Origin of the sequence: Hydrogenophaga pseudoflava NBRC 102511 (assembly GCF_001592285.1) — a bacterium.
Lineage (GTDB): Bacteria > Pseudomonadota > Gammaproteobacteria > Burkholderiales > Burkholderiaceae_C > Hydrogenophaga > Hydrogenophaga pseudoflava.
This window is the reverse complement of record NZ_BCWQ01000018.1, coordinates 1-52807: the sequence shown is the minus strand read 5'-3', so window position 1 is coordinate 52807 and position 52807 is coordinate 1. Positions and strand designations below refer to the sequence as shown.

At 69.8% G+C, this 52807-nt stretch carries 58 protein-coding genes (1 of these 58 cut by a window edge); 16 read left to right on the top strand and 42 right to left on the bottom strand.

Annotation, left to right across the window (positions count from 1 at the left end):
* The 4 genes in view from hpaE to hpaR are tightly spaced (at most 4 nt apart) and all read right to left on the bottom strand, a layout consistent with a single transcriptional unit that may run on beyond the window.
* A protein-coding gene (gene hpaE, locus HPS01S_RS19340; protein WP_066160005.1) for a 5-carboxymethyl-2-hydroxymuconate semialdehyde dehydrogenase crosses the window boundary here: on the bottom strand, nt 1-1267 show its 5' portion. Its footprint begins 209 nt before the window's first position; only the first 1267 of its 1476 coding nucleotides appear in the window; its start codon is at nt 1265-1267; its stop codon lies beyond the left edge, outside the window.
* Nucleotides 1264-2037, bottom strand: coding sequence for a fumarylacetoacetate hydrolase family protein (locus HPS01S_RS19335; RefSeq protein ID WP_066160002.1), 774 nt, complete (start codon nt 2035-2037; stop codon nt 1264-1266). The genes hpaE and HPS01S_RS19335 overlap by 4 nt, the downstream gene beginning before the upstream one ends.
* Nucleotides 2034-2678 (bottom strand): fumarylacetoacetate hydrolase family protein, encoded by a 645-nt coding sequence (locus HPS01S_RS19330; RefSeq protein ID WP_066159999.1) that lies wholly within the window; start codon nt 2676-2678, stop codon nt 2034-2036. The genes HPS01S_RS19335 and HPS01S_RS19330 overlap by 4 nt, the downstream gene beginning before the upstream one ends.
* Before the next feature lie 4 nt (nt 2679-2682).
* On the bottom strand, nt 2683-3171 hold the full coding sequence (hpaR, locus tag HPS01S_RS19325; protein ID WP_066159998.1) for a homoprotocatechuate degradation operon regulator HpaR: 489 nt from the start codon (nt 3169-3171) through the stop codon (nt 2683-2685).
* Between the two features lie 95 nt (nt 3172-3266).
* Between hpaR and HPS01S_RS19320 the strand changes: the two genes are divergently transcribed.
* Both HPS01S_RS19320 and HPS01S_RS19315 read left to right on the top strand, forming a co-directional pair.
* Nucleotides 3267-4307, top strand: a complete 1041-nt coding sequence (locus tag HPS01S_RS19320; protein WP_066159995.1) for an NAD(P)H-dependent flavin oxidoreductase — start codon at nt 3267-3269, stop codon at nt 4305-4307.
* Nucleotides 4308-4309: 2 nt separating this feature from the next.
* Nucleotides 4310-4615, top strand: a complete 306-nt coding sequence (locus HPS01S_RS19315) for an antibiotic biosynthesis monooxygenase family protein (RefSeq protein WP_066159991.1) — start codon at nt 4310-4312, stop codon at nt 4613-4615.
* Here HPS01S_RS19315 and HPS01S_RS19310 read toward each other — a convergent pair.
* Entirely contained in the window at nt 4606-5757 is a 1152-nt protein-coding gene (locus HPS01S_RS19310; protein ID WP_066159988.1) for a hypothetical protein, read from the bottom strand. The two genes, HPS01S_RS19315 and HPS01S_RS19310, sit on opposite strands and share 10 nt — an antisense overlap.
* A 66-nt stretch (nt 5758-5823) precedes the next feature.
* Here HPS01S_RS19310 and radA point away from each other — a divergent pair, with 66 nt between their 5' ends.
* From radA to HPS01S_RS19285, 5 genes are all read left to right on the top strand, one after another.
* Nucleotides 5824-7200: a DNA repair protein RadA gene (gene radA / locus HPS01S_RS19305; RefSeq protein WP_066159985.1), complete on the top strand. Its 1377-nt coding sequence runs from the start codon at nt 5824-5826 to the stop codon at nt 7198-7200.
* Nucleotides 7201-7260: 60 nt separating this feature from the next.
* Entirely contained in the window at nt 7261-7659 is a 399-nt protein-coding gene (locus tag HPS01S_RS19300) for a glycerate kinase (RefSeq protein ID WP_066159982.1), read from the top strand.
* Between the two features lie 95 nt (nt 7660-7754).
* Nucleotides 7755-8696, top strand: a complete 942-nt coding sequence (locus HPS01S_RS19295) for a branched-chain amino acid transaminase (RefSeq protein WP_066159979.1) — start codon at nt 7755-7757, stop codon at nt 8694-8696.
* Between the two features lie 9 nt (nt 8697-8705).
* Nucleotides 8706-8915: a zinc-finger domain-containing protein gene (locus tag HPS01S_RS19290; protein ID WP_066159976.1), complete on the top strand. Its 210-nt coding sequence runs from the start codon at nt 8706-8708 to the stop codon at nt 8913-8915.
* A gap of 2 nt (nt 8916-8917) precedes the next feature.
* Entirely contained in the window at nt 8918-9748 is an 831-nt protein-coding gene (locus HPS01S_RS19285; protein WP_066159973.1) for a glycosyltransferase, read from the top strand.
* A gap of 312 nt (nt 9749-10060) precedes the next feature.
* On the opposite strand, the gene HPS01S_RS19280 is transcribed toward HPS01S_RS19285, so the two are convergent.
* Both HPS01S_RS19280 and HPS01S_RS19275 read right to left on the bottom strand, forming a co-directional pair.
* A complete protein-coding gene (locus HPS01S_RS19280) occupies nt 10061-11314 on the bottom strand; it encodes an ATP-binding protein (protein WP_174545268.1) in 1254 nt (417 codons plus the stop codon).
* Nucleotides 11314-12045, bottom strand: coding sequence for a response regulator transcription factor (locus tag HPS01S_RS19275; RefSeq protein WP_066159968.1), 732 nt, complete (start codon nt 12043-12045; stop codon nt 11314-11316). The genes HPS01S_RS19280 and HPS01S_RS19275 overlap by 1 nt, the downstream gene beginning before the upstream one ends.
* Before the next feature lie 80 nt (nt 12046-12125).
* Here HPS01S_RS19275 and HPS01S_RS19270 point away from each other — a divergent pair, with 80 nt between their 5' ends.
* Complete coding sequence (locus HPS01S_RS19270) at nt 12126-13673, top strand: class I adenylate-forming enzyme family protein (RefSeq protein ID WP_066159965.1); 1548 nt, start codon at nt 12126-12128, stop codon at nt 13671-13673.
* Here the strand turns inward: HPS01S_RS19270 and HPS01S_RS19265 are convergent.
* Nucleotides 13639-15066, bottom strand: a complete 1428-nt coding sequence (locus HPS01S_RS19265) for an AmpG family muropeptide MFS transporter (RefSeq protein WP_066159962.1) — start codon at nt 15064-15066, stop codon at nt 13639-13641. The genes HPS01S_RS19270 and HPS01S_RS19265 overlap by 35 nt on opposite strands.
* 70 nt (nt 15067-15136) lie before the next feature.
* On the opposite strand from HPS01S_RS19265, the gene HPS01S_RS19260 reads away from it, so the two are divergent.
* Both HPS01S_RS19260 and HPS01S_RS19255 read left to right on the top strand, forming a co-directional pair.
* Entirely contained in the window at nt 15137-15991 is an 855-nt protein-coding gene (locus HPS01S_RS19260) for a M48 family metallopeptidase (RefSeq protein WP_066159959.1), read from the top strand.
* A 47-nt stretch (nt 15992-16038) separates the two neighbouring features.
* Nucleotides 16039-16275, top strand: a complete 237-nt coding sequence (locus HPS01S_RS19255) for a PA2433 domain-containing protein (protein ID WP_066159958.1) — start codon at nt 16039-16041, stop codon at nt 16273-16275.
* A 24-nt stretch (nt 16276-16299) separates the two neighbouring features.
* On the opposite strand, the gene HPS01S_RS19250 is transcribed toward HPS01S_RS19255, so the two are convergent.
* From HPS01S_RS19250 to HPS01S_RS19240, 3 genes are all read right to left on the bottom strand, one after another.
* Nucleotides 16300-16938: an MBL fold metallo-hydrolase gene (locus HPS01S_RS19250; protein ID WP_066159955.1), complete on the bottom strand. Its 639-nt coding sequence runs from the start codon at nt 16936-16938 to the stop codon at nt 16300-16302.
* A 64-nt stretch (nt 16939-17002) separates the two neighbouring features.
* Nucleotides 17003-17944 (bottom strand): LysR substrate-binding domain-containing protein, encoded by a 942-nt coding sequence (locus HPS01S_RS19245; protein ID WP_066159951.1) that lies wholly within the window; start codon nt 17942-17944, stop codon nt 17003-17005.
* A 203-nt stretch (nt 17945-18147) separates the two neighbouring features.
* Nucleotides 18148-18939 (bottom strand): exodeoxyribonuclease III, encoded by a 792-nt coding sequence (locus tag HPS01S_RS19240; protein WP_066159948.1) that lies wholly within the window; start codon nt 18937-18939, stop codon nt 18148-18150.
* 10 nt (nt 18940-18949) lie between these two features.
* Here HPS01S_RS19240 and pyrE point away from each other — a divergent pair, with 10 nt between their 5' ends.
* On the top strand, nt 18950-19666 hold the full coding sequence (gene pyrE, locus HPS01S_RS19235; RefSeq protein ID WP_066159945.1) for an orotate phosphoribosyltransferase: 717 nt from the start codon (nt 18950-18952) through the stop codon (nt 19664-19666).
* Nucleotides 19667-19675: 9 nt separating this feature from the next.
* Nucleotides 19676-20338 (top strand): DUF4124 domain-containing protein, encoded by a 663-nt coding sequence (locus HPS01S_RS19230; RefSeq protein WP_255284259.1) that lies wholly within the window; start codon nt 19676-19678, stop codon nt 20336-20338.
* A 32-nt stretch (nt 20339-20370) separates the two neighbouring features.
* On the opposite strand, the gene gatB is transcribed toward HPS01S_RS19230, so the two are convergent.
* From gatB to gatC, 3 genes are read right to left on the bottom strand one after another with little or no spacing between them, the layout of a single operon-like run.
* A complete protein-coding gene (gene gatB, locus HPS01S_RS19225) occupies nt 20371-21831 on the bottom strand; it encodes an Asp-tRNA(Asn)/Glu-tRNA(Gln) amidotransferase subunit GatB (protein WP_066159939.1) in 1461 nt (486 codons plus the stop codon).
* Nucleotides 21832-21833: 2 nt separating this feature from the next.
* On the bottom strand, nt 21834-23330 hold the full coding sequence (gene gatA / locus HPS01S_RS19220) for an Asp-tRNA(Asn)/Glu-tRNA(Gln) amidotransferase subunit GatA (protein WP_066159936.1): 1497 nt from the start codon (nt 23328-23330) through the stop codon (nt 21834-21836).
* Nucleotides 23327-23626 (bottom strand): Asp-tRNA(Asn)/Glu-tRNA(Gln) amidotransferase subunit GatC, encoded by a 300-nt coding sequence (gene gatC, locus HPS01S_RS19215; protein WP_066159933.1) that lies wholly within the window; start codon nt 23624-23626, stop codon nt 23327-23329. Before gatC ends, gatA begins: the two co-directional genes overlap by 4 nt.
* 266 nt (nt 23627-23892) lie before the next feature.
* Here gatC and HPS01S_RS19210 point away from each other — a divergent pair, with 266 nt between their 5' ends.
* From HPS01S_RS19210 to mrdA, 4 genes are read left to right on the top strand one after another with little or no spacing between them, the layout of a single operon-like run.
* Complete coding sequence (locus HPS01S_RS19210) at nt 23893-24936, top strand: rod shape-determining protein (protein WP_066159930.1); 1044 nt, start codon at nt 23893-23895, stop codon at nt 24934-24936.
* Between the two features lie 42 nt (nt 24937-24978).
* Nucleotides 24979-25926 (top strand): rod shape-determining protein MreC, encoded by a 948-nt coding sequence (gene mreC, locus HPS01S_RS19205; RefSeq protein WP_066159927.1) that lies wholly within the window; start codon nt 24979-24981, stop codon nt 25924-25926.
* Nucleotides 25923-26453, top strand: a complete 531-nt coding sequence (gene mreD / locus HPS01S_RS19200; protein ID WP_066159924.1) for a rod shape-determining protein MreD — start codon at nt 25923-25925, stop codon at nt 26451-26453. Before mreC ends, mreD begins: the two co-directional genes overlap by 4 nt.
* Nucleotide 26454: 1 nt before the next feature.
* Entirely contained in the window at nt 26455-28404 is a 1950-nt protein-coding gene (gene mrdA / locus HPS01S_RS19195) for a penicillin-binding protein 2 (protein ID WP_066159921.1), read from the top strand.
* 4 nt (nt 28405-28408) lie between these two features.
* On the opposite strand, the gene HPS01S_RS19190 is transcribed toward mrdA, so the two are convergent.
* From HPS01S_RS19190 to HPS01S_RS19055, 28 genes are all read right to left on the bottom strand, one after another.
* Nucleotides 28409-29167 (bottom strand): sulfite exporter TauE/SafE family protein, encoded by a 759-nt coding sequence (locus tag HPS01S_RS19190; protein ID WP_066159918.1) that lies wholly within the window; start codon nt 29165-29167, stop codon nt 28409-28411.
* A gap of 25 nt (nt 29168-29192) precedes the next feature.
* Nucleotides 29193-30539: a sensor histidine kinase gene (locus HPS01S_RS19185; protein ID WP_066159916.1), complete on the bottom strand. Its 1347-nt coding sequence runs from the start codon at nt 30537-30539 to the stop codon at nt 29193-29195.
* Nucleotide 30540: 1 nt separating this feature from the next.
* Nucleotides 30541-32001, bottom strand: coding sequence for a nickel-dependent hydrogenase large subunit (locus HPS01S_RS19180; protein WP_066159913.1), 1461 nt, complete (start codon nt 31999-32001; stop codon nt 30541-30543).
* Complete coding sequence (locus HPS01S_RS19175) at nt 31998-32993, bottom strand: NADH-quinone oxidoreductase subunit B family protein (protein ID WP_066159910.1); 996 nt, start codon at nt 32991-32993, stop codon at nt 31998-32000. Before HPS01S_RS19175 ends, HPS01S_RS19180 begins: the two co-directional genes overlap by 4 nt.
* A complete protein-coding gene (locus HPS01S_RS19170) occupies nt 32990-33481 on the bottom strand; it encodes a hydrogenase maturation protease (protein ID WP_066159908.1) in 492 nt (163 codons plus the stop codon). Before HPS01S_RS19170 ends, HPS01S_RS19175 begins: the two co-directional genes overlap by 4 nt.
* Nucleotides 33478-35004: a Ni/Fe hydrogenase subunit alpha gene (locus HPS01S_RS19165; RefSeq protein ID WP_066159905.1), complete on the bottom strand. Its 1527-nt coding sequence runs from the start codon at nt 35002-35004 to the stop codon at nt 33478-33480. Before HPS01S_RS19165 ends, HPS01S_RS19170 begins: the two co-directional genes overlap by 4 nt.
* On the bottom strand, nt 34997-35527 hold the full coding sequence (locus HPS01S_RS19160) for an NADH-quinone oxidoreductase subunit B family protein (RefSeq protein WP_066159902.1): 531 nt from the start codon (nt 35525-35527) through the stop codon (nt 34997-34999). The genes HPS01S_RS19165 and HPS01S_RS19160 overlap by 8 nt, the downstream gene beginning before the upstream one ends.
* Complete coding sequence (locus HPS01S_RS19155; RefSeq protein ID WP_066159899.1) at nt 35524-36204, bottom strand: 2Fe-2S iron-sulfur cluster-binding protein; 681 nt, start codon at nt 36202-36204, stop codon at nt 35524-35526. Before HPS01S_RS19155 ends, HPS01S_RS19160 begins: the two co-directional genes overlap by 4 nt.
* Nucleotides 36201-38108 carry an NAD(P)H-dependent oxidoreductase subunit E gene (locus HPS01S_RS19150; protein WP_084397557.1) on the bottom strand — a complete coding sequence of 636 codons (1908 nt, stop codon included), beginning with the start codon at nt 38106-38108 and terminating at the stop codon, nt 36201-36203. The genes HPS01S_RS19155 and HPS01S_RS19150 overlap by 4 nt, the downstream gene beginning before the upstream one ends.
* The gene (locus HPS01S_RS19145; RefSeq protein WP_066159893.1) at nt 38105-39565 is read right to left on the bottom strand and encodes a sigma-54-dependent transcriptional regulator; all 1461 of its coding nucleotides are present in this window, start codon (nt 39563-39565) and stop codon (nt 38105-38107) included. The genes HPS01S_RS19150 and HPS01S_RS19145 overlap by 4 nt, the downstream gene beginning before the upstream one ends.
* Nucleotides 39562-41370 carry an enoyl-CoA hydratase-related protein gene (locus HPS01S_RS19140; protein WP_066159890.1) on the bottom strand — a complete coding sequence of 603 codons (1809 nt, stop codon included), beginning with the start codon at nt 41368-41370 and terminating at the stop codon, nt 39562-39564. The genes HPS01S_RS19145 and HPS01S_RS19140 overlap by 4 nt, the downstream gene beginning before the upstream one ends.
* Nucleotides 41371-41389: 19 nt before the next feature.
* Nucleotides 41390-41896, bottom strand: a complete 507-nt coding sequence (locus HPS01S_RS19135) for a hypothetical protein (RefSeq protein WP_066159887.1) — start codon at nt 41894-41896, stop codon at nt 41390-41392.
* A 165-nt stretch (nt 41897-42061) separates the two neighbouring features.
* Complete coding sequence (hypE, locus tag HPS01S_RS19130; RefSeq protein WP_066159885.1) at nt 42062-43174, bottom strand: hydrogenase expression/formation protein HypE; 1113 nt, start codon at nt 43172-43174, stop codon at nt 42062-42064.
* Complete coding sequence (hypD, locus tag HPS01S_RS19125; protein ID WP_066159882.1) at nt 43171-44334, bottom strand: hydrogenase formation protein HypD; 1164 nt, start codon at nt 44332-44334, stop codon at nt 43171-43173. The genes hypE and hypD overlap by 4 nt, the downstream gene beginning before the upstream one ends.
* Complete coding sequence (locus tag HPS01S_RS19120; RefSeq protein WP_066159880.1) at nt 44331-44570, bottom strand: HypC/HybG/HupF family hydrogenase formation chaperone; 240 nt, start codon at nt 44568-44570, stop codon at nt 44331-44333. Before HPS01S_RS19120 ends, hypD begins: the two co-directional genes overlap by 4 nt.
* Nucleotides 44561-45700, bottom strand: coding sequence for a Kae1-like domain-containing protein (locus HPS01S_RS19115; protein WP_066159877.1), 1140 nt, complete (start codon nt 45698-45700; stop codon nt 44561-44563). The genes HPS01S_RS19120 and HPS01S_RS19115 overlap by 10 nt, the downstream gene beginning before the upstream one ends.
* Before the next feature lie 7 nt (nt 45701-45707).
* Entirely contained in the window at nt 45708-46670 is a 963-nt protein-coding gene (hypB, locus tag HPS01S_RS19110) for a hydrogenase nickel incorporation protein HypB (RefSeq protein ID WP_255284258.1), read from the bottom strand.
* A 23-nt stretch (nt 46671-46693) separates the two neighbouring features.
* Nucleotides 46694-47041 (bottom strand): hydrogenase maturation nickel metallochaperone HypA/HybF, encoded by a 348-nt coding sequence (locus tag HPS01S_RS19105; protein ID WP_066159872.1) that lies wholly within the window; start codon nt 47039-47041, stop codon nt 46694-46696.
* A complete protein-coding gene (locus HPS01S_RS19100; protein WP_066159869.1) occupies nt 47034-48179 on the bottom strand; it encodes a hypothetical protein in 1146 nt (381 codons plus the stop codon). Before HPS01S_RS19100 ends, HPS01S_RS19105 begins: the two co-directional genes overlap by 8 nt.
* Nucleotides 48176-48667: a [NiFe]-hydrogenase assembly chaperone HybE gene (gene hybE / locus HPS01S_RS19095; protein ID WP_066159866.1), complete on the bottom strand. Its 492-nt coding sequence runs from the start codon at nt 48665-48667 to the stop codon at nt 48176-48178. Before hybE ends, HPS01S_RS19100 begins: the two co-directional genes overlap by 4 nt.
* A gap of 4 nt (nt 48668-48671) precedes the next feature.
* A complete protein-coding gene (locus tag HPS01S_RS19090; RefSeq protein ID WP_066159864.1) occupies nt 48672-48902 on the bottom strand; it encodes a rubredoxin in 231 nt (76 codons plus the stop codon).
* Nucleotides 48899-49762, bottom strand: coding sequence for a hydrogenase expression/formation protein (locus HPS01S_RS19085; RefSeq protein WP_066159861.1), 864 nt, complete (start codon nt 49760-49762; stop codon nt 48899-48901). Before HPS01S_RS19085 ends, HPS01S_RS19090 begins: the two co-directional genes overlap by 4 nt.
* 32 nt (nt 49763-49794) lie before the next feature.
* The gene (locus tag HPS01S_RS19080; protein ID WP_066159859.1) at nt 49795-50250 is read right to left on the bottom strand and encodes a thioredoxin domain-containing protein; all 456 of its coding nucleotides are present in this window, start codon (nt 50248-50250) and stop codon (nt 49795-49797) included.
* A 15-nt stretch (nt 50251-50265) separates the two neighbouring features.
* The gene (locus tag HPS01S_RS19075) at nt 50266-50568 is read right to left on the bottom strand and encodes a HypC/HybG/HupF family hydrogenase formation chaperone (RefSeq protein ID WP_066159856.1); all 303 of its coding nucleotides are present in this window, start codon (nt 50566-50568) and stop codon (nt 50266-50268) included.
* A gap of 1 nt (nt 50569) precedes the next feature.
* On the bottom strand, nt 50570-51235 hold the full coding sequence (locus HPS01S_RS19070) for a HyaD/HybD family hydrogenase maturation endopeptidase (RefSeq protein ID WP_066159850.1): 666 nt from the start codon (nt 51233-51235) through the stop codon (nt 50570-50572).
* Nucleotides 51236-51256: 21 nt separating this feature from the next.
* On the bottom strand, nt 51257-51586 hold the full coding sequence (locus tag HPS01S_RS19065) for a HigA family addiction module antitoxin (protein WP_218016612.1): 330 nt from the start codon (nt 51584-51586) through the stop codon (nt 51257-51259).
* 4 nt (nt 51587-51590) lie between these two features.
* Nucleotides 51591-52337 carry a Ni/Fe-hydrogenase, b-type cytochrome subunit gene (gene cybH, locus HPS01S_RS19060; RefSeq protein WP_066159848.1) on the bottom strand — a complete coding sequence of 249 codons (747 nt, stop codon included), beginning with the start codon at nt 52335-52337 and terminating at the stop codon, nt 51591-51593.
* A gap of 28 nt (nt 52338-52365) precedes the next feature.
* Nucleotides 52366-52807, bottom strand: a 442-nt coding sequence (locus HPS01S_RS19055; RefSeq protein ID WP_169803957.1) for a HupE/UreJ family protein, incomplete at its 5' end; no start/stop codon positions are given.

Genomic DNA, 52807 nt, shown 5'->3' with positions numbered 1-52807 from the left:
CGATGTTCTCCGTCCAGACATAGCTCGACAGCCCGTACTGGATGTCGTTGGCGATGCGGATCGCGTCCGCCTCGTCCTTGAACGGAATCAGGCAGGCCACGGGGCCGAAGATCTCGTCCTGCGCAATCTTCATGCGGTTGTCCACGTCGGCGAACACCGTCGGCCAGACGTAGTTGCCGCCCGCCACATGCGACGGCAGCTCGGCGGCATACGAAGGACGGTCCAGCCCGCCGCACAGCATCGTCGCGCCCTCCTTCGGACCCAGCTCGATGTAACTGCGCACCTTGGCCAGGTGCGCCTTGCTGATCATCGGGCCGATAGTGGTCTTCTCATCCAGCGGGTCGCCCACCACGATGCGCTTGGCGCGCTCGGTGAACTTCGCGACGAAGTCGGCGTAGATGCTCTGCTGCACCAGGATGCGCGAACCCGCCGTGCAGCGCTCGCCGTTGTTGCTGAAGATCATGAAGATCGCGGCGTCGAGCGCGCGGTCCAGGTCGGCGTCGTCGAAGATGACAAACGGGCTCTTGCCGCCCAGTTCCATGCTGAACTTCTTCAGGCCCGCGGTCTTGACGATGCGGTTGCCGGTGGCGGTGGACCCGGTGAAGCTGATGGCGCGCACATCCGGGTGGGCGCACAGCGGCTCGCCCGCTTCCTTGCCGAAACCGTGCACGACGTTGAGCACGCCGGCCGGGATGCCGGCCTCCAGCGCCAGCTCGCCCAGTCGCGCGGCGGTCAGCGGGCTGAGCTCGCTCATCTTGAGCACCGCCGTGTTGCCGAAGGCCAGGCAGGGTGCGACCTTCCAGGTGGCGGTCATGAAGGGCACGTTCCACGGGCTGATGAGCGCGCAGACGCCCACCGGGTGGAACAGCGTGTAGTTCAGGTGCGTGGGCGTGGGGTAGGTGTGGCCGTCGACGCGGGTGCACATCTCGGCGAAGTAGTAGAAGTTGTCCGAGGCGCGCGGGATCAGCTGCTTGCCGGTCTGCGCGATCACCTGCCCGGTGTCTTCGGTCTCGGTCCTCGCGATCTCGGGCACGTGTTTGGCGATCAGGTCACCCAGGGCGCGGATCTTCCTGGCGCGCTCGGTGGCGGGGAGGCCGGCCCAGGCCGGGAAGGCGTCCTTGGCGGCCTGAACCGCGGCGTTGACCTCGGCCTCGGTGCCCGATGCGACCTCGGCCAGCACGCCCTGCGTGGCCGGGTTGATCGTTTCAAAGTAGTCGGTGCCTTCAACGGTCTTGCCGTTGATGAGGTGGTGGATGCGTTGCGTCATGCCTTGCTTTCGGAAGTGATGGTGTTCGTGAGGGAGCCGATGCCGTCGATCTCGGTGACGACCACGTCGCCGGGCTGGCAGTCGACGACGCCGTCGGGCGTGCCGGTGAGGATGAGGTCGCCGGGCATCAGGGTCATGAAGGCACTGAAGTAATCGATGAGCGTGGCGACGTCGAAGATCATGTCCTTCGTGTGGCCCTGCTGCGTGACCTTGCCGTTGACCACCGTGCGCAACGCCAGGGCCTGGGGATCGGGCACGTCGGCGGCGTCCACCAGCCAGGGGCCCAGGGGCGTGCAGGTGTCGCGGTTCTTGACCCTGAGGTTGGGTCGGTACCAGTTTTCCAGGTAGTCGCGGATCGCGTAGTCGTTGGCAACCGTGTAGCCGGCCACGTACTGCAGCGCTTCTGACTTCTTCACGCGTTTCGCAGGTTTGCCGATCACCACAGCCAGCTCGCACTCGTAGTGCATGAACTGCACGCCGTCGGGTCGCACGGTGAAGGCGCGGTGGCCGATGAGCGAGGCCTCACCCTTGACGAAGGCCAGCGGCTCCTCGGGTGCCTTGAAGGCGAGTTCTTTCGCGTGGTCGGCGTAGTTCAGGCCGAGCGCGAGCACGGTGCGCGGGCGGTGGATGGGCGCGAGCGGCGGCAGCCAGACCACCTCATCGAAGCCGACACGGCGGCCGTTGAAGGCGGGCGTGAGCAGTTCAAGCTGGCCGTCCGCTTCGACGGCGTCGTGGACCGCGCCGGCCCAGGCGATGCGGGCGTGTTTCATACCGTCTCCTGCACAAAGTGGTTGACCAGCGGCGCGAAGCCGGTGGCGGTGATCTCGACCGAGTCGCCGGCCTTGGCGCGCGGTCGTGAGCCGTCCTCCAGGCAGTCGGTGCCGACCATCAGCACATCGCCTGGCCGCATGGACTGGAAGGCGTTCACGTCGGCCCAGAGCGTGGCCGCGTCGCGCACCAGGTCGGCCAGGGCGGTGCGCTGGCGCATCACGCCGTCCACGCGCAGCTCCAGCACCAGCGACGACAGTTCGGCCAGCGAGTTCAAAGGCCGCATCGCATCGCCCACGCCGAGGAAGCCGTCGACACAGCGAAACTTCACCGGCGGGCGGTAGTAGCTTTCGTGCGGAATCGCCACGTCGTTGAACAGCACGGCGCCGGCCACCCGGCCACCCTCGCCCGCCACCAGACCCAGGCTGGCGGCCACCTCCACCTCGGCCACGCCCCGCGGCAGCGCGATGGCCTGGCCGCTGCGGGTGAAGGTGTTGGCGGTCTTGATGTAGAGCACCGGTGCGGCCGGCGGCGCCTTGTAGGGCGCTTCGTGCATGCGCGGCGCCCAGAGCGCGTGTTCGCGCCGGAAGTTCAGCAGCGTGCCGTAGACGGTGCCGCCGGGCAGGTAGGGATTGGGGTTCATGGGGTCACTCCTCGATGTCGTCGACCTCGACGCCGCCCGGCGCCTCCAGCGCGATCACGTCGTCCAGCAGGTCGTAGAGCTGTGCCAGACGCTGCGGGCCCAGCTGCGCTTCCATCCACTGGTAGTGCGATTCGATGGTCTGCGAGAGCTTGCGCACCAGCTTCAGGCCAGCGGGCGTGGCGCGCACCACGGTGCGGCGCGCGTCCTGCGGGCAGCGGTTGCGGGTGATCAGGCCGTCGCGTTCCATGCGGGTGAGCACGCCGGTCAGGCTGGGGCCGAGCAGCAGCGCCTCGCGCGCCACCCGGCCAGTCTCCACGCCGGCCGGGTCGCGCGCGTGTTCGCCCAGCACGCGCAGCACGCGCCACTGCTGGTCCGACAGGCCGTGCTCGCGCAGGCTCGGGCGGGTGTGCTGCATGACCGCCTCGCGCGCCTCCAGCAGCAGGCGCGGGAGGTTGCGGTGGACAAAAGAAAGGGTGCTGTCGTCGGTGGCCATGGGTTTGTGCGATTTATTTAATATGTTAAATGTTTTTCCGACCTTCTCGAAACAGGGGTTAACCCTCACCCCGGGGACCGACCGACAATCGCGGCATGAACTCGCTCGCCCAACGCCTGAACGTCGATCGCCTGCTGCTGCAGGCGCCCATGGCCGGTTCGCAGGGTTCGGCCCTGGCGCTGGCGGTCTGCCAGGCCGGCGGCATCGGCGCCCTGCCCGCCGCCCTGCTCACGCCCGAGGCGCTGGTGCAAGAGCTGACCACCCTCTCGCAAGGCACCAACCGGCCCTGGAACGTCAACTTCTTCTGCCACACGCCGCCCGCACCCGACACGGCGCGCGAGGCCCGCTGGCGCGAGGCGCTGGCACCGTTCTACGCCGAGGCCGGGCTGGACATCGCCGCCGTGCCGGCCGGCGCGGGGCGCGTGCCCTTCAGCCACGCGGTGGCCGACCTCGTCGAGCCGTTCCGGCCGCCCATCGTGAGCTTTCACTTCGGCCTGCCAGCGTCCGACCTGCTGGCGCGCGTGAAGGGCTGGGGCAGCGTGGTGCTGTCGTCGGCGACGACGGTGGACGAGGCGCTGTGGCTCGAAGCCCAAGGCGTCGATGCCGTGATCGCGCAGGGTTCTGAGGCGGGCGGCCATAGAGGCATGTTCCTGACCAACGACCTCACAACCCAGGTCGGCACCTTCGCCCTGCTGCCGCAGATCGTGGCCACCGTGCAGGTGCCGGTGATCGCAGCGGGTGGCATCGCCGATGCAGCCGGGGTGCGCGCCGCGCTGGCGCTGGGTGCGGCCGGCGTGCAGGTGGGCACGGCCTACCTGTGCAGCGACGAGGCCCTGACCTCCCCCATCCACCGCGCCGCACTGCAGAGCGAAACGGCGCGCCACACGGCATTGACCACGCTGTTCAGCGGCCGGCCGGCGCGCGGCATCGTCAACCGGGTGATGCGCGAGCTGGGGCCACTCAGCCCGGAGGCACCCGCCTTCCCCACCGCCACCGCCGCCATCGCGCCGCTGCGCGCGCATTTTGAAAAGCAGGGCAGCGGCGACTTCTCCCCCCTGTGGAGCGGCCAGAACGCCAGCGGTTGCCGCAGCGCGCCAGCGGCCGAGATCACCCGCGACCTGCTGAAAGGTTTCTGACCATGTTCGTCGTGATCTTCCGCGCCAAGGCCCGCGACCTCGACGCCGAGTACAGCGCCATGGCCGCGCAGATGCGCCAGCTCGCGCTGACGCAGTTCGGCTGCCTGGACTTCACCGCCGTCACCGAGGGCGACCAGGAGATCGCCCTGTCCTACTGGCCCGACGAGGCCAGCATCCGCGCCTGGAAGCAGCACACCGACCACCTGATGGCGCAGCGGCTGGGCCGCGAGCGCTGGTACGCCAGCTACTCGGTGGAGATCGCCGAGGTGACGCGGCGCTACCGCCACCCGGCCGACGCTCAGACGTAGTCGTCGGGGTCGCGGTCCGCCCGCACCGGGCGCGGCGCTTCGCGCTGGCGGTTGAGCCAGCGCTTGAGCGCCGCCGCGTCCTGCGCCGCGGCCAGGTCCTGCTCCAGCTGCGCCAGCTGGGCTTCCAGCCCCGCCACCTGCGCCAGCAGCGCCTGCCTGAGCGTGTTCGGGTTGGCCACCTGAGCGTGCGGCAGCTCGAATTCGGCCGCCAGCTGGCCCTGCCGCGCCGCACGTTCGCGCTCCAGACCCGCCACCTGCTGCTTGAGCAGCAGGGTCAGCGCGGCCAGCCGGTCGTCCGCCAGGCGCGACACCGCGGTGGGGTCGGCCAGTTCGGCGCGCAGCTGGATCTGCATCAGCGTCACCAGGTCCTTGCGCGCGTAGGCCGTGTTGGCCTCGCTCATCAGCGCGGTCTTGCGCTGGCGCTCGGTTTCGTCGGGCTCGCGGTCGGGGTGCAGGGCGCTGGCCAGCTGGCGGAACAGGGTGCGCAGCTGGGTCTCGGCGTCGGCCGCTTGCGCCTGCGCTTCGGCCTGCTGCGTGCCCGGCTGTTTGCGCGCCTTGCGGGCTTGTGCCCTGGCCTGGCGGCGCGCCTGCTCTTCGTCGCGCGCCTCGCGCAGCCGCGCCATGCCGGCGCGCACCAGCTCGTCCATGGACAGATCCTCATCGTCACCGGCCAGCGGCTCGCCCAACGCGGCCTCCAGACGAGCGCGCATCGCGTCGGCCGCGGCCTGCTTCTTCTGCGCCAAGGTCTGGCGGCTGTGCCGGTCGTGCAGGGCCACCATGTCGGCCTCGCCCTCGTCCGCCAGGGTCTGCGCCAGTGCGCACAGCGCCTCGGTCGCCGTCTCCTGCTGCAGGCGGCTGAGCGCCTTGCCCTGCAGGTGCGCTTCCAGCGCCAGGGCCAGGGCGCGCATCTGCTGGCGCCGCTGCTGCTGTAGGGGCGTGAGCCAGCGGTGGCGCTCGGCCCGGTGCGCCTGGCACAGCGTGTCGAGTTCGTCCAGCTGCGCGCGCAGCTTGTCGACCCGGGTCAGCTGCAGGTTGAAGGCGCGGGCCGCGGCCGACAGCGGCTGCTCGCCCGGCGCCAGGGCCTGCAGGGCGGCGGCGGGGACGATGCGGTGCGAGGAAGAAGGGGAACGGGTGGCGGACACAGTGGCGGCGGGCGAAGGACCGGGCGTGGACCGGCCCGTCGGGGTGTCGACTATATTGCCGGCCACATGGCCAAAGAAAAGACCCAATACACCTGCAACGAATGCGGCGGCACCAGCCCGCGCTGGCTGGGCAAGTGCCCGCACTGCAACGCCTGGAACACGCTGATCGAATCGGTCGCCGAATCCAGCGCCCCGACCAAGAACCGCTTCGCCGCACTGGCCAAGACGGCCGAGGTCACCACCCTAGCCGACATCGAAGCCACCGACGTGCAGCGCACGCCCACCGGCCACGACGAACTCGACCGCGTGCTGGGCGGCGGCGTGGTGGAAGGCGGCGTGGTGCTGATCGGCGGCGACCCAGGCATCGGCAAGTCGACGCTGCTGCTGCAGGCGCTGGACGCGCTGCAGCGCGCCGGCCAGAAGACCCTCTACGTCACCGGCGAAGAGTCGGGCGCCCAGGTCGCGCTGCGTTCGCGCCGGCTGGGCCTGGACGGCTCGCAGGTCCAGGTGCTGGCCGAGATCCAGCTGGAGAAGATCCTGGCCACGCTGTCGGCGCACCAACCCGCCATCGCGGTGATCGACTCGATCCAGACCGTCTACTCCGAGCAGCTCACCAGCGCGCCGGGTTCGGTGGCGCAGGTGCGCGAATGCGCCGCCCACCTCACGCGCGCGGCCAAGGCCAGCGGCACGGCCATCGTGCTGGTGGGCCACGTGACCAAGGAAGGCGCGCTGGCCGGCCCTCGTGTGCTGGAGCACATGGTCGACACGGTGCTGTATTTCGAGGGCGACACGCACAGCAGCTTCCGCCTGATCCGCGCCATCAAGAACCGCTTTGGCGCGGTCAACGAGATCGGCGTGTTCGCCATGACCGAGAAGGGCCTCAAGGGCGTGAGCAACCCGAGCGCGATCTTCCTCAGCCAGCACAGCGAGCCGGTGCCCGGCAGCTGCGTGATGGTGACGCTGGAAGGCACGCGGCCCATGCTGGTGGAGATCCAGGCGCTGGTGGACAGCGGTGGCCCGTCGCCGCGGCGCCTGTCGGTGGGCCTGGACCGCGACCGCCTGGCCATGCTGCTGGCGGTGCTGCACCGCCACGCGGGCGTGGCCTGCATGGACCAGGACGTCTTCGTCAATGCGGTCGGCGGCGTGCGCATCAGCGAACCCGCGGCCGACCTGGCCGTCATGCTGGCCATCACCAGCAGCCTGCGCGGCCGCGCCCTGCCCAAGGGCTTCATCGCCTTCGGCGAGGTGGGCCTGGCCGGCGAGGTGCGGCCCGCGCCGCGCGGACAAGAGCGCCTGAAGGAAGCCGCCAAACTGGGCTTCTCCGTGGCGGTCGTGCCCAAGGCCAACGCCCCGAAGAAAAACGACAAGGCCTTCGAAGGCCTGACCATCCACGGCGTGGACCGCATCGAAGAGGCCATGGAACTGGCGCGCAGCCTGGCCTGACGGGGTGATCTACGCAGATTCCGCAGTGGCCTCGTGCACAGCTGCCCCGACAATCTCGCCATGAACTTCCAGCGCGTCGCCGTTCCCCTGCTCGTCATCGGTCTGCTCGTCTTCGCCGGGCGCCAGTACGGCTGGGCGGGCGTGGCCGCCGTGGGTGGAGGTCTGGTGATGTGGCTGCTGCTGCACTGGACGCGGATGATGACGGTGATGAAGCGCGCCGCCGACCGGCCCATGGGCTGGGTGGCCAGCGCGGTGATGCTCAATGCCAAGCTCAAGCCCGGGGTGAACCTGATGCACGTCATCGCCATGACCCGCTCGCTGGGCGAGCGCCTGAGCGCCGAAGGCGAAGAACCCGAGCGCTACCGCTGGACCGACAATGGCGGCTCCACCGTCACCGTCACCCTGCAGGGCGGCCGCGTGACCGGCTGGGAGCTGCAGCGCCCGCCGGCCGAGGACTGAGCACACCCGGTTCGGCGCCCGGGACGGGCACCTAAAATGCGTGTTTCTGCGGCGCAAGACCGCGCCTGAGACACCCCATTTTCAAAGGACCCCGCATGAGCCCCGTGATTCCCTCGATGTCCGACCGCGACGGCAAGATCTGGATGGACGGCCAGATGGTGGACTGGCGCGACGCCAAGATCCACGTGCTGACCCACACGCTGCACTACGGCTGCGGCGCCTTCGAGGGTGTGCGTGCCTACAAGACGGCCGACGGCAGCACCGCCATCTTCCGCCTGGAAGAACACACCGACCGCCTGTTCAACAGCGCCAAGATCCTGCGCATGGCCATCCCCTTCACCAAGGAACAGGTGAACGAGGCCCAGAAGGCCGTGGTGCGCGAGAACAAGCTCGAATCCTGCTACCTGCGCCCGCTGACCTGGATCGGCGACAAGAAGCTGGGCGTCTCTCCCAAGGGCAACACCATCCACCTGATGGTCGCGGCCTGGGCCTGGGGCGCGTACCTGGGTGAAGAGGGTCTCAAGCGCGGCATCCGCGTCAAGACCAGCAGCTACACCCGCCACCACGTCAACATCACCATGACGCAGGCCAAGGCGGTGAGCAACTACACCAACTCCATCCTGGCCAACATGGAAGTAACCGACGAGGGCTACGACGAGGCCCTGCTGCTGGACAGCTCGGGCTTCGTGTCCGAAGGCGCGGGCGAGAACATCTTCGTGGTCAAGAACGGCGTGATCTACACGCCCGACCTGTCGGCCGGCGCCCTCAACGGCATCACCCGCAACACGGTGTTCCACATCGCCAAGGACCTGGGCCTGGAGATCGTGCAGAAGCGCATCACCCGCGACGAGGTCTACATCGCCGACGAGGCCTTCTTCACCGGCACCGCCGCCGAAGTGACGCCGATCCGCGAACTCGACCGCATCACCCTGGGCGAAGGCAGCCGCGGCCCGGTCACCGAGAAGATCCAGAACGCGTTCTTCGACATCGTGGGTGGCCGCAATCCCAAATACGCGCACTGGCTCTCCAAGGTCTGAGGAACACCCATGAGCACTTCTTCCAAGATCGAACTGGCCGCCAAGGACCTGAACCCGCAGGGCGGCGTGTTCTGTCCCAACCCCAAGGCCGACATGAAGCTCTGGAACAGCCACCCCAGGGTGTACCTGGACGTGGCCAAGACCGGTGAAGCCCGCTGCCCCTACTGCGGCACGGTGTACGCCCTCAAGGCCGGCGAAGTGGTGGCGCACGGACATTGAACATGGGGACGGTGGGCAGCGTCGAGGTGGTGGTCTCGACCTACAACCACCCCCGTGCGCTGGACCTGGTGCTGCACGCGCTGCTTCGGCAGAGCCAGCCGGACTTCCGGATCTGCATCGCCGACGACGGTTCGGGGCCGCAGACCGCCGAACTGATCGCGGCGTGGCAGCAACGCCTGGGTCCCCGGTTGCGCCACATCTGGCAGGCAGACCGCGGCTTTCGCAAGAACCGCATCCTCAACAAAGCCATCGCCAGTTCGACCGCCGACTATTTGGTCTTCCTCGATGGCGACTGCCTGCCGTCCGAGCACTTCGTGGCGCGCCACCTCGCGCTGGCGCGACCCCGGCGCTTCTGCACCGGCGGGGTGATCCGGCTCACCCTGGCCGCCAGCGAGGCGGTGCAGGCACCAGGGGTCGACTCGGGCGAGGTCTTCACGCCGTCCTGGCTCGCCTCACACGACGCCCTGCGCAACACCAGCGCCCGACTCAAGGCCGGCCTCTACCCACCCTGGGCCTCGCATCTGGCCGAGCGCCTGACCACCGTTCGCCGCACCTGGAACGGCGGCAACAGTTCCACCGCGCGCATCAACCTGATCCGGGTGAACGGATTCGACGAGAACTTCGGCTACGGCGCCGAGGACATTGAACTGGGTTTCCGCCTCAACAACGCGGGCATCCGGGGGGTCCACCTGCGGTACACGGCTCCCGTGCTGCACCTGGAACACCGGCGCGACTATGCCCACCCGGACGAACGCGTGCGCAACAAACAGGCGGCGCGCCAGGCGCTGCGGCAAGGCAAGACCACCACGACCCACGGCATCGTCGAGCTCTGACGATGCCCCGCGCACCGACCAAAAAAAAGCCACCTTGCGGTGGCTTTGAAAGTCCTTGGAAGGACGTCGTTGGGAGACCGGTGCGAGCGACGTTTTGGGTTTGGAATTGAGCCGTCACTCGCTTTGTTGTGACAGCAACCCGCGAATTGTGCGTTGCGGCACACCTTCCGACCATCCCCTGTTTGGGGGAGAACTGTGGACCTTTGTTGCAATTCGCTCAAAACTTGGGCGGCAAATCAGCACCAAATGCTGCCAAGCCCACAATGTCGTGACAAATCGCACGTCCGGGAAGCCAACAATATTTACACCCAGTTACAGAGGCAATTCGACGACAAAGCGCGCACCGCCTCCGGGGCGGTCTTCGCAGCGCACGCTGCCCAGGTGCCGTTGGGCGATCGACCGCACCAGCGACAAGCCCAGACCCACCCCACCCACGCTCTCGCTGGCTCCTGGCAACCGGTAGAACGGCTCGAAGATGCGCTCCCGCAGTTCGGCCGGCACGCCCGGACCACGGTCCTCGACGCTCACCCGCACCAGGGCCTGGCCACCCGGCGCCGTGATCCGGTCGATGCCCAGACGGGCCGGTTCGGCGGAGCCCCCCGCTTCCGGCCGGTGGCCGTAGCGCCGTGCGTTCTCCAGCAGGTTGCGCAGCAGTCGGCGCAGCAGCTTGGGGTACCCCTGCACCAGCACCGGCGAAATGCCTTCGGCCACGTCCAGGTCGGCGCCGGTGCGCGCGCACTCCTCGGCCGCCAGCCCCACCAGGTCGACCTCCTCGGTCGGCCCCAGCGCCGAAGCCTCGTTGGCGTCGCGAAGGTCCAGCCGGCTGGCCATCAGGATCTCGTCGATCAGCTGGTCCAGCTCGTCGATGTTGCGCGCGATCTCGGCCCGCTGCGGCGCGCGCGCCGGGTCGTTGCCCAGCAGCTCCAGTCCGATGCGGATGCGGGCCAGCGGCGAGCGCAGCTCGTGCGAGGCATTGGCCAGCAGGGTCTTGTGCGAGAGCATCAGGGTCTGCACACGCTCGGCCGCCGCGTTGAAGCGCTCGGCCAGGAACGCCACCTCGTCCTGCCCGCTGACCGGCAGGCGGGCGCTGAGGTCGCCCTGCCCCCAGCGCTCGACGCCGCGCTGCAGCCGTTCCAGCCGCTGGGTCAGGCGCCGCACGATCGGGTAGGCGCCCAGCGCCACAGCCAGCCCGACCAGGCCCAGCAGCCAGGCAAAGCCGATCGGCGACTGCAGGCCGAACAGGCTGCGCCGCCCCGGCGCGGGGCTGCCGGGCTGCCGGTTCGGGCGCGGCAGCTGGATGTACAAGGTCTGACCATCCTTCATCTGCACCTGGAACTCCAGCCCCTGGCCGGGAACCCGCACCGCCTGTGCCGGCGCCGCGCCGAGCACCTCGCCAGCGCCATTGCGCAACACGATCTCGCGCGCGATCCGCGCGTCGCGCTCCTCGCGGTCGCGGTCCAGCGCCATCTGCCACAGCCAGCCGACAACCAGGGTCAGCACCGCGACGGCGGCCACGATGGCCAGCCAGATGCGGAGGTAGAGCTTCTGACCGAGCAGGCTTTTCATCAGTCTTGCTGTTTCGCGAACACGTAGCCCACGCCGCGCACCGTGAGGATGCGCTTGGGCTCCTTGCTGTCGGCCTCGATGGCGTTGCGGATGCGGCCGATGTGCACGTCGATGCTGCGGTCGAAGGCTTCGAGCTCGCGTCCGCGCACCGCCTCCATGATCTGGTCGCGCGTGAGCACGCGGCCGGCGCGTTCGGCCAGCGCCACCAGCAGATCGAACTGGTAGGAGGTCAGCTCGCAGGCCTTGCCCGCCACCTGCACCGTGCGAGCGTCGCGGTCGATCTCCAGCGAGCCGAAGCACAGCACCGGTGTGGCGCGCGTCGTGGCCGCGGCGGCAGTCGCCTCACCGCGGCGTCGCAGCACGGCGCGGATGCGCGCCAGCAGTTCGCGCGGCTCGAAGGGTTTGGGGAGGTAGTCGTCGGCGCCGAGTTCGAGGCCGATGATGCGGTCCATCGGGTCGCCCTTGGCCGTCAGCATCAGCACCGGCACGCGGGCGTTGCCATTGGGCAGGGCCCGGATGCGGCGGCAGACCTCCAGGCCGTCGATGCCCGGCATCATCAGGTCCAGGATCACCAGCTCGGGCTGCAGCAGCGGCAGCTGTTCCAGACCCTTTTCGCCGTCGGGCGCGTGGGTCACCTCGTAGCCGGACTGGGCCAGGTACTCGGTGACCATCTGCGCCAGGCGCGCATCGTCTTCGATCATCAGGAGGCGGGTGGGGGTCGGGGCGTTCATGCAGGCAGTTTATAGACCTGGACCATGCATGGTCTCCCATGCGCGTGAACCGTTTGTCTCGCTCACGTAAAGTTGCCGCCATGTTCACGCCCGACGCCCCTGCCCTGCCCGCCCGCTCGCTGCCTGGTCTGCTGCACGGTCTGGTGCAGACCCAGCCCGACGCCCCGGCCATCCGCTGGCTCGACACCGCGACGGACACCCGCAGCGACTGGAGCTTCGCCCGGCTCAACGCGGTCGCCGACACGCTGGCCCGCTGCTTCATGGTGCTGGGTGTGCGACCGGGCGACCGCGTGGCCTGGCTGGGCCTGAACCACCCGGCGCTGATCGCCGCGCTGTTCGCGCTCGGGCGCCTGGAGGCGGTGCTGGTGCCACTGAACACCCGGCTGGCGGCGGCGGAGTGGACCGCGGTGCTGGACGACTGCACGCCCAAGCTGCTGGTGCACGACACCTCGTTCAACGAGGCGGCGGGCGTGCTCTGCGACGGCCCCGGTCGCCCGGTCGACCTGACGCTCGACCACCTGCTCGCGTGCGCGCCGTCGACCCTGCTGCCGGAAGCCCCGACCGAGGCGCTGGACCGCCCGGCGCTGCTGGTCTATACCTCGGGCTCCACCGGCACGCCCAAGGCCGCCGTACACACCCAGGGCAACCTGCTCGCGAACATGGCCATCGCCGCGCAGGTGCAGGGCCTCACGGCGGAGGACACGGTGCTGACCGTGCTGCCGCTGTTCCACGTGGGCGGCCTGTGCATCCAGACCCTGCCAGCGCTCTCGGTCGGCGCCACCGTGCTGCTGCACAGCCGCTTCGACCCCACGGCCACGCTGCGTGCCATTGCCGAGGAACGACCCAGCCTGACGCTGCAGGTGCCCGCCACCCTGCAGGCGCTGACCGCCCACCCCGGCTGGACCGCCACCGAACTCTCATGCCTGCGCACGGTCTGGGCCGGGTCTTCGGTGCTGCCACCCGAGCCGCTCAAGGCCTTCATGGCGCGCGGCGTGCCGGTGAGCAATGTCTACGGCAGCACCGAGACCGGCCCGTTCTCCATCGCCCTGCCACCGGAGCACGCCGCCACCCACCTCGGCTCCTGCGGCTGGCCGGCGCCGGGCGTGGACATCCGGCTGCTGGGCTTCGACGGCCGGCCCGCGCCCGCTGGACAGGTCGGCGAGATCGCGGTGCGCGCGCCCAACGTGGTCGCGACCTACTGGCCCGACCGGCCCGCCCTCGACGCCGACGGGTTCTTCCACAGCGGCGACCTGGCGCAGCAGGCCGCGGACGGCAGCTTCACGGTGGTTGGCCGCGCCAAGGACATGATCATTTCGGGCGGCGAGAACATCTACCCGGCCGAGATCGAAAACCTGATCGCCACCCACCCGGCGGTGGCCGAATGCAGCGTGGTCGGGCAGGCCGACGCGCGCTGGGGGGAGGTCGCGGTGGCGGTGGTGGTGCTGCGCGACGCATCGGCCGCTGCGGAGGGCTGGGACGCGCCGCTGCGCGCCTTCCTCGATGGCCGGCTGGCGCGCTACAAGTGGCCGCGTCGCTGGGTGCGGCTGGAGGCCCTGCCGCGCACCGCGCTGGGCAAGGTCCAGAAGGCGGCGCTCAAGGCGCTGCTGGAGACGCCGCCGGCGAACTGACGCGGGTGGCCAGCCAGATCAGCACCAGCACCGGCAGCCCGAGCAGCGCGGTGGCGGTGAAGAAGGTCGGGTAGTCGTATGCGTCGACGAAGGCACCGGAGTAGCCCGCCAGCCACTTGGGCGCCAGCAACATCATGGAACTGAAGAGCGCGTACTGCGTGGCCGAGTAGCTGACGTTGGTCAGGCTCGACAGGTAGGCGATGAAGGCCGCCGAGGCCACGCCCGCGCTCAGGTTGTCGGCCGAGACCACGGCGATCAGCGCGGTCACGTCGTGCCCGTGCCCGGCCAGCCAGGCGAACAGCAGGTTGCTGGCGGCCGAGAGAATGGCGCCGAGCATCAGCACCCGCATCACGCCCAGCCGCAGCGAGAGCGCACCGCCGATGAAGGCGCCGACCAGGGTCATGATCACGCCGTAGACCTTGGTGACCGCGGCCACCTCGTCCTTGGTGTAGCCCATGTCCACGTAGAACGGGTTGGCCATGATGCCCATCACCACGTCGCTGATGCGGTAGACGCCGATCAGCGCCAGGATCAGCACGGCATGGGTGCCGTAGCGCTTGAGGAAATCGGCAAACGGCTCGACGAAGGCACCGCGGAACCACTCGGCCGCGTTGCGGCTGGGCGGCAGCGCCACCTGCGCCGGCTCGCGCGAAAAAAGCACCGTGACCACACCCACCAGCATGCTCGCCGCCATCACCAGATAGGCCGTGGTCCAGGCGGCGTTCTGGTAGAGCGCGCCGGGCGCCGGTTTGGCACCTTCGACAGTCCCCGCCAATGCAGCCGCCGCCTGCGCCGCCACAGGCGCCACCTCGGCCCGCGCCGCCAGCCAGAGCACGCCGGCACCGGCCCAGATCATGGCCAGCCGGTAGCCGGTCTGGTAGGTCGCTGCCAGCGCGCCCTGGTGGGCGGCGTCGGCCGACTCGATGCGGTAGGCGTCCAGTGCGATGTCCTGCGTGGCCGAGGCGAAGGCCACCGCGAGCGCGCACCAGACCACCGTGTCCAGGTGGGCGCGCGGGTCGGCGAACGCCATGCCCGCCAGCGCCACCATGATCGCGAGTTGCGACAGCAGCAGCCAGCTGCGGCGGCGGCCCATCGCGCGGGTCAGCAGCGGGATCGGCAGCCGGTCGACCAGCGGCGACCAGACCCATTTGAAACCGTATGCAAGACCGACCCAGCTCAGGTAACCGATGGTGGTGCGGTCCAGCCCGGCCTCGCGCAGGCGAAAACTCAGTGTGCCCAGCACCAGCAGCAGCGGCAGGCCGGCCGCAAATCCGAGCGCGAACATGCGCAGGCTGGCCGGTTCCAGATAGGCCCTGAGGGTCTCTCCCCAGCTGGGCCGGGGGGTGGCGGCGTGGGTGTCGGGCGACGCTGGCGTGACGGATGGCTGGTTCATGAACAGGGTGGGCGCGAGGCCAAGCGGCGGACCCGTGGCAGGCGACGGGGGCTTTGCCTATTATTGGCCCATGTGCTTTCTCTGCGACCTCAAACAGCGCTCACCCGAGACCCCGGCCGCCGGCCCCTGGCAGGCCCGGCGGGCCTTCCTGCTCGCCGCGTCCGCGGCGGCGGCCGCACCGGCCATGGCCCAGGTCGACGTCGGCAAGGCGTCGAGCATGCGCAAGCTGGTGCCCGCCGAAACGATTGAAAAAGCCGGCGCCCAGCAGTTTGTGGCCACGGTCCAAGAGGCGAAGAAGCAGAACGCACTGATGCCCGTGGACCACCCGCAGACCAAGCGCCTGCACGCCATCGCGAAAAAGATCATTCCGTTCACCGCCGCCTGGAACCCGCGCGCAAAGGACTGGCAGTGGCAGGTGGCGCTGATCAACAGCGACCAGATCAACGCCTTCTGCCTGCCCGGCGGCAAGATCGCCTTCTACACCGGCATCCTGAACAAGCTGCAGCTCAGCGACGACGAGACCGCGATGATCATGGGTCACGAAATGGCCCACGCGCTGCGCGAACACGCGCGCGAACGCCTGGCCAAAAGCAGCGCCACCAACCTCGGCCTGCGCCTGGGCGCCGAACTGCTGGGTCTGGGCAACCTGGGCGCGGTCGCCGCCGACATGGGCTCGCAGCTGCTGACGCTCAAGTTCAGCCGCGAAGACGAGAGCGAGGCCGACCTCGTCGGCCTGGAACTGGCGGCGCGCGGCGCCTACCAGCCCAATGCCAGCGTCAGCCTCTGGCAGAAGATGGCCAAGGCCGGCGGCGGCAATGGCATCGCCTTCCTCTCCACCCACCCCAGCGGACCGGAGCGCATCAAGCAGCTGCAGGCGAACGTGCCGAAGGTGCAAGGGCTGTACGAGCAGGCCCGGCGGGGCTAGCATCCGCCCGTCGGCGACTGCCGACGTCCACCCGAAGGAGACACGCCATGAAAGCCCTGGTGACCGCGTCCGCCCTGCTGTTCTGCTCGGCGGCCTTTGCCCACAACTGTCCCAACGAAATGAAGGCGATCGATGCCAAGCTCGGCACCAGCCCGAGCCTGTCCGCGGCCGACATGGACAAGGTGAAGTCCTTGCGCGCGCAAGGAGAAAAGATGCACAAGGAAGGCAAGCACGACGAGTCCATGAAGGCCCTCGGCGACGCGAAGAAGCTGCTCGGCCTCTGAGCGGGCGGTGTCCGGGCCGGCCGTTCAGGCCACCTGGACATACGGGTTGAAACGCCGCTCCTCGCCCAGCGTGCCCTCCGGCCCGTGCCCCGGGATGAACACCGTGTCGTCCCCCATGGGCCAGAGCCGGTCCCTGATGCTGGCGATCAGCTGCGCGTGGTTGCCCTGCGGGAAATCGGTGCGGCCGATGCTGCCGGCAAACAGAACATCGCCGACGAAGACCCGCTGCGCCTCGGGCGAGTGGAACACCACGTGGCCCGGCGTGTGGCCCGGGCAGTGCCGCACGTGGAGCGTGCAGCGCCCGATCTGCACCGTGTCGCCGTCGGCCAGCCAGCGCGTCGGAGTGAAGTGCCCGGCGGGCGGAAAACCGAACATCCGGCTCTGCTGCGGCAGGCCGTCGATCCAGAACTGGTCGCCCGGGTGCGGGCCGATGATGGGCAGGCCCAGCCGCTCGGCCAGTTCGGCGGTGCCGCCCGCGTGGTCGATGTGGGCATGGGTCAGCCAGATGGCCTTGAGCTGCACACCCAGCTGCTTCGCCGCGTCGACCAGCCGGTCGAGGTCGCCGCCCGGGTCGATCACGGCGGCGTCGCGGGTTTCATCGCACCAGACGATGGAGCAGTTCTGGGCAAAGGCGGTGACGGGGATGGTCTGGTAGCGGAACATGGTGGGTCGGCATCGCGAAAGTCGGTGGGGCGGTGGCCAGCCCCCGGATTCTCCACCACCCAGGTCAGCCAACCAGGGAACGCGCACCCACCCATTGCCCCTGGCGACAGAGCTGCTGCATGGTCGCCACCGCCAGTGCGGCCACCGCCTGGCAAGCGGTGGAGCGGGGAATATGCGCCGAGCTGCACACCGCCAGCACCCGCTCCAGGGGCGGAGGGCCCACCGGCGTGGCGCGCAGCAGGCCCGCGTCGATGTCGGCTTGCAGGGGCATGACCGGCAGCAGCGTGCGGCCCAGGCCGGCCAGCAGCGTGGTGCGCAGGATGCTGATCGAGCTGATGTCCGCCTCGACCCGCGGTGGTGGCAAGCCTGCGGCAGCCGCCGCGGCCTCGATGATCGGGCGCACACCGTGCGGGCTGGCCGGCAGGATCAGCGGTTGCGCCAGGGCCTGCTGGAGGGTCAGCGTGCGACCGCGGCGCCCCGTCCTGGGCGCACTGGCCGGCTCGATCAGGCAGAGCTGCTCGCTCAGCACAGGGGTGACCGAAAAGCCGCCGAGCTGGCCATCGTCAAACAGCACCGCCAGCTGGATCTGGCCGGTGCGCAGCTGGCGCGACAGGTTCCCGGTCAGCTCCTCCGTCAGCTCCAGCGTCACCCGGGGAAAGCGTTGCCTCACCTCGCGCATCAGCGGCAGCGCCAAGGCGCTGGAGGCGCTGTGCGGCAGGCCGAACACCACCGGGCCTTCCGGCTCCTGGCGGGTGCTGCGGGCACTGGCCACGGCTTCCTCGGCCTGACGAAGGATCGACACGGCGTGCGGAAAGAACCGCTGCCCGGCCTCGGTCAGGCCGACCCCGCGGCGTGAGCGCTCGAACAGGCTGACCCCCAGCTCCGCCTCCAGCTGCGCGAGCTGGTGGCTCAGCGCCGACTGCGCCACGAACACGCGCTCGGCCGCCTTGGTGACGCTGCCACTGTCGGCGATCGCCACGAAATAGCGCAACTGTCTGAGTTCCATCGCAAGCACCAATCCATCTGTTTTCGAGATGGTAGTGTGAATGCTCTGTATTGGACAGATGACCCTGGCCCGCGTTCAATACACACACCCCAGCGGACCACCGTCCTGCCCGCCACAAGCGGTCAGTCAGCGCCCCACCAGGCCGGCACGGTCGTCCGCAGCACCGCTCACCGGCGGTGTGGCCCAGGGTTTTGAGCAGCGGCTCAGAGTTGGAAGTCGTATTCGATGGTGATCGGGGCGTGGTCGCTGAACTTCTCGCCCTTGTAGATCGCCTCGCTGCGCGCGGTCTCGGCGAACGCCGGGGTCGCCAGGTGGTAGTCCAGCCGCCACCCCACGTTGTTGGCATAGGCCTGCCCCCGGTTGCTCCACCATGTGTAGCAGGTGTCGGTGGTATCGGGCTGCAGCCGGCGGTAGACGTCGACCAGCCCGCCTTCGTTCAGCAGCTTCGTCATCCAGGCGCGCTCTTCGGGGAGGAAGCCGCTGTTCTTCTGGTTGCTGCGCCAGTTCTTCAGGTCTTTTTCCTGGTGCGCGATGTTGACGTCGCTGCAGATCACGAACTCGCGCTTCTGTTTCAGCGCCATCAGGTGCGGGTACACCAGGTCCAGAAAGCGGTACTTGGCCTCCTGCCGCTCGGGACCGGACGAACCGCTGGGAAAGTACACGCTGATGACCGAGAACTTGCGCTTGGGGGTGTCGAAGCGCAACTCGGCCCAACGCCCTTCGGCGTCGAACTCGCCGCCATCGAAGCCAATGACCACGTCACTCGGCTCGTGCCGGGTGTAGACCGCCACGCCCGAGTAGCCCTTCTTCTCCGCGAAATGGAAGTGCCCCTTGAGGCCGACCATCTCTTCGAACCGACCGGCTACGTCGGCGGCCTGGGCCTTGACCTCCTGCACGCAAATACAATCCGGCGCATGCCCGGCGAGCCAGGTTTCCAGCCCTTTGTTGCTGGCCGAACGGATGCCGTTGAGGTTGAGGCTGGTCAGTTTGAACAAGGATTTCCCCATGTCGTTGGATGCGGGCGCCGTGGGCGCCGGTGCAAAAAAGGATTCGCTGGCGCAGGACTTCGTGCAGTTCTGCGTGGACTCGGGCGTGTTGCGCTTTGGCGAGTTCAAGACCAAGGCCGGCCGCCTGTCGCCCTACTTCTTCAACGCCGGACTGTTCGACGACGGTGCCAAGCTCGGCCGGCTCGCGCAATTCTATGCACAGGCCCTGATCGCCAGTGGCATTGAGTTCGACATGATCTTCGGCCCCGCCTACAAGGGCATCCCGCTGGGCGCCGCCGTGGCCATCGAGCTGGCCCGCCTGGGTCGCAATGTGCCGTTTGCCTACAACCGCAAGGAAGCCAAGGACCACGGCGAGGGTGGAACGCTGGTCGGTGCGCCGCTCAAGGGCCGGGTGCTGATCGTCGACGACGTGATGAGCGCCGGCACCGCCGCGCGCGAATCGATCGCCCTGATCCAGGCCGCCGGCGCCACCGCGCACGCCGTGGCCATCGCACTGGACCGGCAGGAGAAAGCCACCGAGAAAGCCGCCGACGGCAGCGTGCGGGATGTGGACCACAGCGCCGTGCAGTATGTGCAGAACGCCCTCGGTCTCAAGGTCTGCGCCATTGCGAGGTTGGAGGATTTGCTGCAGTATCTGACGGGCCATACAGGTGCCGAACTGAACCAGCACCGGGACCGCGTGCTGGCCTACCGCGAACGCTACGGCGTTGCCTGAGGAAACGCCTTGATCCGATCTGTGCCCACCGCCGCCACTTATTGCCACTGCCTGGCCGGTACGGGCATGCTGTTGCTGGCCCTGACGGCCCCGCTGGCCGTGGCCCAGGAAAAGAACAGCGGCGGCATCTACAGCTGTGTGGACAGCAAGGGGCGACGACTCACCTCGGACCGCCCCATCGTTGACTGCCTGGACCGGGAACAGAAGGAACTGGGCGCCTCGGGCACGGTCCGGCGGGTCGTGCCGCCCAGCTACACGGCCGAAGAAAGGGCCCGCCTTGAGGAGCAGCGCCGGGCGGAAGAGCTGGAGCGCTCGCGGATCGCCGAAGAGCGGCGGCGCGAGCGGGCCCTGCTGATCCGCTACCCCAACCAGGCCATGCACGACAAGGAGCGTGCCGAAGCGCTCAAGCAGATCGACGAGGTCATCGAGGCGGTGAAAAAGCGCGTGACCGAACTGGGCAGGCAGCGCCAGGAGATCGACCAGGAGCTGGAGTTCTATCAGGGCGACCCCAAAAAGGCGCCGCCCTGGCTGCAGCGCAAACTGGAAGACAACGCCCAGCAGGTGCAGGTGCAGAACCGCTTCCTGAGCGACCAGAACCTGGAGAAGCAGCGAATCAACGCCCGGTTCGACGAAGAGCTCGCCAAGCTGCGCACGCTCTGGGTGAAACGGTGACTCCGCTGCGCCGCTGACACGGCGCAGCCTTCTCAACCCAGCTTTTGCTTGAGCAGCTCGTTGGCCTGCTGCGGGTTGGCCTTGCCCTTGCTGGCCTTCATGACCAGGCCCACCAGCGCGTTGAAGGCCTTGTCCTTGCCGGCGCGGAACTGCTCGACCATCGGGGCGTTGGCGGCCATCACCTCGTCGATGATCTTCTCCAGCGCGCCAGAGTCGTTCATCTGCTTGAGGCCCTTGGCTTCGATGACGGTGTCCACGTCCTGGCCTTCGCCTGCCCACAACGCGTCCATCACCTGCTTGGCGGCGTTGTTCGACACCGTGCCATCGGCGATGCGTTTGAGCAGCGCGGCCAGCGTGTCGGCGCTCACCGGCACCTGGGCGATGTCCTTCTCTTCGTTGTTCAGCCGGCGCGAGACCTCGCCCATGATCCAGTTGCTCGCCATCTTGGCCTGACCGGATGCCTTGGCCGCGGTCTCGAAATACGCCGCCATCGCCGGGCTCTGCGTCAGCGTGGTGGCGTCGTATTCCGGCAGGCCGTAGTCGGCCACCAGGCGCTCGGCCATCTGGCGCGGCAGCTCGGGCATGCTGGCCTTCACCTCATCGACCCACGAACGCGCGATCACCAGCGGCGGCAGATCAGGATCGGGGAAGTAGCGGTAGTCGGCCGCGTCTTCCTTCGTGCGCATGGCGCGCGTCTCGCCGGTGTCGGGGTCGAACAGCACCGTGGCCTGCTGGATGGCGTGGCCGTCCTCGATCTGTTCGATCTGCCAGCGCACCTCGTAGTCGATGGCCTGCTGCATGAACTTGAACGAGTTCAGGTTCTTGATCTCGCGGCGCGTGCCCAGCGGCGCGCCTGGCTTGCGCACCGAGACGTTGGCGTCGCAGCGAAACGAACCTTCCTGCATGTTGCCGTCGCAGATGCCGATCCAGGTCACGATCTTGTGCAGCTCTTTCGCATAAGCCACGGCCTCGGCGCTGGAGCGGATGTCCGGCTCGGTCACGATCTCCAGCAGCGGCGTGCCGGCGCGGTTGAGGTCGATGCCCGACTGGCCGATGAAGTCTTCGTGCAGGCTCTTGCCCGCGTCTTCTTCGAGGTGGGCGCGCACCAGGCGCACGGTCTTTTTCTCGTCGCCGAGGAAGAAGCTGACCTCGCCACCCTGCACCACCGGGATCTCGAACTGGCTGATCTGGTAGCCCTTGGGCAGGTCGGGGTAGAAATAGTTCTTGCGTGCGAACACGCTCTGCTCGGCGATGTGCGAGCCCAGCGCCAGACCCAGGCGGATGGCGCAGGCCACGGCCTCGCGGTTCATCACCGGCAGCGTGCCCGGCAGCGCCAAGTCCACCGCGCAGGCCTGGGTGTTCGGCTCGGCACCGAAGGCCGTGGGCGCGCGGCTGAAGATTTTGGATTGCGTGGCCAGCTGCGCGTGGGTCTCGAAGCCGATGACGACTTCGTAGCCTTGCACCAGCAGGGAAACTTGTTTCTTGTCGCTCATGTTCAGAAGCCCTCCGGCGTTTTCGTGTGCCAGTCGGTGGCCTCCTGGAAAGCGTGCGCGGTTTGCAGTAGCGCGGCTTCCTGGAAGTAGTTGCCGATCAGCTGCAGGCCCACAGGCAGTTGGCCCGAACCGAAGCCCGCCGGCACGCTCATGCCGGGCAGGCCGGCCAGCGAGGCCGGCAGCGTGAAGATGTCGGCCAGATAGTTGGCGACCGGGTCGTCGCTTTTCTCGCCGATCTTCCAGGCGGTGGTGGGCGCGGCCGGGCCGGCGATCACGTCGCATTGGGTGAAGGCGTTCTGGAAGTCCTGCGCGATCAGGCGACGGATCTGTTGCGCCTTGAGGTAATAGGCATCGTAGTAGCCGTGGCTCAGCACGTAGGTGCCGATCATGATGCGGCGTTGCACCTCGGGGCCGAAGCCCTCGCTGCGCGACTTCTTGTACATGTCGATCAGGTCGTCGTACTGCGCAGCGCGGTGGCCGAACTTCACGCCGTCGAAACGGCTGAGGTTGGACGAGGCCTCGGCCGGCGCGATGATGTAGTAGACCGGGATGGAGAGCTCGGTGCGCGGCAGCGAGATGTCGACCAGCGTGGCACCGAGCTTTTCGTACTCGCTCAGCGCGGCGCGCACGGCGGCGACCACATCGGGCGCACAGCCTTCGCCGAAGAACTCCCTGGGCAGACCGATGCGCAGGCCCTTGAGCGGCTGGGCAGCGCTGGCGCCTTCGCGCGGCGTGCCGAGCAGGCGGGTGTAGTCCTCGGCCGGGTGGTCCAGGCTGGTGGAGTCGCGGTCGATGTCCGGGCCGGCCATGGCCGTCAGCAGCATGGCGCAGTCGGCGGCGCTGCGCGCCATCGGGCCGGCCTGGTCCAGACTGGAGGCGAAGGCGATCATGCCGTAGCGCGAGCAGCGGCCGTAGGTGGGCTTGATGCCGGTCACGTTGCAGAAGCTTGCGGGCTGGCGGATGGAGCCACCGGTGTCGGTGCCGGTGACGGCCGGCGCCAGGCGCGCGGCGACCGCCACGGCCGAGCCGCCCGAGGAACCGCCGGGCACACGGTCGGTGTCCCAGGGGTTGCGGGCCACGCCGTAAGCGGAGTTTTCGTTGCTGCCGCCCATGGCGAACTCGTCGCAGTTGAGCTTGCCCAGGGTCACGGCACCGGCTTGTGCGAGCTTGGCGACCACGGTGGCGTCGAAGGGGCTCTGGTAACCCTCCAGCATCTTGCTGCCCGCGGTGCTGGGGAAGCCCTGTGTGACGAAGATGTCCTTGTGCGCCAGCGGCACACCCAGCAACGGGCCGCGTTCGCCGGCCGCGATGCGCGCGTCGACGGCCTTCGCCTGTGACAGGGTCAGGTCTTCGTTGAAGGCCAGATAGGCGCCCAGGTTCTCATGCTGCTTCGCGCGGCCGAGCAGGGCCTGAGCGGCTTCAGCGGCGGACGTCTTCTTGTCGGCAATGGCGGTGGCCAGTTCGGCCACGCCCATTTCATGGATCTGCTTCGAGCTCATTCGATCACCTTGGGCACGAGGAACAGGCCGCGTTCGACGGCAGGGGCGCTGCGCTGGTTGGCCTCGCGGTTGTTGGGCTCGCTGGCCACGTCGGGACGCAGCCGCAGGCTGACGTGGTCGATGACGGCGGTCGGGTGGGCCAGCGGCTCCACGCCGGTGGTGTCCACCGCCTTCATCTGCTCGACGATGTCGAAGAAGCCATTGAGCTGGGTGAGCATGCGCTCGGCCTGGGCCGGGGGCATTTCCAGCCGGGCCAGGTTGGCGATGCGGCCGATGTCGGTCAGGGTCAGGGACATGACGGGGAATTCCGGGACGGTCGGTCGAAAGAAATCAGGCCCGGGCGAACCGCAAGGCGGCTGAAACGGCCTGTAAAGGAGATGATTTCGCCCCCGTTGCGCGCAGTTATGCACAGGGGATACGGTATTATCCAAGGTTTGGCGACCCCGACCGCCCATCGGGCCGTTTTTGTCGCTGAATCAAGGACTTAACCGGATTTCCTCCGACCCGCACCCGGCGGCGGCCACACGAAGCGGCGGTCGCGCCCCACAGGATTTTTCGCACCATGTTTGAAGCGTTCCGTCGGAGTTTCTCGACCGACCTGGCCATTGACCTTGGCACCGCCAACACCCTGATCTACGTTCGCGGCAAGGGCATCGTCCTTGACGAACCTTCTGTGGTCTCGATCCGCCACGAAGGCGGCCCCCAGGGCAAGAAGACCATCCAGGCCGTGGGCCACGAAGCCAAGGCCATGCTGGGCAAGGTGCCCGGCAACATCGAGGCCATCCGCCCGATGAAGGACGGCGTGATCGCCGACTTCACCGTCACCGAGCAGATGCTCAAGCAGTTCATCAAGATGGTGCACCCACGCTCGATGTTCAAGCCGAGCCCGCGCATCATCATCTGTGTGCCCTGCGGCTCGACCCAGGTCGAGCGCCGCGCCATCCGCGAATCCGCCCTGGGTGCCGGCGCCTCCGAGGTCTACCTGATCGAAGAACCCATGGCCGCGGCCATCGGCGCCGGCCTGCCGGTCTCCGACGCCTCGGGCTCCATGGTGGTCGACATCGGCGGCGGCACCACCGAAGTCGGCGTGATCTCGCTGGGCGGCATGGTCTACAAGGGCAGCGTGCGCGTGGGCGGTGACCGCTTCGACGACGCGATCATTGCCTACATCCGCCGCAACTACGGCATGCTGATCGGTGAACCCACCGCCGAAGCCATCAAGAAGAACATCGGCTCGGCCTTCCCGGGCAGCGAAGTCAAGGAAATGGAAGTCAAGGGCCGCAACCTCTCCGAGGGAGTGCCGCGCAGCTTCACCATCTCCAGCAACGAAATCCTTGAGGCACTGACCGACCCGCTCAACAACATCGTCTCGGCGGTCAAGATGGGCCTGGAGCAGACCCCCCCCGAGCTCGGCGCCGACATCGCCGAGCGCGGCATGATGCTCACCGGCGGTGGCGCCCTGCTGCGCGACCTGGACCGCCTGCTGGCCGAAGAAACCGGCCTGCCGGTGCTGGTGGCCGAAGAGCCACTGACCTGCGTGGTGCGCGGCTGCGGCATGGCCCTGGAGCGCATGGAGCGCCTGGGCACCATCTTCACCAGCGAATAAGCGCGCGCCGGATCACCGGCCCCGTCGAGAGCCCATCCCGCCATGCCACTGGGCACCCTGGACCGCACCCCGCCCCCGTTTTTCAAACAGGGGCCGTCGGCCCTGTCCAAGCTCATGGTGTTCAGCGCGGTCGCGCTGTTCCTGATGGTCGCGGACACCCGTTTCCAGATCACCATGCCGCTGCGCGCGGCGCTCGCCACGGCCCTGTACCCGGTGCAGTGGCTGGTGATGCAGCCGGTGGACGCCGCCCGCCAGGCCGGCGGCTACTTCACCAGCCTGCACGCCGCCGAGCAGGTGGCGTCCGACGCACGCACGCAACTCGCGACCCAGGCCGAGCGAGCGCTGCAGGTCGAGCAACTGACCCTGGAGAACCAGCGCCTGCGCGAACTGCTGGTGATGCGCGAGCGCATCACCACGCCCGCCACCGGCGCACAGGTGCTCTACGACGCCGCCGACCCCTATTCGCGCAAGGTGGTCATCGACCGCGGCCAGACCCATGGCATCGTGCCGGGATCGCCCGTGATCGACGACAGCGGCGTGCTGGGCCAGGTCACGCGCGTCTACCCCCTGGTGTCCGAGGTCACGATGCTGATCGACCGCGACCAGGCCATCCCGGTGCTCAACACCCGCACTGGTGTGCGCAGTGTGGTCTATGGTCAGCCCGGCGAAGACGGCGATGGGCTGGAGCTGCGCTACACGCTGGCCAACGCCGACATCAACGAGGGCGACCTCCTGACCACCAGCGGCGTCGACGGGGTCTACCCGGCGGGCCTGCCGGTGGGGCGCATCACCAAGGTCGAACGCCGCGCCGAGTCCTCGTTCACCCGCATCAACTGCGCGCCGGTGGCCCGCATGCAGGGGGTGCTGCATGTGCTGGTGCTCACGCCCGTGGGGCAGTCGCTGCCCGCGCCGCCAGCAGGCCCGGCCGCTGCCGGCAAGGGAGCGCCCCCGGTCGCGGCCACCCCATCCGACCGCGGGAGGTCGCCATGATCATGCGCCCCGGGCAGCAGCTGCTGCTGCCGGCCAACCCGGTGTTCATCTGGAGCAGCCTGATCGGTGCGCTGCTGATCAACATCCTCATGAACATGGGCCTGTGGGGCCGCGCCGCCTGGACGCCGGACCTGCTGGTCGTGGCCCTGGTGTTCTGGAGCGTGCACCAGCCGCTGCGCATCGGTGTGGGCACGGCCTTCTTCTTCGGTCTGGTGATCGACGTGCACCAGGGCGCCCTGCTGGGCCAGCACGCCCTGGCCTACACCGTGCTCGGCTACTTCGCGGTGTTCATGCACCGGCGCCTGCTGTGGTTCGACGTGCCGACGCAGGCGGTGCAGGTGCTGCCGCTGTTCTTCGCGGTGCACGCGCTGGAGTGGCTGGTGCGGCTGATCGCCGGCGACGGCTTTCCGAGCTGGAGCCACCTGCTGGCGCCGGTGATCGAAGCCGCGCTGTGGCCAGTGGCCTCGGTGCTGCTGCTGGCGCCCCAGCGCCGCGCACCGGACCCGGACGACAACCGCCCCCTCTGACATGACCGAACTTCGCAATGTCGAAGCCGACCTGGCGCAGTTCCGCACCCGGGTGGTGGTGGCGGGGCTGGCGGTGCTGTTTGCGTTCGGCCTGCTGGCCGCGCGCATGGTCTACCTGCAGGTGCTGCGCCACGACGAGCTCGACGCCCAGGCCGAGAGCAACCGCACCGCGGTGCTGCCGGTGGTGCCCAACCGCGGGCAGATCCTGGACCGGCACGGCCGCGTGCTGGCCACCAACTTCTCGGCCTACACGCTGGAGATCACCCCCTCCAAGGTCGAGGACCTGGACGGCACCATCGAGGCGCTGGGCGAGTTGGTCGACATCCAGCCGCGCGACAAGCGGCGCTTCCGCAAGCTGCTCGAAGAGTCGCGGCGCTTCGATTCGCTGCCCATCCGCACCCGCCTGACCGACGACGAGGTCGCCCGCTTCACCGCGCAGCGCTACCGTTTTCCCGGGGTGGATGTGCGCGCGCGCCTGATCCGCCACTACCCCCATGGCGAGGTCGCCAGCCATGTGATCGGCTACATCGGCCGCATCAACCAGCGGGAGAAGGAAAGCATCGAGGAGTGGCCGGAAGAAGACCAGGCCAACTACCGCGGCACCGACCACATCGGCAAGCTGGGCACCGAGCAGCAGTACGAGCGCGAGTTGCACGGCGTCACCGGTTTTGACCGCGTCGAGACCTCGGCCGGCGGCCGCGCCGTGCGCTCGCTGGCCAACACGCCGGCCACCCCGGGCAACACCGTGGTCCTGTCGATCGACATCAAGCTGCAGAAGCTGGTGGAGGACATGTTCGGCGAGCGCCGTGGCGCGCTGGTGGCCATCGACCCGCGCAACGGCGAGGTGCTGGCCTTCGTCTCCAAACCGACCTTCGACCCCAACCTGTTCGTCGAAGGCATCGACTCGGAAAGCTGGAAAGCGCTCAACGAGTCGCTGGACAAACCCCTGCTCAACCGCGCCCTGCGCGGCACCTACCCGCCCGGCTCCACATACAAGCCCTTCATGGCCCTGGGCGCACTGGAAACCGGCACCCGCAGCGCGAGCTCCGTCATCAACGACCCGGGCTACTGGATGTTCGGCAACCACCGCTTCCGCAGCCACGGCGACGGCGGCCTGGGCGCGGTCGACATGCACCGCAGCATCGTCAAGTCGAGCAACGTCTACTACTACTCGCTGGCCAACGAGATGGGTGTGGAGGCCATGCACGACTTCATGGCGCCGCTGGGCTTCGGCCAGATCACCGGCATCGACCTCAAGGGCGAGGTGCGCGGCGTGCTGCCCAACCAGGAGTGGAAGCGCAAGACCTACAAGCGGCCCGAGCAGCAGAAGTGGTACCCGGGCGAAACCATCTCGCTGGGCATCGGCCAGGGCTACAACAACTTCACCATGCTGCAGCTGGCCCACGCCATGGCCACGCTGGCGGGCGGCGGCATCAAGCGCACGCCCCACCTGACGCTGGCCACCGAGAACGTGCTGACGCGCGAGCGCACGCCCCTGCCCACGCCCGCCGAAGTCAACCTGGGGTTCAAGCGCCAGAACATCGACACCGTGCTGCGCGCCATGCACGGTGTCACTGTCGAAGGCACGTCGACGCGGGTGTTCGCCGGTGCCGGCTACCTCAGCGGTGGCAAGACCGGCACGGCCCAGGCGGTGACCATTGGCCAGAAGGACCGCTACGACGCCCGCAAACTCGAAGAACACCAGCGCGACCACTCGCTCTACCTGGCCTTCGCGCCCCTGGAGAACCCCACCGTGGCGCTGGCCGTGGTGGTCGAGAACGCAGGCTTCGGCGCGGCCGCTGCGGCGCCGATCGCGCGGCGCGTGTTCGACTACCTGCTGATGGACCAGTACCCGAACCCGCAGGACCTGGCCGCGGTGCAGAAGGGAGAAGCCGGCCCGCCCATCGGCACGCCGCTCAAGGCCAGCGAGGTGCCCTGGGACAGCCCCTGAGGCTTCAGCGGAGCCAGGCGTCGTAGCTGGTCTTGAGGATCAGCGCGCTGACCACCACGATGAAGGCCACGCGCACGAAGCCGCTGCCGTGCTTGAGCGCCAGCCGCGTGCCCAGCAGGCTGCCGATCACGTTGGCCGCCGCCAGCGGCAGCACGTAGTGCCACCAGATGTGGCCCTTGAGCGAGAACAGGATCAGCGCCGCGAGGTTGGACGCGGTGTTGAGCAGCTTGGCGCTGGCGCTGGCGTGCAGGAAGTCGTAGCCCAGCCAGCGCACGAACAGGAAGACGAAGAAGCTGCCGGTGCCCGGGCCGAAGAAGCCATCGTAGAAACCGATCAGCAGGCCCAGCGTACAGGCCGCCAGCATCTCGCCGCGCGCCGTGAAGCGCGGTGTGTGGTGACGCCCCAGGTCCTTGCGCATCAGGGTGTAGCCCAGCACCAGCAGCAGGATCAGCGGCAGCGCCTTGCGCAGGAACTCCGGCGAGATCACCGTCACCGTCCAGGCGCCCGCCATGGCCCCGGCAAAACACACGGCCACCGCGGGCAGCAGCGCATGCCAGGGCATCTGCACGCGCTGCGCGTACTGCGCGGCGGCGGCCGCCGTGCCCCAGATCGACGCACTCTTGTTGACGCCGAACAGCGTGGCCGGGTGGGTGGTGGGAAAGATCGCGAACAGGGTGGGCGTGAGGATCAGGCCACCACCGCCTACGATCGAATCGACGAAGCCGGCGAACAGCGAGGCCAGCGAAACAAGAAAGATCTCCATGCGGCGATTGTCGCCGCCGGTCCGATCAGGCCCGCGGCAGCTCCAGCACGAACTCGGCCCCGCCGCCCTCGGCGTTGCGCGCGGTCAGGCTCCCGCCGTGCTGCTCGACGATGCCGTAGCTGATCGACAGGCCCAGACCGGTGCCCTTGCCCACCGGCTTGGTGGTGAAGAAGGGGTCGAAGATGCGCAGCAGGTGCTCGGGCGGGATGCCAGGGCCGTTGTCGCGCACCGTCACCCGCACCGTGGGCGGGTCCGCTTCGCCGGGGCAACCCATCTCCACCCGGACCATGGGCTCGGGCACCGACGACAGCGCGTCGAAGGCGTTCTGCAGCAGGTTCATCATCACCTGCTGCAACTGGCCGGCGCTGCCCAGCACGGTGCAGGCCTGCAGCGGTGCCCAGCGCACCGGCACGGGCACCGCACGGCCCTTCTGCACCCAGTGGATGGCGCGCTCGATCACCTCGACCAGGTTCACCGGCTTGCGCTCCTCCGGGTCCATGGCCGAGAAGCGCTTGAGCCCGTGCACGATGTCGGCGGTGCGCTGCGCGCCTTCGAGCGTGCCGTCGATCAGCGACGGCAGGTCGGCCAGCAGGTGGTCGATGCGCAGCTTCTCGCGCTGCTGCTGCAGCACGGCTTCGGGCTCGTGGGCGTGAAAGGCGGCGATGTAGCTGCGCAGGCGCTGGCTGTACTTGTTGAGCGCATGCACGTTGCCCAGCACGAAGCTGATCGGGTTGTTCAGCTCGTGTGCCACGCCCGCCACCAGCTGGCCCAGCGAGGCCATCTTCTCCGAATGCAGCAGCTGCTGCTGCGTGCGCTTGAGGGCCTCGTGCGCGGCGCGCATCTCGTGGTAAGCGCGTTTGAGCTCGGCCGTCGGCCGCCCGACCCAGACCGTGCCCAGGCGCTTGCCGTTGGCGCCGATGCGCGGCGTGCAGTTCGCATCCACCGGCACCGGCTGGCCCTGGCGGTCCAGCAGGTTGAGCTCGATGCCCTGGCCGCCGTGCGGCGCCTCGCCGCGGTCCATGGCGGCGCGCGCCGCCTGCACGCTGGCCTCATCGGCCAGCAGATCGGCCAGGCCGCTGCCGCGCAGCTGCTCCTCGCGCCGGCCCACCAGCTCGCACAGCGCGGCGTTGGTCTGCTCGATCAGGCCGCGCTCGTCGCAGACGATGAGCACGTCCGACATGGCGCTGAGCACGCTGAAGATGAACTGCTGCGACTGCTCCAGTTCGCTGTTCTTTTTCTCCAGCTCGACCTCGTCGTCGATGAGCCGGGTGTAGACCTCGTCCATCTTCTGGATCACGTCCAGCCAGGTCGATTCGTCCACGCCCTCCATGGGCGCGGTGGGCAGCGGGCTGGGGGCGCGGGCCTTGCTCATCTCAATGCACCGTGCAGACCATGCAGGGGTCGAAGGAGCGGACGATGTGCTGGACCGCCACCGGCGTCTTTTCGCCCTCGCGCACCGGCGCATCCACCAGCGCCTGCTCCAGCGCGCCGGGTGTGCCCTGCGCGTCGCGGGGCGAAAAGTTCCAGCTCGTGGGCGCGACGATCTGGTAATTCGCGAGGCGCCCGCCGCGCACCACCAGCCAGTGGCCCAGCGCGCCGCGCGCGGCCTCGGACAGGCCGACACCGTGGCCTTCGTCGGGCAGCTCGGTCGGCACACAGAAGGCCTCTGTCGGACGGATGGCCTGCAACCAGCCCTCCATCATCGGCAGCACGCGGGCGAGTTCGAGCACGCGGCCGAGCACGCGCGTGAACACGGTGCCACCGTGGCGCGCCACCGCATCGCGCAGCAGCGGGTGGCCGCTGGCAAGCTGGCGCGCGATGGCCCCCGTCTCGACCACCTCGCCGCCCAGGCGCGGCGCCTTGTTCCAGGTGTAGGCGCCGGCCTTGTCGGGCTCGGGCCGGGTGAGGCCGTGCAGGGGATGCAGCGGTTCGCGCGGCTGCGCCAGCCAGGCGTGCGTGGCGTCTTCGGTGATGGCGTGCGCGTCCACCGCAGCGAGGTGCCGCGCATCGCCGCGCCACAGGCCTTGCGCCAGCGCATGGGCGCCATCCGGCTGCGCGTAGGCGCCGTAGCTGAGGTAGCGCCCCGGCCCGGGGCCCAGCGACTGCAGCGACAGGTCCTGCACCAGCGTGAGGAAGAAGCGCAGGTCGCCACCCAGGGGGGCCTGCGCGTGCCAGGCCCAGAGCGCGTCCTCGCTGTCCAGCGCGGTGAAGGCTTCCAGCGCGTCGCCGATCAGCTGCCGTTCCAGGAAGCCGCGAAACTCGCGCAGCTTGGTCAGCAGGCGCACGCGCTCGGCGGCGTCGATGGGGCGGGTGGAGCCGCCCGGCTCGACCGACTGCGTGTGCGGCCACTTGCCGCCCAGCGTGCCCAGCAGCGTGAACCAGCGCTGGCGCGCCGCCGTCGCCGCGCGCACCCGTTCCCCCGTGTCGGGCGCGAAGCGGCGCACCGCCTCGGCGTGCCAGGGCCGGTCGGCGTACACCGGGCGCACGAAGTCGGGCATGAAGAACAGGTAGAAGTGGGTCAGGTGGTCGGCCAGGTTCTCGGTCGCCAGGATCAGGTTGGTCGCGTGCTGCCCGTTGGGTGGCATCACGATGCCCCCGAGGTCGGCCAGCGCACGCGCCGACGCGACCGACTGCGAGACCGAGCAGATGCCGCAGATGCGCGGCACGTAGACCAACGCGTCGTGCGGCGCCTTGCCCTGCAGGATCTGCTCGAAGCCGCGGTACATGGTGGCGTTGACGCGCGCCTCGCGCACGCGCCCGCCCTCGATGGTGAGCGCGACTTCGAGATCACCCTCGACGCGGTTGAAGGGGCCGACGAGCAGGCGGGAGCTCATTTGAGACGGGTTCTCCGGATGGCGGGCTTTTCCACCAGGTGGTCCGCGGTGGCGTTGTGTTTCACCCGCTTCGGCGTGGCGCTCTTGGACAGCGAGGCCAGCGCCACGAACCAGGCCTTGGGCATGTCGGTCGGCAGCCCCACCGGGATGCCGGCGATCTTGGGCGTCTGGTGGAAGGGGTGGCCGGGCTCCTGGAAGCCCGGCTCGGTGCAGGCGATGCATGCGTAGCCGCCGCGGGTGCAGCTGCCCTCGCCGTTCCAGGGGCGGATGTTGCAGTCGGCGTGCACCTGCGTGCCCTTGCAGCCCATGTGCTCCATCATGCAGCCCAGGTCGGACGGCTTCTCGGCGCTGGCCTTGAACTCGTAGTACTCGTTGCGCGTGCAGCCGTGGTGCACCAGCTGGTCGGCGTAGAAACGCGGGCGGGCCAGCGGGTCCAGATCGTCGGCGTGGAAGGCGTCGACGGCCAGCGCCATGAGCGTGTCGATGACCCAGCTCGGGTGCGTGGGGCAGCCGGCGATGTTGATCACCGGCAGGCCGCTGCCACTGCGGAAATCCGCCCCTAGCAGGCCGCCTAGGCGGTCGTCCTCGTACTGCAGGCCGCAGGCGTCGGTGGGGTTGTCACCGCCGGCCGTGACGCCGCCCCAGGCTGCGCAGCTGCCCACCGCCAGCACGTGGCGCGCCTTCGCCGCCAGCTCGCGCACCCAGTGGATCATGGGCAGGCCGGTGCCGGCCAGCATGTGGAAGCGGCCGGTGCCGTTGGGGCCGCGCAGCAGCGAGCCTTCGACGCAGAGCGCGTCCAGCCGCGTGCCCCCGTCCATGACCGACTGCAGCAGCGCCAGCACGTCCTCACCGCTGGCCAGCGAGAGCGAGGGGTGCCAGAGCATGTGGATGCCCGCGTCGCGCAGATGGCCCTGGAAGTCGGTCGTGTCGGCGCACAGCAGCGACATGCTGCAGCCGCCGCAGCCACCGGATTGCAGCCACAGGACGTTCATGCGGGGACCTCTTCCGTAACGAGTTCGCCAGTCAGCCAGCGGCAGACCCAGGCGATGGCCTGATCCAGATCGCTCAACGCTTGGACGCTCGGCGCGGCGCCCAGTTCAAAAGCGGACGCGCGAATGGCCAGCAGGGTCGAGGCCGGTGGCGCGTGGCCATGCAGGTCCTCGTACACCTGCAGCACCGCCTCGGGCGCCAGCGCATGGCTGCCGATGCCGCCGCCGCGCGCGGCCTGCAGCGGGCGCACGGTGAACGGCTCCGCAAGACCCAGCGCGGCGTCGACGAACAGCACGCGCTCCCGGCCCAACAGGTCCAGCGCGTGTTCGACCTGCAGCTGGAAATCGGTCAGCACCTCCACGCGGCCGGCGAGCGAAGCCTTTTCGGCATGGTTCTGCAAGCGTTCGGCCAGCAGCGGCCCGAGCGCGTCGTCGCCGCGGCTGGGGTTGCCCCAGGCCAGCACCAGCAGCGGCGCCACCGGCTCGTTCATTGCGCGCGCTCCATGGGGTGCGGCGTGGCGCCGCGCTGCGTCTCGCCAGTGGACGAGCGCAGCACGTGGTCCAGCACGGCGCCGCCCGCGCCGCGCAGCGTCACCGACAGCGGCATCTGGCCCAGCGCGTGGGTGGCGCAGGACAGGCAGGGGTCGTAGGCACGGATGGCGACTTCGAGGTGGTTGAGCAGTGGCTCGGTGATGGTCTGGCCGTCCAGGTACTGCAGCGCGACCGTGCGCACCGCCTCGTTCATGGCCTGGTTGTTGTGGGTGGTCGAGACGATCAGATTGCAGCTTTTGACCAGATCGTCGTCGCCCACCTCGTACTCGTGGATCAGGGTGCCGCGCGGCGCCTCGATGATGCCGACGCCGCTGCGCTGGCGCTCGCCGGTGGCCTGCAGCGGGCCGCCGAGGATGGCCGGGTCGTCCAGCAGTTGCGCGATGACCTCCACGCCGTGCAGCAGCTCGATCATGCGCGCCCAGTGCGTGGCCAGCACGGCGTGCACCGGCTGGCCGCCGTGCGCGGCCACGAAGGCCTGGCGCCGCGCTTCGGCGCGCGGCGTGGGGATGTGGTCGCAGTTCTGCAGTCGCGCCAGCGGGCCGACGCGGTACCAGCCGGCCTCGGGCCCGAGCGCGCGGCGGTAGGGGAACTTCATGTAGGTCCATGGCTTGACCGCCTCGTCGATCAGCTCGCGGTAGCGCTGGTCCTCGAAGCCGTCGACCGCGATGCGGCCATCGGCCTCGCGCAGGCGCAGCGCGCCGTCGTACAGCTCCATCGCGCCGCCGGGGCCGATGAGCGACATCATGGCCGCGGGCGTTTCGCCGAAGTGTTCGTACGCGGGCGGCAGGCCGGTGTGCAGGCGCTGCGCCAGGTCCACCGCCGCCTCGGCCCAGGCCAGCACCTCGGGCAACTGCGCGCGCAAGGTGTCGCGGTCCTCGCGCGTCACCGCGCGGTTCATGCCGCCGGGCACCGAGCCGGTGCCGTGCACCCGCTTGCCCGAGGTGATGCGGATCACCTCCTGGCCGAACTTGCGCAGCAGCACGCCCTGGCGCGCCGCCTCGGGGTGCGCCACCGCGACGCCGACGATGTTGCGCCGCGCGACGTCGGCGTCGAAGCCGAACAGCAGGTCGGGCGAGGACAGGTGGAAGAAGTGCAGCGCGTGGCTCTGAACGATCTGGCCGTAATGCATCAGCCGGCGGATGCGGTCGGCGGCCTCGGGCACCGGCCAACCGCCGACCACGCGATCCAGCGCCTTGGACGCGGCCAGGTGGTGCGAGACCGGGCAGATGCCGCACAGGCGCTGCACCATCACCGGCACCTCCCAGTAGGGCCGGCCGACGATGAACTGCTCGAAGCCGCGGAACTCGACGATGTGCAGCCGCACCTGCTGCAGGCGCTGCTGCTCGTCCAGCAGCAGCGTGACCTTGCCATGGCCTTCGACGCGCGAGACCGGGTCGATCACGATGCGGCGCAGGCCCTGCAGGTCGGCCGCGGTTTCGAGCGGGCGGGCGGCGTCAGTCATAACGGATCAGGCCTTTTTTCAATGCAGGTTCGCGCCCGGCCATCAGATCCTGCAGCAGCTGCCAGAAGGCATCGGCCGGCGGCGGGCAGCCGGGCAACGCGTGGTCGATCTGCACGACTTCGTGGATGGGCCGCACGCGGTTGAGCGGCAGCGGTAGCTCGGGGTCGTTGGGCACCTCGCCGTAGACGGCTTTCATCATCTCGCCCACGTCCAGGTGGTTGCGCAGCGCGGGCAGGCCACCGGTGATGGCGCAGGCGCCCACGGCCACCAGCACCCGGCACTGGTCACGGAAGGCGCGCAGCACCTCGACGTTCTCGGCGTTGCACAGGCCGCCTTCGATCAGGCCGATGTCGCAGGGGCCGACGGTCTTGATGTCGGTCAGTGGCGAGCGATCGAATGTGACGTGCTCAATCAGGCCGAACAGGCGCTCGTCGATGTCGAGGAAGGACATGTGGCAACCGAAGCAACCGGCCAGCGAGACCGTGGCCACGCGCCACTTGCGGGGGGTGCTGTCGGTGTTCATCCGCGCGTCTCCGCATCGTCGAAGGTCCGCTGTCCGTAGGGCTGGGCAAAGCCGACGCGCTTGGGCAGCAGCGCGCCCACCGGGCAGATGTGGGCCGCGCGGTCCTCCACCGACAACTGGCTGTCGCCGAGCCGGCCACTCTCACTGTCGATCAGCAGCTTCGCACCGATGCCGTGGCCGCCGATGGCGAACACGCGCTTGCCATCGAGCTCGTCGCTGGCGCGCACGCAGAGCTGGCACAGGATGCAGCGGTTGGGCTCGAACCAGACATCGGGGTGGCTGGCGTCCACCGGGCGCTCGGGGTGCAGCGGCTCGTAGTGCAGGTCGGTCATGCCGGCGCGTTCGGCCTGGTGCTGCAGCTGGCAGTTGCCGCTTTTCTCGCAGCCGGGGCAGAAGTGGTTGCCCTCGACGAACAGCATCTGCAGCAGGTGCAGGCGCCGCGTTTTCAAGGCGTCGGTGTGGCATTCCACGCGCTGGCCCGCGACCGCGGGCGTGGCGCAGGCCGCCACCGGCCGGCCATCGGCCACCACGGTGCACAGCCGGCAGGACGCACTGGCCGAGACGCTTTCGTGCCAGCACAGATGCGGCACCTCGTGGCCAGCGCGTTGGGCGGCCTGCAGGATGGTGTCGCCGGGCTGCAGCGGCACGGGCTGGCCGTCGAAGTCGAAGGTCGTCATGCGCCGTGCTCCGTGTTCAGGTGTGCACCCCGGTCTTGCCGTCCGGTCGCCCGGCGCGCCGACGACAGCTCGGCATCCAGGTCGATCCCGGGCTGGAACTGCGCCGCCGTGCTGCGCTGGGCGTAGGCCTGACCGAAGTGGGCCAGGGTGTCGCGCAGCGGGTTGCAGGCCGAGACGCCCAGGCCGCAGTGTGTGCCGCTGTGCAGCAGCGCGTCCAGCTCTTGCAGGCGGGCGATGTCGAAGGCCGAGCCGCGCCCTGCCCCGCGTTCGTGGGCCAGCTTGTCCAGCCGGCGCACGACCAGCTCGGTGCCGACGCGACACGGCGTGCACAGGCCGCAGCTTTCGTGGGCAAAGAAGCGCGCGAAGTGGCGCGCGACCTCGAACAGGTCGCGGGTCTGGTCGAACACCATCAGGGCGCCGGCGCTGGGCAGGTCTTCGAAGGCGATGGCGCGATGGAAACCGCTGGCCGGCACGCAACTGCCCGAGGGACCGCCCACCTGAACCGCCTGCGCATTCCGCGCGCCGCAGTCGGCCAGGATCTGCGCCAGCGGCGTGCCCAGCGGGTATTCGTAGAGGCCGGGGCGCTCGCAGTCGCCCGAGACCGAATGGATCTTGGTGCCGGTGGATTCGGGCGTGCCGAGGCCGGCCCACCAGGCGCCGCCGCGGCGCGCGATGTGGGCCACCGCCACCAGGGTCTCGACGTTGTTGACCACGGTCGGGCGGCCGAGGTAGCCGCGCTGCACCGGGAAGGGCGGGCGGATGCGCGGCGTGCCACGTTGGCCTTCCAGCGACTCGATCAGCGCCGACTCTTCGCCACAGACGTAGGCGCCCGCGCCGAGGTGGATGGCGATGTCGAAATCAAAGCCGGCCACACCACCGGCATTGCGCCCCAGCAGGCCGTTCGCACGGCGGCGCTGCAGCACGGCTTCGAGCTGCGGCAGCAGGAAGCGGTACTCGCCGCGCAGGTAGACCAGACCGGTCTGCGCGCCGATGGCGCGCGCGGCCAGCGTCATGCCGTCGAACAGTTCGTCGGCGTGGCGGCTCAGCAGCACGCGGTCCTTGAAGGTGCCGGGCTCGCCCTCGTCGGCGTTGCAGACCACGCAGCGCTGGCCGTCAGGCGCATCGGCCTCGGCACAGGCGCGCCACTTGCGCGCGGTCGGGAAACCGGCGCCACCGCGGCCACGCAGGCCCGAACGTTCGACCTCGGCCAGCAGTTCGGCGGGTGTGCGGGCGAGCACGGCGGGCAGCGACGGGGCATCGGCGGGCAGGCCCTGCAGCAGCACGTCGGCGCGCCGGATGTGGTCCTCCACCGCGAACCAGTCGGCCGGCCAGTCCTCGGGCGGCACACCGGCCAGCAGCCGCTCGGCCAGCTGGTCCACGCGCGCGGCGTCCAGCCGCGTCACCACCTGGTGGTGGTTGACCAGCAGGGCCGGCCCCTGGTCGCACAGGCCGGTGCAGGAGCAGCGGTCCACGCTGAAGCGGCCCTGCGCATCGACCGCTCCAGGCTTCACGCCCAGGCGCTCGCACAGCCTCGCCATCAGCGCCTCGCTGCCCGCCATGCGGTCGGTGATGTTGTCCGAGAACAGCACGCGCACCCGGCCCACAGGCCGCAGGTGGAAGAAGCGGTAGAAGCTGGCCACGCCTTCGACATGGGCCAGGGTCAGGCCCAGCGCGCGGCCGATGTGGGCCAGCAGTTCGCGCGGCAGCCAGTGGGTCTGCGCCTGGGTCTCGCGCAGCACCTGCACCAGCGCGTGCGGGTCGTGGTGCCAGCGCGCCAGCACCGCGTCGGCTGCGACGACGTGTGAGGACAACGCGCGATCCGGCGCCGGGCCGCCCCAAGCCGGATCAGCCCCCTCGGGGGGCAGCGACCCGCGCAGCGGCGGAGCGTGGGGGCCCTGTTTCATGGTTTGTCCAGGCCGAAGCGTTGCATCTTGGCCCGCAGGCCCACGCGGGAGAGGCCCAGCTCTGCCGCCGCCTTCGTCTTGTTCCAGCGGTGGCGCAACAGTGTCTCGCGCAGCACCATGGCCTCGATCACGTCCAGGCGCTCGGTCAGGCTGCCGCTGGCCGGCAGGGCCGCCGTGAGGTCACCGCCGCCGCCGGCCGCACGGCCCTGCAGCACGCGCGGCGAGAACGCCTCGGGTGGCAGCTCGGTGCCCTCGTGCAGCGCCAGCGCGCGGCCGATCTCGTTGCGCAGCTCGCGGATGTTGCCGGGCCAGGGGTAGGCCAGCAGGCAGGCCAGGGTCTCGTCGGTGAGTGCGGCGCCCGGGTGGCCGAGTTCGCCCGCCACGTCCTGCACGATCTGGCGTGCGATGGGCGGGATGTCGGCCACGCGCTCGCGCAGCGGCGGCACCGTGAGCGTCACGGCCGAGAGCCGGTAGTAGAGGTCTTCGCGGAACAGGCCCTCGCGCACCCGCTGTTCGAGGTTGCGGTGGGTGGCGGCGATGATGCGCACGTCCACCGGCACCGGCCGCGCCGCGCCCACGGGCCGCACCTCGCCCTCCTGCAGCACGCGCAGCAGCTTGACCTGGAACGCCGGCGATGTCTCGCCGATTTCGTCGAGGAAGACGGTGCCGCCGTCGGCGCGTTGGAACAGGCCGGCGTGGTCTTCAAAGGCCCCGGTGAAGGCGCCGCGCTTGTGGCCGAACAGTTCGGATTCGAGCAGGGTGTCGGGGATGGCGGCGCAGTTCTCCACCACGAAGGGGCCGGTCAGCCGCGGGCTGGCGTAGTGGATGGCGCGCGCCAACAGCTCCTTGCCGGTGCCCGACTCGCCCAGCACCAGCACCGGGATGTCGTAGCGCGCCGCGCGTTCGGCCATGCGGCAGAGCAGGTCCAGCGGGCTGCCCGGCGCGCGCACGATGCGCTCGAACCCGAAATGGCTCTTGGCCTGCGCCATCTGGCTCGCGGTGCGCTGGCGCAGCACGCGGGTGCTGGTGCGCAGCTCCAGGTCGAGCCGGCTGGTCTGCTGCTGCAGCACCTGGGCCTCCACCGCGTTGCGCACCGAGTCGAGCAGGTGGTCGGGCGACCAGGGCTTGAGGATGTACTGGTAGATGCCGGCTTCGTTGATGCCGGCGATGATGTCTTCGCTGTCGGTGTAGCCCGAGAGGACGATGCGCACGATGTCGGGCCACTGCTCGCGCACTTCCTTGAGGAAGTTCACGCCGGTCATGCCGGGCATGCGCTGGTCACACAGGATCACGCTGACCGGCTGGCGCTGCAGCAGGCCGCGCGCCTCGTCGGCGCTGCTGGCGGTGAACACGGTGAAGTCCTCGTCCAGCGTGCGGCGCAGCGCGTCCTGCGAACGCACCTCGTCGTCCACCACCAGCACGGTGGGCAAGAGGTCGTGGAACGGGGGTGGGGTCATCGGTGGGTGGCGAGGTGGCGCGGTGTCCAGGCGTGCGGCAGCTTGTGCACGAAGTGGTGCCGGGCCACGTGGTAGCTCGGGTCGAAGCCGTAGAAGTTGCGGTGCATGCGCGCCAGTTCCTGTTCGCGGTATCGGGCCAGCGGACAGTGTGCTTCGTCGGCGGCGCGCCGGGCCTGCTTGTCCGCCAACTGCTCAGGCAGATTGTAGGAGGCGGCCAGCGCCAGCGCGCGTTCAAGCACGCGGGCCTCCAACCCTTCGCGTGGCCCCGGGTCACACATGTCGATCAGGCCGATGCGCTGCGCTTCGGCGGCCAGCAGAGGCAGCCGCCCGGCCATCAGCTCGCGCGCGCCGGCCTCGCCCAGGCGGCGCGGCAGCAGGTAGGTCCAGTACTCCGAGCCGTAGAGGTTGCCCATGTTCTTGTAGTGCGGGTTGAGCACCACGCCCTCGTGCGCCCAGACCTGGTCGGCCGCGAGTGCGAGGAACACGCCACCCGCGCCCGCGTTGCCGCGCATCACGCTCACCGTCAGGCGGTCGGTGGTCTCCAGCACGGCCAGTGCCACGTCGTCCATGGCCTGGATGTTGCGCCAGGATTCGTCGGCCGCGCTGTCGCGGGGGCGGTGCGCCGCGGCCTCGATGCGGTTGAGGTCGATGCCGTTGCTGAAGAAGCCCTCGCCGCCCATGAGCAGCAGCACCTGGGTGGGCCGCTCGCGCACTGCCAGCAGGGCGGCGCGCAGGCGCTCGCAGCGCCCGGTGCCCATGGCGCCGTTGCAGAAGTCGAAGCTCAGGCAGCCCACGCGCGCGCCCTCGGGGCCGTGTTCGGTGTAGCGCAGCTCGGCCCATTCGTCGTCGGGCCGCACCAGCGGCGCGGGGCGCTGCGGCAGCGCCGCCGCTTCGGTGGCGAACAGCTCGGCCGCCGCCTGTTTGAAATGGCCCTGGCCCGGCGCGGTGCCGGGCGGGTCGGCGAGCCGGGCCTGGCCGATCCACACGCCACCGTCCACCGTGCGCCGCAGCAGCGCACCGTCGCGCACCGCCAGCAGTTCGCCCGGCGCGCGGTCGGCGAATTCGGCCAGGGTCGCGGCGCTGGCCTCGTGGGCATCGCCCAGGTAACAGGACTGGCCCCAGAGCGCGTCCAGCACACCGGGCTGGCCATCGGCGCAGCGCAGCTTCGCCAGCACGGTCGCGGTGTCGTCGCGCGACCAATCCACCGCTCGGTCGGCTTGCTTCATCAAGGGCTTCCAGCCACGCCCCCACGCTCCGCCGCTGCGCGGGTCGCTGCCCCCCGAGGGGGCTGATTCGCCTTGGGGCGGCCCGGCGGCGAATCGTTCTGCGGGCGCCTCACGCTCGCCGCCCGCGAAGCGCGCCACCGCGGCCAGCGTGGCCTGCAGCGCGGCGCGCGTGACCTCGCGCCGGTACAGGCTGCCCTTGGTGGCCGGACGCATGTCGAACGACGCGTGGGCCCAGACCGGGCCGGCGTCGAACTCACCGTCGGCCTGCAGCACGGTCACGCCCCAGTGCGGCTGGCGGTCGCGCACCGCCCAGTCCAGCGCGCTCGGCCCCTGGTCGCCGGGCGGGCCGGGGTGCACCACGAAACAGGGCACGCGCTGCCAGACCGAGGCCGGGATGCGGCGCTTGAGGAACGGCGCCAGCACCAGGTCGGGCCGGGCCATCGCCACCGCCTCTTCGGTCACGCTGTCGGCGATGTCCAGCTCGACACTGAGCTGGTGGCCGCGCGCGCGCAGCTCGGCGTACAGGCGCTGGCTGAGGCTGTTGAAGCTGTGGCAGAGCAGCAGGATGCGCAGGGACATGGTGTGGTGGTGCGTGTGTTCAGCGGCGCAGGGCGTCGATCTCGCGCTCGGCCTGCTTGCGTCCCATGTAAATGGCCAGCTTGGCCTGGATGCCGTCCAGCGACGCGAGGTACTGCGCGATGCTGCGCGCGGCCAGCAGGTCCTGCGCCACGGTGGGCGTGTCGGGGCCGAAGTGCGGCTGCAAGGTCTGCCAGGCGCGGCGCTGCAGGGCCAGCAGGCGCTGCGGGTCGTCCGCTTCGACCACGGGGGCGGGCGACGGATCAGTTGATGGGACGGGTGCCGCCGCGGCAGGTGGTGGTGATGGAGCGACCCTGGGCGCTGCAGGCACCGGCTCGATCAGGCGCAGCGACAGCAGCGTGTCCAGGTGCCCGCGCACATCGCCCAGCCCCTTGGCCAGCAGGGCCTGCACGCTGTCCACCCCGTTGACCAGGATCAGCAGCTGCCGCGTGGCCGGCGCCAGCCCGGCCTGCCGCTGCGCGATCTCGGCCTTGCCGCTTTCGGTCTTGCGAAACACCAGACTCGACATCCCACGTCTCCTCGTCTCTTGTTTTCATCAGACCCCGCCCCGAGCGAGGTGCCCCTTCGAGGGGCACCGAGGAACCGGCTCCGCCGGGCCTCAGGTGCCGTCCCCCTGCCCAGCGCCGAAGGCGCGCCAGAGCGGGGGGAAGCCGCGCAGCGGCGCAGGGGGGTGTCAACAAATCCTCGGCAGTTGCTCTCCACTGAGCCAGTCCACCACCCGCCGCCCGCCGAAGCGCGTGGCCATCTGCACGAAGTGGTGCGGGTCGGTGGTGACCTCGCCGATGCGGGCCGCGTCCTGCCCCAGCGGGTGGGCGCGCATGGCGGCCAGCACGGCCTCGGCCGCCTCGGGCGCGACCACTGCGATCAGCTTGCCCTCGTTGGCCACGTAGAGCGGGTCCAGGCCCAGCAGCTCGCAGGCGGCGTCCACCTGCGGCTTGACCGGGATGGCGGCCTCCTGCAGCAGCATGCCCACGCCCGACTGGCGCGCGACCTCGTTGAGCGTGGTCGCCAGGCCACCGCGCGTGGGGTCGCGCAGCACGCGCACCGCGCCGGGTGCCGCCGCGAGCATGGCGGCCACCAGGGTGTGCAGCGCGGCGGTGTCGCTCTCGATGGTGGTCTCGAAGGCCAGCGACTCGCGCTGCGAGAGCACGGCCACGCCGTGGTCGCCGATGCTGCCCGAGACCAGCACCACGTCGCCCGGCCGCGCGTGGCGGCCGCTGATGGACACGCCCGGCGGCAGCACGCCCACCCCGGTGGTGCTGATGAACACGCCGTCTCCCTTGCCCTGCTCCACCACCTTGGTGTCGCCGGTGACCACCGGCACGCCGGCCTCGCGCGCTGCCGCGGCCATGCTCTGCACGATGCGCTGCAGGTCGATCAGCGGGAAGCCTTCTTCGATGATGAAGCTGGCGCTCAGGTACAGCGGCCGCGCGCCCGACATGGCCACGTCGTTGACCGTGCCGTGCACCGACAGGCAGCCGATGTCGCCACCGGGGAAGAACAGCGGCGAGATCACATGGCCGTCGGTCGCCATCACCAGCCGCCCCTCGGCCGGGTCGAAGGCCGGCAGCGCCAGCACCGCGCCGTCGTCGCCCTGGCGCAGGAATTCGTTGTCGAAGGCGGCCAGGAACAGCTCCTCGATCAGCTGCGCCGCGGCCTTGCCGCCCGCGCCGTGGCCCATGTCGATGCGGCCGTGTTTGATGTCGAGCGGGCGGATGTAGTTTTTCTTCACGGGCTTGGGGGCGGGGGCCTCGCCAGCGCCGGCCTGGTGGTGTTCGGTTCTCATGGGGTGACCTCCTCGGTGGCGGTGGCGGCGACGATGGGGATGTCGCGGAAGCGGCCATAGGTGTAGTGCGCGGCGCAGGCGCCTTCGCTGGACACCATGCAGGAGCCGACCGGGTTCTCGGGTGTGCAGACGGTGCCAAAGATCTTGCAGTCCGTCGGCCGTTTCACGCCGCGCAGGATGGCACCGCACTCGCAGGCCTTGTTGTCGGGCACCGACTGGTAGGCCAGGTCGAAGCGGCGCTCGGCGTCGAAGGCCGCGAAGGCCTCGCGGATCTTGAGCGCGCTGTAGGGCACCTCGCCCAGGCCACGCCACTCGAAGCTGGGCCGCAACTCGAACACCTCGGACACCAGGGCCTGGGCGCGCAGATTGCCCTCGGGCGTGACGGCGCGGGTGAACTCGTTCTCCACATGCGCGGCGCCGCGGTTGACCTGGCGCACCAGCATCAGGATGGCCTGCATCACGTCCAGCGGCTCGAAGCCCGCGATGACCACCGGCTTGCGGTACTCCTCGGCGAAGTGGTCGTAGGGCTGGCTGCCGATCACGATGCTCACGTGCGCCGGACCGACAAAGCCGTCGATGGGCACGGTGCCGAACTGGCGCACCTCGGGCGATTCGAGGATGTGGGTGATGGCCGAGGGCGTGAGCACGTGGCAGCACAGCACGCTGAAGTTGGCCAGGCCTTCGCGCTGCGCGTCGCGGATGGCCAGTGCAGTGGGCGGCGTGGTGGTCTCGAAGCCGATGGCGAAGAACACCACCTCGCGCTGCGGGTTCGCGCGCGCGATGGCCAGCGCGTCGGCGGCCGAATAGACCATGCGGATGTCGCCACCGCGCGCCTTGGCCTTGATCAGCGAGAGGCTGTCGCTGGCCGGCACGCGCATGGTGTCGCCGTAGGTGCAGACGATGGCGTCGCGCTCCAGCGCGAGGCGGATCGCCAGGTCGATGCGGCCGATGGGCAGCACGCAGACCGGACAGCCCGGGCCGTGGACCATGCGCACGTTGGACGGCAGCAGTTCGAGCACGCCGTAGCGGCTGATGGCGTGGGTGTGGCCGCCGCAGAACTCCATGAAGCTGTAGGACCGCTGCGGGTCGGCCTCGGCGCGGATGCGTTGGCCGATCTGTTTCGCCAGTTCGCCATCGCGGAACTCGTCGATGTATTTCACTGCTGCACCTCCGCGCCGGTCATGGCCTGCATCTCGGCAAACAGCGCCAGCGTCTTTTCGGCCTCTTCGGGGTCGATCAGGCCGATGGCGTGGCCCACGTGCACGATCACGTAGTCGCCGACCTCGGCCTCGGGCACCAGGGCGATGGAGACGGGCTTGCGGATGCCGCCGAGGTCGACCACCGCCTGGTCGTGGTCGCGCTTCTCGACGAGGCGCGCGGGAATGGCTAGGCACATGGGGTGCTCTCCTCAACGGGGAATGTTGTCTGTGATGTCTGAAGCTGCTGCGCCGCCACCCAGGCCTGGCCGATGGCCAGCCCGGCGTCGCCGCAACCCTTGTCGCCGGTCTGGCACACCCGCAGGCCGGCGGCCTGCAGACGCTGCACCGTGCGCTCGCGCAGGATGCGGTTGAAAAAGCAACCACCGCCCAGCGCGGCGGTGTGGACGCCGCGCCCGTGCGCGGCGGCGATCAGTGCCTCGGCCAGCGCGTCGGCCAGGGCCAGGTGGAAGCCGGCGGCGGCGGTGTCGGCATCGGGGACGTCGAACAGCTGGGCCAGCACGGCGCGCGGGTCGATGCGGCCATCGGTGTGCTGCACCACGCCGGGCAGCGGCGGCAGATCGGGCAGCGCCGAGATGGCGCGGGTCGCGGCCTGTTCCAGCGCGATCGCCGCCTGCGCCTCGTCCTGCTGGTGGTGGCACAGGCCCAGCGCGCCCGCCGCGGCGTCGAACCAGCGGCCGGCGCTGCTGGTCAGCGGGCAGTTCAGGCGCTTGTCCAGCATCTGGCGCACGCCCGCCGCCACGGCCTCGCCCACCACCGGTGCGAAGCGCGGCACGATCTCGTCTGCCCGGTCCAGCGCGTGCAGCGCGCTCGCGGCCATGCGCCAGGGTTCGCGCGCCGCGCGGTCGCCGCCAGGCAGGGCCAGCGGCTGCAGGTGGCCCAGGCGCTGCCACTGCGCACCCTCCAGCCACAGCAGTTCGCCGCCCCAGGGCGTGCCGTCCGTGCCCAGGCCCACACCATCCAGCGCGAGCCCGACCACAGGACCATCGATGGCGTGTTCGGCGATCACCGCCGCGAGGTGCGCGTGGTGGTGTTGCACGCCGATGGCCGGCACGCCCAGCGCATCGGCGGTGGCGATGGCCAGCTGGGTGCTGAAGAAGTCGGGGTGCAGGTCGTGTGCGATGGCCTGCACCGGTGCGCCGGCGGCTTCCGCCTGCCGCGCCAGCGCCTGCACCGAGCGCTCCAGCGCGTCGCAGGCCGCCGGGTCGCTGAGGTCGCCATGCACCGGCGACCAGTGCGCGCGGCCGTCCAGCACGAGGCAGGCCGCGTTTTTCAGCCAGGCGCCGACGGCGAGCACGGAGGTGGACATCGCGTTCTCAGGCGCCGGTTTCGCCGCCGGGCCGCCCCAAGGCGAAACGCGCCCCCTCGGGGGGCAGCGACCCGCGCAGCGGCGGAGCGTGGGGGACCATGTGTTGCAGCCAGTGCAGCCAGGCGTCCATGCCTTCGCCGGTGGTGGCGGACAGCTGGATGACTTCAATCGCCGGGTTCACGCGCCGGGCCAGGTCGATGCAGCGGGTCACGTCGAACTTCACGTGCGGCAGCAGGTCGGTCTTGTTCAGGATCATGAGCTGCGAAGCCGCGAACATGTCGGGGTACTTCAGCGGCTTGTCCTCGCCCTCGGTCACCGAGAGGATGGCCACCTTGGCGGCCTCGCCCAGGTCCCACACGGCGGGGCAGACCAGGTTGCCCACGTTCTCGATGAACAGCAGGCTGTGGTCGTCGCCGTGGTGGTGGTGGTGATGCCCGTGATCGTGACCGTGGGTGTGGTCGTGCGAGTGGTGGTGTGTGTGCAGCTGCGCAAACGCCTCGGCCACCATGGGCGCGTCGAGGTGGCAGCCCTTGCCGGTGTTGACCTGGATCGCGGGCGCGCCGGTGGCGCGGATGCGGTCGGCGTCGAAGCTGGTCTGCTGGTCGCCCTCGATCACGGCCACGTGCAGGCCGGGCTTGCGCGCCTTGAGCGCCTCGATGGTGGCGCACAGCAGCGTGGTCTTGCCCGAACCGGGGCTGGAGACGAAGTTGAGCGCGGTCACACCGTGCGATTCAAAATGCGCCCGGTTCTGCTGGGCCACACGGTTGTTGGCGCCCAGGATATCGGTCTCCAGCTTGATGGCCCGTTCCTGGCTCATTCCCGGCACCGACACGCGGGCCGCACCGGCGCCGAAGTGCAAGTCGCCGTTGGCCGGGTTGACCGTGATCACGCCGGGTTCGCTGCCCGCGTTCTGTTGCACATGCCGGGCATGGGCCGGGCTGTTGTCACTGCATCCGCACACGACACACATGGTCGGTCTCCTTCAACGTTGCTTCAATCATCACTCACGCGCATGTCCACCACGCGCAATTCCATGCCGCCCGTGGGCTGCAGCTGGTAACCGCCGCAGGCCGGGCAGGCGTCGCCGCGCTGGGCGATGGCCACGGTCTGCGCGCAGGCCATGCACCAGGCCTGGCCGGGCGGTTCGTCGATCTCGATGCTCGCGCCCTCCAGCAGGGTGCCGGGCGCCAGGCTCTCCAGCGCAAAACGCAGCGCGCGCACGTCCACACCGGCCAGTTGCCCGGCTTCGAGCCGCAGTTCCAGCAGGCGCGCAAAACCTTCGCGCCGCGCCGTGTCTTCCACCAGCTGCAGCACGCCGCCAGCCAGACTCGCTTCATGCATGGGCCACCTCCCCTTCCACCGCTGGCGCGGCGTCCACTTCAAACGGCACGCAGGGGTCGAACGCCGCCATCAGCAGGTGCAGCTGGCGCGTGCGCAGGCCGGCGGGCAGCGTGGCATCCAGCGCCGAGATGCGCCGCGCCACCTCGCCGGCCGGGTGGAAGTTCCACTCGGTCGGCGCCAGTACGCGGCAGGCGCGCACCACCGGCGCAGCGTCCTCGAGTTCCACCTGGTGCACCAGCAGGCCGCGCGCCATCTCGACCCAGGCCAGGCCCTGGCCGTCGGCCGTGTGCAGCGCCCCATGGCGCAGCCAGCCGGCGCCCTGCCCCGGCCCATCCGGCAGGCACAGCCGCACCAGTTCGGCCAGGCGGCTGCCCAGCAGGGCCCAGGGCGTGAGCGGCAGGCCGTCGTCCGCGCTGTGCAGGCGCGCCCAGGGGCCAGTGTGGGCGCAGGCGCCGTGCCAGAGCGGCTGCAGGGCAAAGCCCGGCTTGAGCGCCAGCGCCGCGGCCAGCGTGCGCAGCTGGTCGTCCTGACCGTGCACCCGCAGGGCCCGCGCCATGTCGAGCGCGCGCCCGCTGTCGGCCTCGCGGGCGCCGCGCACCAGGGCCGGCAGCCAGCCGCCGTGGCGCGTGCCCCAGTCGAGCAGCCAGTCGGCGCCGCAGGCCTGCCAGGCGCGCAGCCAGGTGGCCGCAGGCATGTGCAGGCACTCGCGCTGCAGCCAGTCAAGTGTGGCGGTCCAGGGGTCGTCGCCGGGCGTGGCCGGGCGCAGCAGCGGGCATGCCTGCAGAGACCGCAGGGCTGCGCCCTGGGCAGTGCCGTCGGCGGGGCCGAGCAGGCGCGGCCAGTCCAGGCCGATGCGGCGCACATGCTCCTGCGCGGTCTCGTGGCGCAGGCGCTGCGCGGTGTCACCGGGCATCGCCATGGCGCCGGGCCGCGCCGCCGCAATCGCGAGCTGGGCGCAGAGCCGGTGCGCGTGGCTGCAGAGGTTGAACAGGCTGGCCAGCAGACCCGGCAGCGCGGTGGCCGGCTGGCCCTGGCCGAGCCGCCCGGCCCAGTCGCGCCGGCTGCTGTGCAGCGCCTGCGCCAGCGGTGCGCCGGGGCGCACGCGCAGGCGGCCGGCCAGATCAGGACCGGTGTTCATGCCACAGCTCCCGGCGCGCCGCGGCGGCCGGTGAAGAAGGCGCGGCGCGCGGGCACAGGCTCGGCGACGGGCAATGGTGTGGGCACGGGCGCGGGCGCCGGCCGCAGCAGGGCCAGCGAGGCCTCGGCGGTTTCGACGGCCTGCGCCTGCGTGGCGAAGCCGCCCATGGGCGAGAACAGCGCGCAGGTCTCGTGGTAGCCCACGGCCGGGTCGTGCGCGCCGATGAACTCGAAGCGTTCGTTGCCGAAGCTGTGCACCGCCTTGCGCGCGACGCGGCCGCCGTGGCCTTCCACCGCCCGCGGCAGGCGCACCAGGCTCATGAACCAGGGCGTGATCAGCACGCCCTCGGCCACGGTCTGCCCGTCATCGCCCCACTGGAAGCCGACCGCCTCGACGGACAGCGCCGGGTTGAGGATGGGCACGCCCTGCATGCGCTCGGTCTGCACGAGGCGGTAGAACTGCACCAGGGCGGACACGCGGTGTTCCATGGCTTCAGTCCGGCAACAGAAGAAACTGCTCGGCGTCGCAGTCGCAGTTGGGGCAGCGCCAGTGCGGCGGCAGCTCGGCGAACGGCGTGCCCGGCGGGATCTGCCACTGCGGGTCGCCCGTGGCCGGGTCGTAAACCCACCAGCAGATCTTGCACTCCAGGCGCGAACCGGGCCGCAGCACCTCGCGGTTGCCGAGGTACGAGCCTTCAAAGCCCTGACCGTCGAAGCCGCTCATGATTGTTCGAGGTAGCCGAGCACGTCGCTCAGGCGCTCGTGCGAGTCGCGCAGGTCCTCCGGCGCCGCCATCGCGACCTCGGGCATGTCCACCACCTCGACCGTGTTGAGGATCACCTTGTCCATGGAGTTGTAGTACACCACGCGCCAGCAGTGCGGCAGGCGCGTGTTCGAGATGCGGCAGTTGCCGTAGCCGCGTGAGAGCAGCAGCACGCGGCCAGTGCCCAGCTGGTGGTCCAGAAAACCGATGTCTTCGGGCGTCACCGGCAGCAGCGTCAGGTTGACTACGTGCGAGGTGTGGCCCGGCTGCCAGCGCGCCACCTGGTCGCGCACTTCGTCGACCAGCAGCGGCGCATTCTGCACATTGGGCGGCAGCGGGCCGAGCCAGGGCCGGTACTCGCGCTCGGCGTCTTCCTCGGCCACCACCCGCAGCAGGGCCGGCACCGGTCCGACCTCGACCACGTCGTCGACCAGGGCGCCGTCGCTGAAGGTCATGAGGCGCCAGACGCCGGCGAACACCGACTCCTGGATGCGCACTTCCAGCGACGAGGACTCCTCGCGCACGATGGCGCTGGCCTCGCCCTCGCCCATCACCTGGTTGATCAGCTGCCGGTCTTCGGACGGCAGGGCCTGCAGGCTCACCTGCCCGCCCACCCCGCCGTCGGCGGCCTGGTCGAGCAGCGCCAGCACCTGGACCAGGGCCTCGCGTGCGGCCGCGCGGCCGGCAATCTCCTCCGGCTCGGGCAGCATGGGCGCGCGGTAGGTGTCCATGTCCTTGGGCATGGGCAGGTAGTCGAGGTGCTCGTCCTCGGTCTGGGTGCCGGGGCCGAGGGCGACGACGGGGATGGGGAAGGCTTTCATGCGGTCTCCTGGTGGGGGTTCGGTCGGCGGGCTCAGTGGCAGCTGCTGCCGGCGCCACCGGTCTGGCTGACGACGGGGATGCCGATGGTGGGCGGGCGCGAGGGCGGCATGGACAGTGCGGCGGCGACGCCGGACAGGTACACGTCCCAGTCCTGCATGCCGGCGATGGCGGTGACGTACTGGCCGTCGCGGAAGAACAGCAGCGTGGGCCAGCGCTGCGAGCCGTAGCGCTTGGCCACCGCGTCCTCGTTGTCGCGCGGCACCACGGCCACAGCGAAGCGGTTTGGGAAGGACTTCATCAGCTCGGGCAGCACCGCCGCCACGTCCACGCCTTCGGGAAAACGCACCGGGTCGCCGGCCAGCAGCACGACGCGGTCGCCGCCACCGGCGGTCCATTCGGCCACGCTGGTCTCGTCGACCCAGGTGGCACCGAACTCGCGCGCGAGGCGCTGGACCAGGGGGGCGTGGGCTTCTGTGGTTTCAATCATGGTGTCTCCTTGTGTTCAGGCGCCGGTCAGGGCGCGCATTTGTTCCGGGCTCATCTGCGACGGCAGGGCGAAGCCCGCGTCTTCCTGCGCCTCCAGACCCTGCATGGCACCGAGCACCAGGTCCAGCGCCGCATTCACCTCGGCCGCGCGGTCGGCGTCGATGGCCTCGCGGGCGTCGTCCAGGAACACCAGCAACCAGTCGCCCGGCGCCACATCGCCGACCAGGGCGGTGTTGATGCGGCGGCGCTCGCCGCGGCCTTCGCACAAGGCGAAGCGGCCATCGGCCTCGACCACCTGCATGGGGATGCCGATGCACATGTCAGAGGTCCTTCACCAGGAACCGGTCGTCGCCGATGCGGCAGGCTTCTTCCGCGGCGGGTCGCTGCGCTTCGTAGGCGGTCAGCGCCAGCTCGTCCAACGTCACGGCCTCGCGCGGGGCCAACGGGGTCCGGCGTTCGACGGGGCGTGCGCCCCAGCGTTCGAGTTCGGCCACGCCCAGCGCCAGTGCGTCCTCCATCGCGGCCTTGACGACCGGGCGCAGGCTGCCGCCGTAGTCTTCCAGCTCCTGCGGCTGGCAGCCGATCAGCAGCACCTGCTGCGGGTACTTGCCGGTCAGCGTGGCCAGCGAGAGCACCTCCTGGAAACCGGTCTGGTGCAGGCTCATCTTCTTGGCGCCCATGAAGCGCGGCACCTCGTCGTCGCGCACCTGCTTGAGCGTGCCGGGTTCGAGGCCGTAGTCGATGGCGTCGAAGATCAGCAGCGCATCGGCCTCCTGCACGTGCTGGATCAGGTACAGGCCCTGGGTGCCGCCGTCGATGAGCTGCACGTGGTCGGCGAACTCCCAGCGGCGCTGCAGGGCTTCGATGCAGCGCACGCCAAAGCCTTCGTCGGCCCAGAGCAGGTTGCCGATGCCCAGCACGACGATGCGGGCCGGCAGAGTGTCACCACCGGGGTGACAGGTGGATTCGGTCGGAGTGGTGCGCATGGCAGGCAAGCCTGTGTGAAATCAGCGGGGGAAAGGGGACGTGGCCGAACCCGAGGACAGGCGCTTCCAGGCGTGGAAGCTGTCCCAGGCGGCCTGCTGCGCGAGCCAGAAGCCGGCGTCGATGCCGAACTGGCGAGCACAACGGATGGCGGTGTCGGGCGACATCGCCCGCTGGCCGTGCACCAGCTCGTGCAGGCGCCGGCGCGAGAGGCCCAGCAGCCGGGCCGCCTCGCTCTGGTTGAGCGAGAGCGGCGCCAGGCAGGTGCGCGCCAGCAGCCGACCCGGGTGCAGCGGCGCACGCACCGGCACACCGCGCGGGGGGATCGACCAGCTGACGGCAGCTTTCTTCATGACCTCAGTCTTTGAAGGTTCTGCGACCGGAGATCATGGTCGACACGATGGACTGGCGGCCCATGATGTCTTCACGGATCGCGGCGTAGACGTGCAGGGTGATGAACATGATCATTCCCCACATGCCCAGGCGGTGCCAGGTGTGCACGTCCTGGCTCTGGCCGAACAGCGGAATGACCCAGCCGAACATCGTGTCCTGCCACGAGCCCACGCCGGCGCCTTCGCTGTAGAGCGCGAAGCCGGTCAGGATCATGAAGACCATCAGCACCAGGAAGCCGGAGAACATGGCCAGCCGCGCCAGCGGGTTGTGGCCCACGTAGCGGCCGGGCCGCGGAATCAGGAAGGCGTACCACTTGAGCATGGTGAAGATCTCGCCCCAGTAGGCCTTCTGGAACAGCGGCACCCAGAACAGCTCGCGCGCGTGGTGGTTGCCCACGATGGCCCAGTAGGCGCGGCCCAGCAGACCGATGGCCAGGATGTAGCCGGCCGTGAAGTGCGCGAAGCGGATGTAGCCCATCAGGTAGTTCGCGCTGGCCTCGCCGGGCATGGTCGGCAGGGGTTTGCCGATGAAGTAGCCGGTGAGGCACAGCACGGTGATGGCCGCGACGTTGACCCAGTGCCAGATGCGCACCGGGGCTTCGTACACATAGACCGACTTGGTGCTCTGGCCGTGCGAGACGGCGCTCTCGTCGATGCCGGTGACATCGGCCAGGCGCTGCTGCGCCAGTTCTTGTGCAGACAGGGAGGACATGGTGATCTCCTGTGCGAAGAGGTAGCGGTCAGGCGGCCAGCTGGCCGAACAAGTAGAGCCCGGCGGCGCCGACAGCGGCACCCAGCCCGCCCAGCACAGCGCCACGGCGCTCGGCCAGCCAGCGCTGAATGGCCAGGCCGACCCCGACGCCGCTGATGTGCAGCACCGCGGTGGTCAGCATGAAGCCCGCGGCGTAGCCCGCGAAGCCGGTTTCGGGCGTTTCGGCGCCGTGGGCCAGGCCGTGCAGCGACGAGGCTGCGGCGATCAGCCCCAGGCCCAGCACCACCGGCATCGCCCGCTGGGCGACGATCAGCATCAGGCCGAACAGCACCACGCTCAAAGAGATGGCGTGCTCCAGGTACGGCACGGTGACTCCGGCCGCGCCCAGCGCCGCACTGATGACCAGCGCGAGCAGGAAGGTGGCCGGCCCTTGCCAGGCCTTGCCCTGCGGCAGGGCAGACACCGACCAG

What these genes read in the sequence shown, in the direction of transcription:
- gatA (WP_066159936.1), bottom strand. Translation starts at nt 23,330, where the DNA reads ATGAGCTCGAAGCAGATCCATGAAATGGGCGTGGCCGAACTGGCCACC.
- pyrE (WP_066159945.1), top strand. Translation starts at nt 18,950, where the DNA reads ATGTCGTTGGATGCGGGCGCCGTGGGCGCCGGTGCAAAAAAGGATTCG.
- HPS01S_RS19330 (WP_066159999.1), bottom strand. Translation starts at nt 2,678, where the DNA reads ATGAACCCCAATCCCTACCTGCCCGGCGGCACCGTCTACGGCACGCTG.
- gatB (WP_066159939.1), bottom strand. Translation starts at nt 21,831, where the DNA reads ATGAGCGACAAGAAACAAGTTTCCCTGCTGGTGCAAGGCTACGAAGTC.
- HPS01S_RS19065 (WP_218016612.1), bottom strand. Translation starts at nt 51,586, where the DNA reads ATGAAGAAAGCTGCCGTCAGCTGGTCGATCCCCCCGCGCGGTGTGCCG.
- hybE (WP_066159866.1), bottom strand. Translation starts at nt 48,667, where the DNA reads ATGGAACACCGCGTGTCCGCCCTGGTGCAGTTCTACCGCCTCGTGCAG.
- HPS01S_RS19120 (WP_066159880.1), bottom strand. Translation starts at nt 44,570, where the DNA reads ATGTGCCTAGCCATTCCCGCGCGCCTCGTCGAGAAGCGCGACCACGAC.
- HPS01S_RS19100 (WP_066159869.1), bottom strand. Translation starts at nt 48,179, where the DNA reads ATGAACACCGGTCCTGATCTGGCCGGCCGCCTGCGCGTGCGCCCCGGC.
- HPS01S_RS19170 (WP_066159908.1), bottom strand. Translation starts at nt 33,481, where the DNA reads ATGAACGAGCCGGTGGCGCCGCTGCTGGTGCTGGCCTGGGGCAACCCC.
- HPS01S_RS19275 (WP_066159968.1), bottom strand. Translation starts at nt 12,045, where the DNA reads ATGAACGCCCCGACCCCCACCCGCCTCCTGATGATCGAAGACGATGCG.
- HPS01S_RS19165 (WP_066159905.1), bottom strand. Translation starts at nt 35,004, where the DNA reads ATGACTGACGCCGCCCGCCCGCTCGAAACCGCGGCCGACCTGCAGGGC.
- HPS01S_RS19070 (WP_066159850.1), bottom strand. Translation starts at nt 51,235, where the DNA reads ATGCGCACCACTCCGACCGAATCCACCTGTCACCCCGGTGGTGACACT.
- HPS01S_RS19135 (WP_066159887.1), bottom strand. Translation starts at nt 41,896, where the DNA reads ATGTCGAGTCTGGTGTTTCGCAAGACCGAAAGCGGCAAGGCCGAGATC.
- mreD (WP_066159924.1), top strand. Translation starts at nt 25,923, where the DNA reads ATGATCATGCGCCCCGGGCAGCAGCTGCTGCTGCCGGCCAACCCGGTG.
- gatC (WP_066159933.1), bottom strand. Translation starts at nt 23,626, where the DNA reads ATGTCCCTGACCCTGACCGACATCGGCCGCATCGCCAACCTGGCCCGG.
- HPS01S_RS19270 (WP_066159965.1), top strand. Translation starts at nt 12,126, where the DNA reads ATGTTCACGCCCGACGCCCCTGCCCTGCCCGCCCGCTCGCTGCCTGGT.
- cybH (WP_066159848.1), bottom strand. Translation starts at nt 52,337, where the DNA reads ATGTCCTCCCTGTCTGCACAAGAACTGGCGCAGCAGCGCCTGGCCGAT.
- HPS01S_RS19320 (WP_066159995.1), top strand. Translation starts at nt 3,267, where the DNA reads ATGAACTCGCTCGCCCAACGCCTGAACGTCGATCGCCTGCTGCTGCAG.
- HPS01S_RS19285 (WP_066159973.1), top strand. Translation starts at nt 8,918, where the DNA reads ATGGGGACGGTGGGCAGCGTCGAGGTGGTGGTCTCGACCTACAACCAC.
- HPS01S_RS19300 (WP_066159982.1), top strand. Translation starts at nt 7,261, where the DNA reads ATGAACTTCCAGCGCGTCGCCGTTCCCCTGCTCGTCATCGGTCTGCTC.
- HPS01S_RS19075 (WP_066159856.1), bottom strand. Translation starts at nt 50,568, where the DNA reads ATGTGCATCGGCATCCCCATGCAGGTGGTCGAGGCCGATGGCCGCTTC.
- HPS01S_RS19080 (WP_066159859.1), bottom strand. Translation starts at nt 50,250, where the DNA reads ATGATTGAAACCACAGAAGCCCACGCCCCCCTGGTCCAGCGCCTCGCG.
- HPS01S_RS19280 (WP_174545268.1), bottom strand. Translation starts at nt 11,314, where the DNA reads ATGAAAAGCCTGCTCGGTCAGAAGCTCTACCTCCGCATCTGGCTGGCC.
- HPS01S_RS19260 (WP_066159959.1), top strand. Translation starts at nt 15,137, where the DNA reads ATGTGCTTTCTCTGCGACCTCAAACAGCGCTCACCCGAGACCCCGGCC.
- HPS01S_RS19150 (WP_084397557.1), bottom strand. Translation starts at nt 38,108, where the DNA reads ATGAAACAGGGCCCCCACGCTCCGCCGCTGCGCGGGTCGCTGCCCCCC.
- hypB (WP_255284258.1), bottom strand. Translation starts at nt 46,670, where the DNA reads ATGTGTGTCGTGTGCGGATGCAGTGACAACAGCCCGGCCCATGCCCGG.
- mreC (WP_066159927.1), top strand. Translation starts at nt 24,979, where the DNA reads ATGCCACTGGGCACCCTGGACCGCACCCCGCCCCCGTTTTTCAAACAG.
- HPS01S_RS19190 (WP_066159918.1), bottom strand. Translation starts at nt 29,167, where the DNA reads ATGGAGATCTTTCTTGTTTCGCTGGCCTCGCTGTTCGCCGGCTTCGTC.
- HPS01S_RS19335 (WP_066160002.1), bottom strand. Translation starts at nt 2,037, where the DNA reads ATGAAACACGCCCGCATCGCCTGGGCCGGCGCGGTCCACGACGCCGTC.
- HPS01S_RS19140 (WP_066159890.1), bottom strand. Translation starts at nt 41,370, where the DNA reads ATGTCCCTGCGCATCCTGCTGCTCTGCCACAGCTTCAACAGCCTCAGC.
- HPS01S_RS19185 (WP_066159916.1), bottom strand. Translation starts at nt 30,539, where the DNA reads ATGAGCAAGGCCCGCGCCCCCAGCCCGCTGCCCACCGCGCCCATGGAG.
- HPS01S_RS19175 (WP_066159910.1), bottom strand. Translation starts at nt 32,993, where the DNA reads ATGAACGTCCTGTGGCTGCAATCCGGTGGCTGCGGCGGCTGCAGCATG.
- mrdA (WP_066159921.1), top strand. Translation starts at nt 26,455, where the DNA reads ATGACCGAACTTCGCAATGTCGAAGCCGACCTGGCGCAGTTCCGCACC.
- HPS01S_RS19145 (WP_066159893.1), bottom strand. Translation starts at nt 39,565, where the DNA reads ATGACCCCACCCCCGTTCCACGACCTCTTGCCCACCGTGCTGGTGGTG.
- HPS01S_RS19155 (WP_066159899.1), bottom strand. Translation starts at nt 36,204, where the DNA reads ATGACGACCTTCGACTTCGACGGCCAGCCCGTGCCGCTGCAGCCCGGC.
- hypE (WP_066159885.1), bottom strand. Translation starts at nt 43,174, where the DNA reads ATGAGAACCGAACACCACCAGGCCGGCGCTGGCGAGGCCCCCGCCCCC.
- radA (WP_066159985.1), top strand. Translation starts at nt 5,824, where the DNA reads ATGGCCAAAGAAAAGACCCAATACACCTGCAACGAATGCGGCGGCACC.
- HPS01S_RS19210 (WP_066159930.1), top strand. Translation starts at nt 23,893, where the DNA reads ATGTTTGAAGCGTTCCGTCGGAGTTTCTCGACCGACCTGGCCATTGAC.
- HPS01S_RS19255 (WP_066159958.1), top strand. Translation starts at nt 16,039, where the DNA reads ATGAAAGCCCTGGTGACCGCGTCCGCCCTGCTGTTCTGCTCGGCGGCC.
- hpaR (WP_066159998.1), bottom strand. Translation starts at nt 3,171, where the DNA reads ATGGCCACCGACGACAGCACCCTTTCTTTTGTCCACCGCAACCTCCCG.
- HPS01S_RS19160 (WP_066159902.1), bottom strand. Translation starts at nt 35,527, where the DNA reads ATGAACACCGACAGCACCCCCCGCAAGTGGCGCGTGGCCACGGTCTCG.
- HPS01S_RS19265 (WP_066159962.1), bottom strand. Translation starts at nt 15,066, where the DNA reads ATGAACCAGCCATCCGTCACGCCAGCGTCGCCCGACACCCACGCCGCC.
- HPS01S_RS19115 (WP_066159877.1), bottom strand. Translation starts at nt 45,700, where the DNA reads ATGTCCACCTCCGTGCTCGCCGTCGGCGCCTGGCTGAAAAACGCGGCC.
- HPS01S_RS19180 (WP_066159913.1), bottom strand. Translation starts at nt 32,001, where the DNA reads ATGAGCTCCCGCCTGCTCGTCGGCCCCTTCAACCGCGTCGAGGGTGAT.
- HPS01S_RS19250 (WP_066159955.1), bottom strand. Translation starts at nt 16,938, where the DNA reads ATGTTCCGCTACCAGACCATCCCCGTCACCGCCTTTGCCCAGAACTGC.
- HPS01S_RS19315 (WP_066159991.1), top strand. Translation starts at nt 4,310, where the DNA reads ATGTTCGTCGTGATCTTCCGCGCCAAGGCCCGCGACCTCGACGCCGAG.
- HPS01S_RS19290 (WP_066159976.1), top strand. Translation starts at nt 8,706, where the DNA reads ATGAGCACTTCTTCCAAGATCGAACTGGCCGCCAAGGACCTGAACCCG.
- HPS01S_RS19245 (WP_066159951.1), bottom strand. Translation starts at nt 17,944, where the DNA reads ATGGAACTCAGACAGTTGCGCTATTTCGTGGCGATCGCCGACAGTGGC.
- HPS01S_RS19085 (WP_066159861.1), bottom strand. Translation starts at nt 49,762, where the DNA reads ATGAAAGCCTTCCCCATCCCCGTCGTCGCCCTCGGCCCCGGCACCCAG.
- HPS01S_RS19105 (WP_066159872.1), bottom strand. Translation starts at nt 47,041, where the DNA reads ATGCATGAAGCGAGTCTGGCTGGCGGCGTGCTGCAGCTGGTGGAAGAC.
- HPS01S_RS19295 (WP_066159979.1), top strand. Translation starts at nt 7,755, where the DNA reads ATGAGCCCCGTGATTCCCTCGATGTCCGACCGCGACGGCAAGATCTGG.
- HPS01S_RS19090 (WP_066159864.1), bottom strand. Translation starts at nt 48,902, where the DNA reads ATGAGCGGCTTCGACGGTCAGGGCTTTGAAGGCTCGTACCTCGGCAAC.